General features: G+C 60.8%; 59 protein-coding genes and 1 tRNA gene (1 of these 60 running past the window's edge). 37 read left to right on the top strand and 23 right to left on the bottom strand.

The annotated features are described in order from the left end of the window. The 4 genes from NANH_RS0120685 to NANH_RS0120665 form a co-directional block, all read left to right on the top strand. Positions 1–426, top strand: partial view of a peptide ABC transporter substrate-binding protein gene (locus tag NANH_RS0120685; protein ID WP_027263767.1) — the 3' portion only. 1,281 nt of this gene lie to the left of the window's left edge; only the last 426 of its 1,707 coding nucleotides appear in the window; its start codon lies off the left edge, out of view; its stop codon occupies positions 424–426. 86 nt (positions 427–512) lie between these two features. After that, positions 513–1,520 (top strand): ABC transporter permease, encoded by a 1,008-nt coding sequence (locus NANH_RS0120680; protein WP_027263766.1) that lies wholly within the window; start codon positions 513–515, stop codon positions 1,518–1,520. Then, positions 1,513–2,499 carry an ABC transporter permease gene (locus NANH_RS0120675; protein ID WP_081710498.1) on the top strand — a complete coding sequence of 329 codons (987 nt, stop codon included), beginning with the start codon at positions 1,513–1,515 and terminating at the stop codon, positions 2,497–2,499. Before NANH_RS0120680 ends, NANH_RS0120675 begins: the two co-directional genes overlap by 8 nt. 211 nt (positions 2,500–2,710) lie before the next feature. Then, complete coding sequence (locus NANH_RS0120665) at positions 2,711–3,769, top strand: YeeE/YedE family protein (RefSeq protein ID WP_027263764.1); 1,059 nt, start codon at positions 2,711–2,713, stop codon at positions 3,767–3,769. Positions 3,770–3,787: 18 nt separating this feature from the next. Here NANH_RS0120665 and NANH_RS0120660 read toward each other — a convergent pair whose 3' ends face one another. From NANH_RS0120660 to NANH_RS0120635, 6 genes are all read right to left on the bottom strand, one after another. Beyond that, positions 3,788–5,263, bottom strand: a complete 1,476-nt coding sequence (locus NANH_RS0120660; RefSeq protein WP_161631378.1) for a serine/threonine-protein kinase — start codon at positions 5,261–5,263, stop codon at positions 3,788–3,790. Between the two features lie 80 nt (positions 5,264–5,343). After that, positions 5,344–6,624, bottom strand: a complete 1,281-nt coding sequence (locus NANH_RS0120655) for a DUF3422 family protein (RefSeq protein WP_027263762.1) — start codon at positions 6,622–6,624, stop codon at positions 5,344–5,346. Positions 6,625–6,795: 171 nt separating this feature from the next. Further along, the gene (locus NANH_RS0120650; RefSeq protein ID WP_027263761.1) at positions 6,796–8,229 is read right to left on the bottom strand and encodes an NAD(P)(+) transhydrogenase (Re/Si-specific) subunit beta; all 1,434 of its coding nucleotides are present in this window, start codon (positions 8,227–8,229) and stop codon (positions 6,796–6,798) included. Positions 8,230–8,241: 12 nt separating this feature from the next. Further along, positions 8,242–9,816, bottom strand: coding sequence for a Re/Si-specific NAD(P)(+) transhydrogenase subunit alpha (locus tag NANH_RS0120645; RefSeq protein ID WP_027263760.1), 1,575 nt, complete (start codon positions 9,814–9,816; stop codon positions 8,242–8,244). A 122-nt stretch (positions 9,817–9,938) separates the two neighbouring features. Continuing rightward, entirely contained in the window at positions 9,939–10,415 is a 477-nt protein-coding gene (locus NANH_RS0120640) for a methyltransferase family protein (RefSeq protein WP_081710496.1), read from the bottom strand. A gap of 28 nt (positions 10,416–10,443) precedes the next feature. After that, positions 10,444–11,391 (bottom strand): MBL fold metallo-hydrolase, encoded by a 948-nt coding sequence (locus tag NANH_RS0120635; RefSeq protein ID WP_027263758.1) that lies wholly within the window; start codon positions 11,389–11,391, stop codon positions 10,444–10,446. Between the two features lie 180 nt (positions 11,392–11,571). Here NANH_RS0120635 and kynU point away from each other — a divergent pair, with 180 nt between their 5' ends. Genes kynU through kynA form a run of 3 tightly spaced genes read left to right on the top strand, consistent with a single transcriptional unit; the run spans position 11,572 to position 14,074 of the window. Beyond that, positions 11,572–12,765 (top strand): kynureninase, encoded by a 1,194-nt coding sequence (kynU, locus tag NANH_RS0120630; protein ID WP_027263757.1) that lies wholly within the window; start codon positions 11,572–11,574, stop codon positions 12,763–12,765. After that, positions 12,762–13,244: a GNAT family N-acetyltransferase gene (locus tag NANH_RS0120625; protein WP_036050163.1), complete on the top strand. Its 483-nt coding sequence runs from the start codon at positions 12,762–12,764 to the stop codon at positions 13,242–13,244. The genes kynU and NANH_RS0120625 overlap by 4 nt, the downstream gene beginning before the upstream one ends. After that, positions 13,241–14,074 (top strand): tryptophan 2,3-dioxygenase, encoded by an 834-nt coding sequence (gene kynA, locus NANH_RS0120620; RefSeq protein WP_027263755.1) that lies wholly within the window; start codon positions 13,241–13,243, stop codon positions 14,072–14,074. The genes NANH_RS0120625 and kynA overlap by 4 nt, the downstream gene beginning before the upstream one ends. 6 nt (positions 14,075–14,080) lie before the next feature. Here kynA and NANH_RS0120615 read toward each other — a convergent pair whose 3' ends face one another. Further along, on the bottom strand, positions 14,081–14,662 hold the full coding sequence (locus tag NANH_RS0120615) for a TetR/AcrR family transcriptional regulator (protein WP_027263754.1): 582 nt from the start codon (positions 14,660–14,662) through the stop codon (positions 14,081–14,083). Between the two features lie 116 nt (positions 14,663–14,778). On the opposite strand from NANH_RS0120615, the gene NANH_RS0120610 reads away from it, so the two are divergent. From NANH_RS0120610 to NANH_RS29390, 4 genes are all read left to right on the top strand, one after another. Continuing rightward, positions 14,779–15,243: a (2Fe-2S)-binding protein gene (locus tag NANH_RS0120610; RefSeq protein WP_027263753.1), complete on the top strand. Its 465-nt coding sequence runs from the start codon at positions 14,779–14,781 to the stop codon at positions 15,241–15,243. A 4-nt stretch (positions 15,244–15,247) separates the two neighbouring features. Further along, positions 15,248–17,515, top strand: coding sequence for a xanthine dehydrogenase family protein molybdopterin-binding subunit (locus NANH_RS0120605; protein ID WP_027263752.1), 2,268 nt, complete (start codon positions 15,248–15,250; stop codon positions 17,513–17,515). A gap of 87 nt (positions 17,516–17,602) precedes the next feature. Further along, positions 17,603–18,088 (top strand): thioesterase family protein, encoded by a 486-nt coding sequence (locus NANH_RS0120600; RefSeq protein WP_027263751.1) that lies wholly within the window; start codon positions 17,603–17,605, stop codon positions 18,086–18,088. Between the two features lie 64 nt (positions 18,089–18,152). Further along, complete coding sequence (locus NANH_RS29390) at positions 18,153–18,623, top strand: hypothetical protein (protein WP_051372524.1); 471 nt, start codon at positions 18,153–18,155, stop codon at positions 18,621–18,623. A gap of 172 nt (positions 18,624–18,795) precedes the next feature. On the opposite strand, the gene gatB is transcribed toward NANH_RS29390, so the two are convergent. The 3 genes from gatB to pepN all read right to left on the bottom strand — a co-directional run bounded on the left by gatB (position 18,796) and on the right by pepN (position 23,388). Then, positions 18,796–20,307: an Asp-tRNA(Asn)/Glu-tRNA(Gln) amidotransferase subunit GatB gene (gene gatB, locus NANH_RS0120590; protein ID WP_027263750.1), complete on the bottom strand. Its 1,512-nt coding sequence runs from the start codon at positions 20,305–20,307 to the stop codon at positions 18,796–18,798. Positions 20,308–20,378: 71 nt separating this feature from the next. Next, positions 20,379–20,810, bottom strand: coding sequence for a hypothetical protein (locus NANH_RS0120585; protein ID WP_027263749.1), 432 nt, complete (start codon positions 20,808–20,810; stop codon positions 20,379–20,381). Positions 20,811–20,832: 22 nt separating this feature from the next. Beyond that, positions 20,833–23,388: an aminopeptidase N gene (gene pepN, locus NANH_RS0120580; protein ID WP_027263748.1), complete on the bottom strand. Its 2,556-nt coding sequence runs from the start codon at positions 23,386–23,388 to the stop codon at positions 20,833–20,835. Between the two features lie 186 nt (positions 23,389–23,574). Here pepN and NANH_RS0120575 point away from each other — a divergent pair, with 186 nt between their 5' ends. Both NANH_RS0120575 and NANH_RS0120570 read left to right on the top strand, forming a co-directional pair. Beyond that, positions 23,575–25,716 (top strand): malate synthase G, encoded by a 2,142-nt coding sequence (locus NANH_RS0120575; RefSeq protein ID WP_027263747.1) that lies wholly within the window; start codon positions 23,575–23,577, stop codon positions 25,714–25,716. Between the two features lie 83 nt (positions 25,717–25,799). Next, the gene (locus tag NANH_RS0120570; protein WP_027263746.1) at positions 25,800–26,225 is read left to right on the top strand and encodes a GlcG/HbpS family heme-binding protein; all 426 of its coding nucleotides are present in this window, start codon (positions 25,800–25,802) and stop codon (positions 26,223–26,225) included. A gap of 131 nt (positions 26,226–26,356) precedes the next feature. Here the strand turns inward: NANH_RS0120570 and NANH_RS0120565 are convergent, their stop codons facing one another. Both NANH_RS0120565 and NANH_RS26750 read right to left on the bottom strand, forming a co-directional pair. Further along, entirely contained in the window at positions 26,357–27,127 is a 771-nt protein-coding gene (locus NANH_RS0120565) for a gamma-glutamyl-gamma-aminobutyrate hydrolase family protein (RefSeq protein WP_027263745.1), read from the bottom strand. A 670-nt stretch (positions 27,128–27,797) separates the two neighbouring features. After that, positions 27,798–28,223 carry a helix-turn-helix domain-containing protein gene (locus tag NANH_RS26750; protein ID WP_051372523.1) on the bottom strand — a complete coding sequence of 142 codons (426 nt, stop codon included), beginning with the start codon at positions 28,221–28,223 and terminating at the stop codon, positions 27,798–27,800. 14 nt (positions 28,224–28,237) lie between these two features. On the opposite strand from NANH_RS26750, the gene NANH_RS0120545 reads away from it, so the two are divergent. Genes NANH_RS0120545 through NANH_RS0120535 form a run of 3 tightly spaced genes read left to right on the top strand, consistent with a single transcriptional unit; the run spans position 28,238 to position 30,465 of the window. Continuing rightward, positions 28,238–29,557, top strand: coding sequence for an NAD(P)/FAD-dependent oxidoreductase (locus NANH_RS0120545; protein WP_245601484.1), 1,320 nt, complete (start codon positions 28,238–28,240; stop codon positions 29,555–29,557). Positions 29,558–29,590: 33 nt separating this feature from the next. Beyond that, complete coding sequence (locus NANH_RS0120540) at positions 29,591–30,016, top strand: DUF1641 domain-containing protein (RefSeq protein ID WP_036050159.1); 426 nt, start codon at positions 29,591–29,593, stop codon at positions 30,014–30,016. After that, the gene (locus tag NANH_RS0120535; protein WP_027263742.1) at positions 30,013–30,465 is read left to right on the top strand and encodes an iron-sulfur cluster assembly scaffold protein; all 453 of its coding nucleotides are present in this window, start codon (positions 30,013–30,015) and stop codon (positions 30,463–30,465) included. Before NANH_RS0120540 ends, NANH_RS0120535 begins: the two co-directional genes overlap by 4 nt. Positions 30,466–31,321: 856 nt before the next feature. Here the strand turns inward: NANH_RS0120535 and NANH_RS0120525 are convergent. Further along, on the bottom strand, positions 31,322–32,263 hold the full coding sequence (locus tag NANH_RS0120525) for a GlxA family transcriptional regulator (RefSeq protein WP_027263741.1): 942 nt from the start codon (positions 32,261–32,263) through the stop codon (positions 31,322–31,324). A 59-nt stretch (positions 32,264–32,322) separates the two neighbouring features. Here NANH_RS0120525 and NANH_RS0120520 point away from each other — a divergent pair, with 59 nt between their 5' ends. From NANH_RS0120520 to NANH_RS0120460, 12 genes are all read left to right on the top strand, one after another. Next, positions 32,323–32,889 carry a cysteine hydrolase family protein gene (locus NANH_RS0120520; protein ID WP_027263740.1) on the top strand — a complete coding sequence of 189 codons (567 nt, stop codon included), beginning with the start codon at positions 32,323–32,325 and terminating at the stop codon, positions 32,887–32,889. Positions 32,890–32,944: 55 nt separating this feature from the next. After that, positions 32,945–33,541: a LysE family translocator gene (locus tag NANH_RS0120515; protein WP_027263739.1), complete on the top strand. Its 597-nt coding sequence runs from the start codon at positions 32,945–32,947 to the stop codon at positions 33,539–33,541. A gap of 453 nt (positions 33,542–33,994) precedes the next feature. Next, positions 33,995–35,215, top strand: coding sequence for a tyrosine-type recombinase/integrase (locus NANH_RS27585; RefSeq protein WP_051372522.1), 1,221 nt, complete (start codon positions 33,995–33,997; stop codon positions 35,213–35,215). Beyond that, positions 35,215–36,063, top strand: a complete 849-nt coding sequence (locus tag NANH_RS0120505) for a hypothetical protein (RefSeq protein WP_027263738.1) — start codon at positions 35,215–35,217, stop codon at positions 36,061–36,063. The genes NANH_RS27585 and NANH_RS0120505 overlap by 1 nt, the downstream gene beginning before the upstream one ends. Positions 36,064–36,150: 87 nt before the next feature. Next, positions 36,151–36,336 carry a helix-turn-helix domain-containing protein gene (locus NANH_RS26740; RefSeq protein WP_036050156.1) on the top strand — a complete coding sequence of 62 codons (186 nt, stop codon included), beginning with the start codon at positions 36,151–36,153 and terminating at the stop codon, positions 36,334–36,336. 112 nt (positions 36,337–36,448) lie between these two features. After that, a complete protein-coding gene (locus tag NANH_RS0120495) occupies positions 36,449–36,805 on the top strand; it encodes a hypothetical protein (protein WP_027263737.1) in 357 nt (118 codons plus the stop codon). Between the two features lie 100 nt (positions 36,806–36,905). Further along, entirely contained in the window at positions 36,906–37,151 is a 246-nt protein-coding gene (locus NANH_RS0120485) for a hypothetical protein (protein ID WP_027263736.1), read from the top strand. Between the two features lie 35 nt (positions 37,152–37,186). Next, a complete protein-coding gene (locus NANH_RS0120480) occupies positions 37,187–38,137 on the top strand; it encodes a hypothetical protein (RefSeq protein WP_036051037.1) in 951 nt (316 codons plus the stop codon). 672 nt (positions 38,138–38,809) lie between these two features. Further along, on the top strand, positions 38,810–39,259 hold the full coding sequence (locus NANH_RS0120470) for a DUF5681 domain-containing protein (protein ID WP_027263733.1): 450 nt from the start codon (positions 38,810–38,812) through the stop codon (positions 39,257–39,259). Continuing rightward, positions 39,256–39,525 carry a hypothetical protein gene (locus tag NANH_RS0120465; RefSeq protein ID WP_027263732.1) on the top strand — a complete coding sequence of 90 codons (270 nt, stop codon included), beginning with the start codon at positions 39,256–39,258 and terminating at the stop codon, positions 39,523–39,525. The genes NANH_RS0120470 and NANH_RS0120465 overlap by 4 nt, the downstream gene beginning before the upstream one ends. Continuing rightward, positions 39,522–39,755 (top strand): hypothetical protein, encoded by a 234-nt coding sequence (locus NANH_RS28675; protein WP_139236483.1) that lies wholly within the window; start codon positions 39,522–39,524, stop codon positions 39,753–39,755. Before NANH_RS0120465 ends, NANH_RS28675 begins: the two co-directional genes overlap by 4 nt. Continuing rightward, positions 39,742–41,562 (top strand): hypothetical protein, encoded by a 1,821-nt coding sequence (locus tag NANH_RS0120460; RefSeq protein WP_027263731.1) that lies wholly within the window; start codon positions 39,742–39,744, stop codon positions 41,560–41,562. The genes NANH_RS28675 and NANH_RS0120460 overlap by 14 nt, the downstream gene beginning before the upstream one ends. An 829-nt stretch (positions 41,563–42,391) precedes the next feature. Here the strand turns inward: NANH_RS0120460 and NANH_RS0120450 are convergent. The 4 genes from NANH_RS0120450 to NANH_RS0120435 form a co-directional block, all read right to left on the bottom strand. Further along, entirely contained in the window at positions 42,392–43,096 is a 705-nt protein-coding gene (locus NANH_RS0120450; protein ID WP_027263729.1) for a hypothetical protein, read from the bottom strand. Positions 43,097–43,276: 180 nt separating this feature from the next. Further along, entirely contained in the window at positions 43,277–43,894 is a 618-nt protein-coding gene (locus NANH_RS0120445; protein ID WP_027263728.1) for an SOS response-associated peptidase, read from the bottom strand. 72 nt (positions 43,895–43,966) lie between these two features. Further along, positions 43,967–44,122, bottom strand: coding sequence for a helix-turn-helix domain-containing protein (locus NANH_RS0120440; RefSeq protein ID WP_081710495.1), 156 nt, complete (start codon positions 44,120–44,122; stop codon positions 43,967–43,969). Then, entirely contained in the window at positions 44,119–44,349 is a 231-nt protein-coding gene (locus tag NANH_RS0120435) for a helix-turn-helix domain-containing protein (protein WP_245601483.1), read from the bottom strand. Before NANH_RS0120435 ends, NANH_RS0120440 begins: the two co-directional genes overlap by 4 nt. A gap of 125 nt (positions 44,350–44,474) precedes the next feature. Here NANH_RS0120435 and NANH_RS0120430 point away from each other — a divergent pair, with 125 nt between their 5' ends. From NANH_RS0120430 to NANH_RS0120415, 4 genes are all read left to right on the top strand, one after another. Further along, the gene (locus tag NANH_RS0120430) at positions 44,475–44,744 is read left to right on the top strand and encodes a hypothetical protein (protein WP_027263725.1); all 270 of its coding nucleotides are present in this window, start codon (positions 44,475–44,477) and stop codon (positions 44,742–44,744) included. 25 nt (positions 44,745–44,769) lie between these two features. Beyond that, positions 44,770–45,006 carry a hypothetical protein gene (locus NANH_RS0120425; RefSeq protein WP_175543420.1) on the top strand — a complete coding sequence of 79 codons (237 nt, stop codon included), beginning with the start codon at positions 44,770–44,772 and terminating at the stop codon, positions 45,004–45,006. Then, positions 45,006–45,359 carry a hypothetical protein gene (locus NANH_RS0120420; RefSeq protein WP_027263723.1) on the top strand — a complete coding sequence of 118 codons (354 nt, stop codon included), beginning with the start codon at positions 45,006–45,008 and terminating at the stop codon, positions 45,357–45,359. The genes NANH_RS0120425 and NANH_RS0120420 overlap by 1 nt, the downstream gene beginning before the upstream one ends. Before the next feature lie 119 nt (positions 45,360–45,478). Beyond that, the gene (locus tag NANH_RS0120415) at positions 45,479–46,069 is read left to right on the top strand and encodes a hypothetical protein (protein WP_245601482.1); all 591 of its coding nucleotides are present in this window, start codon (positions 45,479–45,481) and stop codon (positions 46,067–46,069) included. 46 nt (positions 46,070–46,115) lie between these two features. On the opposite strand, the gene NANH_RS0120410 is transcribed toward NANH_RS0120415, so the two are convergent. The 5 genes from NANH_RS0120410 to hemE form a co-directional block, all read right to left on the bottom strand. After that, the gene (locus tag NANH_RS0120410; RefSeq protein ID WP_027263721.1) at positions 46,116–46,607 is read right to left on the bottom strand and encodes an ImmA/IrrE family metallo-endopeptidase; all 492 of its coding nucleotides are present in this window, start codon (positions 46,605–46,607) and stop codon (positions 46,116–46,118) included. Further along, positions 46,604–46,945, bottom strand: coding sequence for a hypothetical protein (locus NANH_RS0120405; protein ID WP_139236676.1), 342 nt, complete (start codon positions 46,943–46,945; stop codon positions 46,604–46,606). The genes NANH_RS0120410 and NANH_RS0120405 overlap by 4 nt, the downstream gene beginning before the upstream one ends. A gap of 56 nt (positions 46,946–47,001) precedes the next feature. After that, complete coding sequence (gene rhuM / locus NANH_RS27580) at positions 47,002–47,580, bottom strand: RhuM family protein (protein ID WP_081710494.1); 579 nt, start codon at positions 47,578–47,580, stop codon at positions 47,002–47,004. A gap of 830 nt (positions 47,581–48,410) precedes the next feature. Next, positions 48,411–48,487 (bottom strand) — tRNA-Met (locus NANH_RS0120390). Between the two features lie 49 nt (positions 48,488–48,536). Continuing rightward, positions 48,537–49,577 carry a uroporphyrinogen decarboxylase gene (gene hemE / locus NANH_RS0120385; protein WP_027263718.1) on the bottom strand — a complete coding sequence of 347 codons (1,041 nt, stop codon included), beginning with the start codon at positions 49,575–49,577 and terminating at the stop codon, positions 48,537–48,539. A gap of 101 nt (positions 49,578–49,678) precedes the next feature. On the opposite strand from hemE, the gene hemC reads away from it, so the two are divergent. Further along, entirely contained in the window at positions 49,679–50,632 is a 954-nt protein-coding gene (gene hemC, locus NANH_RS0120380; protein ID WP_027263717.1) for a hydroxymethylbilane synthase, read from the top strand. A gap of 63 nt (positions 50,633–50,695) precedes the next feature. Beyond that, positions 50,696–51,640 carry a fatty acid desaturase family protein gene (locus NANH_RS0120375; RefSeq protein ID WP_027263716.1) on the top strand — a complete coding sequence of 315 codons (945 nt, stop codon included), beginning with the start codon at positions 50,696–50,698 and terminating at the stop codon, positions 51,638–51,640. Positions 51,641–51,658: 18 nt separating this feature from the next. On the opposite strand, the gene NANH_RS0120370 is transcribed toward NANH_RS0120375, so the two are convergent. Further along, the gene (locus tag NANH_RS0120370) at positions 51,659–52,402 is read right to left on the bottom strand and encodes a hypothetical protein (protein ID WP_027263715.1); all 744 of its coding nucleotides are present in this window, start codon (positions 52,400–52,402) and stop codon (positions 51,659–51,661) included. Positions 52,403–52,488: 86 nt separating this feature from the next. On the opposite strand from NANH_RS0120370, the gene NANH_RS0120365 reads away from it, so the two are divergent. The 3 genes from NANH_RS0120365 to istA form a co-directional block, all read left to right on the top strand. Continuing rightward, positions 52,489–53,028 carry a MarR family winged helix-turn-helix transcriptional regulator gene (locus tag NANH_RS0120365; protein WP_027263714.1) on the top strand — a complete coding sequence of 180 codons (540 nt, stop codon included), beginning with the start codon at positions 52,489–52,491 and terminating at the stop codon, positions 53,026–53,028. Positions 53,029–53,092: 64 nt separating this feature from the next. Further along, positions 53,093–54,253, top strand: coding sequence for a PQQ-dependent sugar dehydrogenase (locus tag NANH_RS0120360; RefSeq protein ID WP_027263713.1), 1,161 nt, complete (start codon positions 53,093–53,095; stop codon positions 54,251–54,253). 239 nt (positions 54,254–54,492) lie between these two features. Further along, the coding region (gene istA / locus NANH_RS26730) for an IS21 family transposase (protein ID WP_051372519.1) at positions 54,493–55,801 on the top strand (1,309 nt) is incomplete at its 3' end.

Here is a 55,801-nt window from a genome sequence, read left to right as displayed (position 1 = left end):
TCGGGCTCGGTGTTTTTCGGCGGCGATCCCGGCAGCCCGGATACGTTCCAGAAATTCTATGCCGATGTCGAGATGTACGCCAACAATTTCGACGGCACCGACCCTGAAAACTATCTGGCCGAACGCACCTGCGAAAAGGCGCCGCGCCCGGAAAGCCAGTGGCAGGGAGAGAACATCAACCGCTTCTGCGATCCGGCCTATGACGCACTGGTGGCCGAACTCGGCCGTACCGGCGCGCTGGAAAAGCGCGGCGAGATCGCCAGACAGCTGAACGACATGCTGACCAAGGACAGCTACAGCATCCTGCCGCTGGTGGACCGGGGCCGGGTTTCGGCCCATTCCAACACACTGGGCGGCGTGATCCTGAATGTCTGGGACAGTGAAATCTGGAACGCGGCCGACTGGTACCGTCTGGAAGGCTCGTAAACCTGCCTGATACCGCGCGCCCCGGACCCGGTCCGGGGCGCGTTGGGTTCGACCCTGTTGATGACAGACGAGCAGAGGCTTTCTGAATGCTGACATTCACGATCCGGCGTCTGGTGCTGGCCGTCCCGACCCTTTTGTTCATCGCATTGGTGATCTTCCTGCTGCTGGAACTGGCACCGGGCGATCCCATGGCGCAGGTGCCCCTGACGGTACCCCCCGAGGTCAAGGAAAAGATGCGCCTGGCGCTGGGACTGGGCGAACCCGCCTATATCCGGTTCTGGAAATGGATCGTGCAATTCTACTGGATCGAACCGCAGGTGCTGTTCGATCATATCTTCGGCACCCATTTTGCCGAAGGCAAGCTGCGGGTAATCAGCTGGCAGACCCGCAGCCCGGTCATGGACATCGTGGTTCAGCGCATCCCGCAAACCCTGTGGGTCGTCGGCACGGCCTATGTGGTCGCCATCCTGATCGCCCTGCCCATCGGCATCTATTCGGCCTACCGGCAATATTCGTGGTTCGACCAGCTGGGCACGTTCGTGTCCATGGTCGGGTTTTCGGTGCCGCCGTTTTTCTCCGGCGTGCTGGTGATCGTGATCTTCTCGGTCAATCTGGGCTGGTTCCCGTCGATCTATGACACCACGCTCAAGGTGGTGGATTGGGACAGCTTCATGCTGCAACTGCAACAGATGATCATGCCGGTCATGGTGCTGGCGCTGCAAATCACCGCCCAGATCAGCCGCTTCATGCGCGCATCCATGCTGGACAATCTCAATCAGGACTACGTGCGCACCGCCCGCGCCAAGGGGCTGGGCGAATACACCGTGGTCATGCTGCATGTGCTGCGCAACTCGATGATCCCGGTGGTCACGGTCATCGCCCTGGGTGTTCCGGCCATCTTTGGCGGTGCCATCATCACTGAACAGGTGTTCAAGGTGAACGGTATCGGCCAGCTGCTGATCGGCGCGATTCAGGCCAACGACCTGCCGATGGTGCAGACGCTGGCCTTTATCTTTGCCATCCTGATCGTGCTGTTCAACCTGATCGCCGACGTTCTGTATGGCATTCTGGACCCGAGGATCCGCTATGACTGAACCGCGCCACGACCCTGCGAGTGATCCGGTCGACACCGTCGCGGCCATAATCGCGCACGATCACACCGCGCCGCTGGGCAGCGGCCCCCATCCCGACAGGCCACCGCGCAGCCAATGGCTCGACGTCTGGGATCAGTTCAAGACCCACAAGGGCGCGCTGTGGGGCGGGATCATTTTTGTCCTCATCGTCGCCGGTGTCTTCCTTGGCCCCCTGGTATGGTCGATAGATCCGACCCATATCGATATCCGCGCCCGCAACCAGGGCCCCAACCTGTCGCATCCCTTTGGCACCGATCAACTGGGTCGCGACATCATGGCCCGGATGATGGCCGGCGGACAGACTTCGGTTTCCGTCGGCATAACCGCGATGCTTCTGGCGCTGTTCCTGGGCTCGTTCGTTGGTGTCACCGCCGGGTTCTTCCGCCGCCTTGACGGCCCCCTGATGCGTCTGACCGACCTGTTCCTGGCCTTGCCCCTGCTGCCCCTGCTGCTGGTGATGATGCTGCTGTTCCGCGAACCGCTCAATGCGGCGTTCGGACCCGAACAGGGTATCTTCATCCTGATCGTCTGTGCCATCGGCATCACCAGCTGGATGCCCACCGCCCGCATCGTGCGCGGCGACGTGCTGGCCCTGAAGGAACGCGAATTCGTGCTGGCCGCACGCAGCATCGGCACCACCAATACCAAGATGATCACCCGTCACATCCTGCCCAATGTGCTGTCGCCGATCATGGTTTCGGCCACCCTGGGCATTGCCACGGCGATCATCACCGAAAGTGCGCTATCCTTCCTCGGCCTGGGCTTTCCACCCGACTTCCCCACCTGGGGGCGGCTTTTGTTCGACGGCACCGACTATCTGCAACAATATCCCGAACGGGTGATCTGGCCCGGCGTGGCGATTTCGCTGACCGTGCTCAGCGTGAACTATCTGGGCGACGGGCTGCGCGACGCCCTGGACCCGCGCATTCGCGGGCGCTGAGGCGTAAATAAGAACGGTCCCGCCCTTTGCGCAGGCCGTTCAGAGCGATCGACCCGCCGGCGCGACCCGGTCCGGAACGATCGGATCGCCCGCCCCCTCGGTCCGGAACATACGTCCCCCAAAACACCCGGCCGCCAGCGTCTCTGCCCCTTGAAAGCCCAGGTCAGCCGCGCAATCTGGAACATTATTCCGGATCTGCGGGGGATCAACCATGTTCGAGACATTCGGCTTCGAAGACACCACGGCGCGCCAGGTCAGCGTTCTATTGGCGCTGGCCCTGGGCATTCTGTTCGGCTTTTTCGCCGAGCGCACAAAATTCTGTTTCCGCCGCGCGCTGGTGGGTGAAGACCGCCGCGCTGCCGCCGGTGTCTGGCTGACCGCGCTGGCCGTGGCCGTGCTGGGCACGCAGATTGCCGTCGCAATGGGTCTGATCGACTTTGGCACGCACCGCTTCATGGCCGCCGATCTGCCGCTTTTGGCCATCGTCCTGGGCGGGCTGCTGTTTGGCGCGGGCATGGTGCTGACTCGCGGATGTGTCTCTCGCCTGACGGTCCTTGGCGGCTCTGGCAACCTGCGGGCGCTGCTGGTGCTGCTGGTCTTTGCCGTCATCGCCCATGCAACGCTCAAGGGGGTTCTGGCGCCGCTGCGCGTGGCCCTTGGCACGGTGACCGTGCCACTGGGTGAAACCGTGTCGCTGGCCGCCCTGCCCGGCGGAGCGCTGCTGTGGGCCGGGCTGATCGCGGTGGCTGCATTGGCCTGGGCCGCTCGGTCGGGCAACGGCATCGGTGCGGTGCTGATGGCGGCGCTGATCGGCCTCCTGGTGCCGCTCGCCTGGGTCGGCACCGGTTATGTGCTGCTGGACGAATTCGACCCGATCGCGATGGAAAGCCTGTCGTTCACCTCTCCCTCGGCGGAAACCCTGTTCTTTGCCATCGCGTCCTCCTCCATCCCCGCCGGGTTCGGCACCGGCCTGGTCGGCGGTGTTCTGCTGGGCGCGCTGACCGCTTCGCTGCTGTTCGGCACCTTCCAATGGCAGAGCTTTGACAGCCCGCGCCAAACCGGACGTTACCTGAGCGGCGCGGCCCTGATGGGCGTCGGCGGCGTGCTGGCCGGAGGCTGCACCGTGGGCGCGGGCCTGTCCGGCGTACCGACCCTCAGCTTTGCCGCGCTGCTGGCGGTCCTGTCCATCGCCGTCGGGGCCGTGACACTGAATGCGCTGCTGGGCCGCTCGTCCGCAAGCGCGGGCGTGGCCCTCAGCCCCGCAGAATGACACCCCGCGCGTCGTCTGTCAGAACAGGCGGCGCAGGCCTTCCACAGCCGTGACCACCCCGGCCACAAGCGTCGTCAGGGCCAGCGCCCGCGCGATCAGTGTTTCATAGTTCATCCACCACGGCCTGAGCGACCGCCCGACCTTGGCATGCAGCTCATTCAGCATCCCCAGTGCGCGCAGCCGGTCGTCCGCGGTTTGGGCTTCGGCATATTCATTCGCCAGTGCGACCATGGTCACCGACAGCAGGTCTTCAGACGGTTTGCCCGCCAGTTCCCGATAGGCATCGATCCTCAGGCAGATGGTTTCGGTCAACCGGTCCCGCGCATCCGGCGCGTTGATCAGGTCCAGCGCCCGAAACGGCAACGCCACATCCGCGCGCTGCGCCTTGTTCCGCACGACCCGCGCGACGAAAAAGCTGGACAGGACCAGCAGCACCCCCCCCGCGATCAGGGCAACCCCCAGAACATGCGGGGTCCTGAACCCCTGTTCCCGAAACGCGCTGAGGATACCCAGCCGATAAACGGTGCCACCGAGGACAAGCCCGCCGATGATCAGCACGACCGCCAGCACCGGAATCACAGCCCTTGCCAGGCCGCCGCCACCTTTCGGCGGCGCATGGCTCCGAGCAGGCGGTACAGGACGCTCCGCAACGATCTGGGGCGCTGCTGGCGCGATGGGATCGCCCGTTCCCAACGCATCTTGCAGCAAGGCATCGATCCTCGCGATGGCACCGCTGGCATCCGGGCGCCGGGCCGGGTCCGCCGCCAGCATGTCGCCCAGCAGCAAACGCAATGAAACCGGCGCGGCGCTGACATCCGATGCATCCGCATATTGGCGGACAAGGTCGGCAATCGATTCGCCCTGACGAAAACTCCGCCCGGTCACAGCCTCATAGAGAACCGCGCCGAGCGCCCATATATCCGATGCCGCGCTTTGCGGCGCACCGGTGATCTGTTCCGGCGACATGTACAGCGGCTTGCCCGCAAATTCGCCCGCCACAGTGGTCTTGCCGATCTGGCTGTCTTCGATCAGACCGCCCAACGCATCAAAATCGATGAGAACCGCGCCGTGATCGGACAGAATGATGTTTTCCGGGCTGATGTCACGATGCACGACGCCGTTGTCATGCGCCGAGGCCAGCCCGATCAGTATATCGCGCGCCATGCGCAAACCCGCGTCCCGCGTCACCGGCCCGGACGCCAGCCGATGCTTCAGACTTTCGCCCTCGACATATTCGTAAATCAGGGCGTCTGGACCGGGGTCTCCGGGCAGAAAGGCGATAAGCCTCTGCAGATGGCGATTGACCATCCTGCGCGCCAACTCGGCTTCGCGCTGGCACAAATCCCGGCTCAGCCCGACATCGGGACGCACCTTGACCACGACGCGCCGGTCGCTGCGCATATCCCTCGCCGACCAGGTCTCGCCAAGGCTGCCCCGTCCCAGTTGTTGCCAATCGGAAAATCGGCCTTCGGTATCGCGGATCGGAGATTTCACCTGTTTTTGTGCCTCCTGCCTGAGCGCCACACCACAGACTGCCAAAATACACCGGCCATGTCATCGGGTTTGAACGAGGCTCAGCCTATCTTGCGCCGGATCCGCCGGATCGCAAGCCAAACCAGCGCGACAACCGGCAGAGTGATCAGCGCGGTCAGCATCCCCTTGCTGATCCCGGCAGCCACCGTCATCGGGTACAGCAGATACCCCGCCAGCGACACCGCGTAGTAGCTGATCGCCACCACCGACAGCCCCTCGACCGTATGTTGCAGTCGCAATTGCAGATCGGCACGGCGGTCCATGCTGGCCAGCAGCGCCTGATTCTGGGCGCTGCGCTCCACATCCACCCGTGTACGCAGCAGATCGCCCGCCCGGATCGCCCGGTCGGCCAGCGCCTGCAACCGGGTCTCGGTGGATTTCACCGTGCGCATCGCCGGCTCGTACCGGCGCATCATGAACTCGCCAAAGGTCTGCCGCCCCTGAAACCGCTCCTCGCGCAGCACCGCGATGCGCTGATTGACAATCGCCTCGTAGGCCCCCGTGGCCCCAAACCGGAACGAGGTCCGCGCGGCCATGGTTTCCAGCTCGGCCGAGATCGCCAATAGCTGTGGCAACGTCACCTCGGCGGCGGTCTCGTCACCGGTCATCTCGATCATCAGCTCGGTCAGCTGGTTGTCCAGATCCGCGATCTGTCCCGACAGGGACCGCACCCGCGCAAACCCCAGCATCGACATTGCCTTATAGGTTTCGATCTCGCACAACCGCTGCACGACGCGCCCGATGCGGCGCGGGTCGGTGGCGGGATCGACAAACACCGCAAACCGCAGATGTCCCGCCGGATCGATGCGGAAATCGCCCCCGATCACCGCCGTTCCGTCCAACACCTCGGCCACCGCCAGGCTCTCGGGCACGAACCATTCGCGCAGGGCCGCGTCTATCCACGCCTCATCGGGGCGCGGCTCGATGCGCAACATCGCCGATGTGATCCGCTCACCGGGCGCATTGTCCAGCCATTCGCCTGGAAAGACCTGAAAATCCGTCGGATCAAAGGCGCGCGCACTGACGCTGTCCGAATAGGCCGTATAGGTGACAAACTCGGTATGCTGTTCCCATTTCAACACGTGGCGGCCGACCTGACCCGAATAATGCGTGGCTCCGGGCTGCGGGTGGGGCGCGCCGTGGCGATCCAGCAGATCGATCAGATGCGCCAGATCGACCGCGCGATCCCGGCTGACGGCCTCGGCAGGTTGCTTGATCGCGATATGCACCACGCTGCTTGAGGCCGACATTTCCGGAAACGGGCGCGCGTGCAGCTCGTTGGCAAGCCGGTAACGTAAAGGATGGTCCTGAATGGGCGGCATTGGGTGTCCTCGTTTACGCACCTGTATACCGCGCTTCCAAATATATTAAAAGTTTTCTTTTCAATCAATGCCTTACCGGAATACCGCCGTATACCGAACCGATCGCATCCAACATGAAAAAGGCCCCGTCTGAAAAACAGACGGAGCCCCGGACCCGGCATTCGCCGCGTGTCAGTCGATCATCGGCAACAGTTTATCCAGGCTGGCCTTGGCGTCGCCATAGAACATGCGGGTGTTCTCTTTAAAGAACAACGGGTTCTCGATGCCCGAGTATCCGGTGCCCTGCCCACGCTTGGACACGAACACCTGTTTCGCCTTCCAGCATTCCAGTACCGGCATCCCGGCGATGGGGCTGTTGGGGTCTTCCTGTGCCGCCGGGTTCACGATGTCGTTGGACCCGATCACGATAGCCACATCCGTGCTTGGAAAGTCATCGTTGATCTCGTCCATTTCCAGGACAATGTCATAGGGCACCTTGGCCTCGGCCAGAAGCACGTTCATATGTCCCGGCAGACGCCCGGCAACCGGGTGGATCGCGAAACGCACGTTCTTGCCCTTGGCCCGCAGCTTGCGCACCAGTTCGCTGACCGATTGTTGCGCCTGCGCCACCGCCATGCCGTATCCCGGGATGATGATGACACTGTCCGCATCGTTCAGGGCCGAGGCAACGCCGTCGGCCTCGATGGCGACCTGCTCGCCCTCGACCTCCATCTGGGGACCGGAGGTTCCGCCGAATCCGCCCAGGATCACGCTGACAAAGTGACGGTTCATCGCCTTGCACATGATATAGGACAGGATCGCACCGGAGGAGCCAACCAGCGCCCCGACCACGATCAGAAGATCGTTGCCGAGCGAAAAGCCGATCGCCGCAGCGGCCCAGCCGGAATAGCTGTTGAGCATCGAAACGACCACCGGCATGTCGGCCCCGCCGATGCCCATGATCAGATGATAGCCGATAAACAGCGCCGCCAGCGTCATCAGGATCAGCGGCAGCACCCCCCCGGTGTTGAAATACCAGATCAGGCAGATCAGCGACAGGCCCGCAGCCCCCGCGTTCAGCGCATGCCCGCCGGGCAGCTTGGTCGCCGTCGAGTTCACCTTGCCCGCCAGTTTGCCGTAAGCAATGACCGAGCCAGTAAAGGTGATCGCACCGATGAACACGCCCAGGAACAGCTCGACCCGCAAGATCGAGATTTCAACCGAGGTCTTGTGCGCCAGAAGCGCTGCAAACCCGTCCAGCGCCTCGCGCTCCTCGGGGCCCATGGCCAGCACGTTGCCCAGTTCGATATGCGCGTTCAGGCCGACGAACACCGCCGCCAGACCGACCAGCGAATGCATTGCCGCCACCAGCTGTGGCATCTCGGTCATCTGCACCCGCTGCGCCACCACGTATCCGATGGTCCCGCCACCCGCGATCAGCAGCAGCGACAACAGCCACAGGCCCGACCCCGGTCCGATCAGCGTGGCGATAACGGCCAGCGCCATGCCCGCGATGCCATACCAGACCGCGCGCTTGGCGCTTTCCTGCCCCGAAAGACCGCCAAGCGACAGGATGAAGAGAACAGCCGCGACCACATAGGCCGCCGTCGTGAATCCGAATTCCATAGCTCCGGTCCTTTACGATTTCTGGAACATGGCAAGCATGCGCCGCGTGACGAGGAAGCCGCCAAAGATGTTGATCCCGGCCATGAAAATGGACAGCCCAGCCAGCAGAATCACCAGAAAGCTGCCCGACCCGATCTGCATCAGCGCACCGAGGATGATGATCGAACTGATCGCGTTGGTCACCGCCATCAACGGCGTATGCAGACTGTGGCTGACATTCCAGATCACCTGGAAGCCGACAAAGACCGCCAGAACGAACACGATGAAATGCTGCATAAAGCTGGCCGGGGCCACCAGCCCCACCCCCAGCAATATCGCCGCACCCACCACCAGCAGGGTCACCTGCTGCTTGGTCTGCGCCTTGAACGCGGCCACTTCGGCGGCGCGCTTTTCGTCCGGCGTCAGCTCCTTGGGTTTTTCCTTGGGCTTGGCCGCGATCGCCTGGATCTTGGGCGGCGGCGGCGGAAAGGTAACCTCTTTGTCATGGGTCACCGTGGCCCCGCGGATCACGTCATCTTCCATGTTATGGTAGATCACGCCGTCCTTTTGCGGGGTCAGGTCGGTCATCATGTGGCGGATGTTGGTGGCATACAGGGTCGAAGACTGCGCCGCCATCCGAGACGGGAAATCGGTATAGCCGATGATCGTAACCCCGTTGTCGGTCACGACTTTCTCGTCCATCACGGTCAGTTCACAGTTGCCGCCGCGTTCGGCCGCCAGGTCGATGATGACGCTGCCGGGCTTCATCGCCTCGACCATGTCCCTGGTCCACAGCACCGGTGCCGGCCGGTTCGGGATCAGCGCGGTGGTGATGACGATGTCGATGTCAGGCGCGATCTCGCGGAACTTCTCCAGCTGTTTGGCCTGAAACTCGGGGCTGGACGGCGGCGCATAGCCGCCTGTGGCCGCACCATCGGGCAATTCGCTGTCGTCGAACTCGAGGAACACGAACTCGGCCCCCATGCTTTCGATCTGTTCGGCCACCTCGGGACGCACGTCGAACGCATAGGTGATCGCGCCCAGGCTGGTCGCGGTTCCGATCGCCGCCAGCCCGGCGACACCGGCCCCCACCACCAGCACCTTGGCCGGGGGCACCTTGCCCGCCGCCGTCACCTGCCCGGTGAAAAAGCGGCCAAAGTTGTTGCCCGCCTCGATCACCGCGCGATAGCCGGCGATATTGGCCATCGAAGACAGCGCATCCATCTTCTGCGCCCGCGAAATCCGTGGCACCATGTCCATCGCGACGACCGTGGCCCCCTTGTCGGCGGCCTGCGCCAGCAGCTCGTCGTTGGAGCCGGGGTAGAAGAAAGAAATCAGCGTCTGGCCCTTGCGCAACCGCTTGACCTCGGTTTCGGTCGGCGGGCGCACCTTGGCCACGACATCGGCAACCTTGAACAGCGCCGCGGCGGTCTTGACCACCTCGACCCCCGCCGCCTCATAGGCCGCGTCAGAAAACCCGGCCTCATGTCCCGCACCCGTCTCGATGGCACATTCGTGACCCAGCTTTTGCAGCGCAGTCGCGCTATCGGGCGTCATTGCCACGCGGCGTTCGCCCTCGTGGATCTCTTTCGGCGTCCCAATCTTCAATCTCAATCCCCCTGCTTCACCCTTGTCGGGTGCAAATTGGCCAAATTTGTGGATGTTTCCCTACCGCGCGCTTTGCGGTTGCGCAAGCGCTCCGAGAGGTCCCGATACTATTGTTTACGCTTTCACAGCCATCTGCGCACTTTTGTTTCGTACCGGTGAAATTCCTTTCGGAAAATACGCCGCAGCCGGGTCTCTTCGGGCAGGACAAAGCGCCGCTCGATCACCCAGACAAAAATCGGCACCAGCGGCAGCGACAGCACCGCGTCAAACCGCAGGATCAGCCCGGCAAGGATCAGCGTATCGGCCAGATAGATCGGATTGCGGCTGCGTTTGTAAATCCCCGAGGTGATCAGCGCGACCGGGGTCTTGTGAGGATTTATGGTGGTATGGTGGCGGCGGAACTCGGTAATGGCCAGCGCCATCAAAACGATGCCACCGCCCACCAGCAGCCCCCCCAACAGATCCACCACCCCGCTGCGCAGGCTCAGCCCCAGCGGGAGAAGCCGCGCCTGAACCCAGGCCAGCACGATAAAAGCCGCCAGCCACACAGGCGGCAGATCAAGTCGCCTTACCGCAGGCATGCCGGGGTCGTCCGTCATGTTCCGCGCGTGACTTCACGACAAAGCGTCATTCCCACTCCATCTCTTCAAACACCCGGCCCGCGTTCTTGGTGGCCAGTTCCTCGAACGTGTCCAGATGCGCCCAGTTGGCCTGATCCACGTAATAGGCTCCTGCCAGATCGCCGCCGTCTTCGATATGGGCACCGATCTTGCTGCGCAGATCAAGCAGATAATCGCGGGTATAGCGTCGCACCTGCGCCAGATTGGTGGGGTGGCCGTGACCGGGAATCACATAGGTCGGGGCCAGCGGCTCCAGCTTGTCGTCCCAGGTCTCGATCCAGCATTTGGTACAGCCGCCTTCGAAAATCGGCAGCATCCGTTCGTGAAACGCAATATCTCCGGCGATCAGCATGCCCCAATCGGGCAGCCAGACCTGGGCATCCCCCGGGTCGTGCGCCGGTCCAAGATGCAGCACCTTGATGGTGACTCCGCCCATCGACGCATCGTACGTGTCCGCAAAACTCAGATTGGCATGTTCGACCCGCGTGCCTTCGGCCTTGTCGCGATTGTATCGTTGCATTCCCTGCAGGATGAAATCGCCATTTTCGCGGGTTTCCGCCACCGCATCTTCATGCGCCAGCACATCGACCCCCAGATCCCGCCAATAGGCATTGCCAAGCATCGCGTGGCCCTGACCGTTCTCGTTGATCACCAGAACCACCGGCTGATCCGTCACCGCCCTGATCTCGTCATGCAGCGCCGCCGCCAGGCGCACCGACGCGCCGCCATTGACCACGACCACCCCGGCCTCGGTGACGATAAAGGACAGATTGTTGTTGTGCCCCGCATTCTCATAGGTCGGCGGTGCCGTTGCCCCGATGGCGGAAAAAACATGCGGGATCACCTCGACCGGTTTGGAATACAACTCCGATTGCGGATACTGATCGGCGATATCTTCGCTGGCCAGTACAGGGGGCGCTGCGATCAGCAGAAGGGCGGTGAACAGGTGTTTCATACGGGCATCCTTTCGTTCACCGATACATTCACAGATGCGAATGGGTATGTAAAGCGATGAGATGCCGCTTTCCCGGCCCGTTTGCCGGCCGATCCGGGACAAGGGGCTGGACAGCCCCAGACCGCGCCGCTATTCACCGATAGGTGCTTTAGGTTTAAAATATATACGGAGGAACACGCCATGACCGATTTTGCCGCCACCAAGGCGATGTTCGACCTGCCGCCGGGGGTGCTCTATCTCGATGGCAACTCGCTGGGCCCCCTGCCCAGCGCCGCGCCCGGGCGGATCGCAAACATGCTGAGCGACGAATGGGGCCAGATGCTGATCACCGGCTGGAACAAGGCGGGCTGGATGGCCCAGCCGATGGCCCTGGGCGACCGGGTCGGGCGTCTGATCGGGGCCGAGCCCGGTCATGTGGTGTTGGGCGATACCCTGTCGATCAAGGTCTATCAGGCGCTGGCCGCCGCCTTGGCGCTGAACCCGGATCGCCGCGTGGTGCTCAGCGACAGCGGCAATTTCCCCTCTGACCTCTACATGGCACAGGGGCTGTTGAGCAGTCTCGACAAGGGCCAGGAGCTGCGCGTGGTCGCGCCCGAAGACGTGGCCGACAATATCACCGACGATATCGCCGTGCTGATGCTGACCGAGGTCGATTACGGCACCGGGCGCTGGCACGACATGGCCGACCTGACTCGCCGCGCCCATGCCGCCGGGGTCGTGACAGTCTGGGATCTGGCCCATTCGGCGGGGGCGGTGCCGGTCGATCTGGCCGGTGCGGGGGCAGACTTCGCCGTCGGCTGCACCTATAAATACCTCAACGGCGGCCCCGGTGCGCCAGCCTTTATCTATGTCGCCCCGCGCCATGCCGGCAACGCCCTGCCTGCCCTGTCGGGCTGGCTGGGGCATGACAGCCCGTTCGCCTTTGAACAGACCTATCGCCCCGGCACCGGGGTCGCCCGGATGCGTGTCGGCACCCCGCCGGTGATCCAGATGACCGCGCTGGAAACCGCGCTCGACATCTGGGACCTGGCCGACATGGCCGATGTGCGCGCCCGCTCGGTGGAACTGACCGACCTGTTCATTCGGCTGATCGAAAGCGCCTGCCCGATGATGGCCCTGTCCAGCCCCCGCGAAAGCGACCGGCGCGGCAGCCAGGTGTCGTTCCGCTTTGCCGATGGCTATGCCGCGATGCAGGCGCTGATCGCGCGCGGCGTGATCGGCGATTTCCGCGCCCCCGACGTGATGCGCTTTGGCTTTACGCCGCTCTATATCGATCAGGACGACGTGCAGGCGGCCGCCGCGATCATCATCGACGTGATGACCAACCGCCTGTGGGATCGCCCCGAATATCGGGTCCGTTCCGCCGTCACATGACCCTGACCCTGCGCGCCTATGTCCCTGCCGATTGCGCCGCCTGCTGGGCGCTGTTTCATCGCGCGGTCCAGATCGGGGCGCGCGATCACTACGATCAGGCCCAGCGCGACGCCTGGAGCCCCGCCCCGCCCGAACCGACGCCCGAGCGTTGCCAGCGTCTGGAACAGGCCCACACCCTGGTGGCCTGCATCCAGGACGCGATCGCGGGCTTCATGACGCTGGAGACCGACGGACACCTGGATATGGCCTTTGTCGCCCCCGAACAGATGCGGCGCGGCATCGCCACGGCCCTGCACGGCGGGCTGCTGGACATTGCCCGCGACCACGGCCTGACACATCTGACCGCCGATGCCAGCCTGCTGGCACAGCCGTTCCTGACCCGGCGCGGCTGGCGGGTGATCGGGCGCGAAACCGTGCGGCGCAACGGCATCGCCCTGCCCCGCTTTCGCATGGACCTGACCCTGGAGACCACCCCATGACCGACCCCTATGATCCCGCCCGCGAGGGTGCGCAGATGTCCTTTGACGGGCGCATGTCCTATGGCGACTACCTGCAGCTGGACAAGCTCCTGACCGCGCAGAATCCCCTGTCGCAAGCGCATGACGAGATGCTGTTCATCATTCAGCACCAGACGTCCGAACTGTGGATGCGGCTGGCGATTCACGAACTGACAGCGGCGCGTCAGACCATGACCGGTCCCGATCCCCGCCCCGCCTTCAAGATGCTGGCACGGGTGGCGCGCATCTTTGAACAGCTAAACAATGCCTGGGATGTGCTGCGCACCATGACACCCAGCGACTATACCACCTTTCGCGAGAGCCTGGGGCAGTCCTCGGGGTTTCAATCGCACCAGTATCGTCAGGTCGAATTCCTGCTGGGCAACCGCAACCCGGCCATGCTGCGTCCACACGCCCATCGCCCCGACGTCACAGCGCTATTGACCGGCGAACTGGCGCGCCCCTCGCTGTATGATGTCGCCTTGCAGGCGCTGAACGCCGCCATCCCGGTGCCCCAGGCAGTGCTAAAGCGTGATGTCAGCCAGCCCTATGTGGCCGACCCCGGCGTCGCGGCGGCCTGGACCGTGGTTTATCGCGATCCCGCCACCCATTGGCAACTGTACGAACTGGCGGAAAAGCTGGTCGATCTCGAAGATTACTTCCGGCGCTGGCGCTTTAACCATGTCACCACCGTCGAACGTGTGATCGGTTTCAAACGCGGCACCGGCGGCACCGGCGGCGTCAGCTATCTCAAGCGCATGCTCGAAGTCGAACTGTTTCCCGAACTCTGGCACCTTCGGACCGACCTATAGGCCAGCTCAGCCTGCCGCCAGACCGGCCCCCAACAGGGTCGCCAACTGCGCGACCCGCCGCGTATAGGCGTCATATTCCGGCACCGCCGACTTGATCCCCTTGAGCGCGGCGGTCAGAGTGGCTGCCACTTCAGTGGGCGACTCCGCCAGTGCGATTCGTCCCGCTGCGGCCTGCCCGGCCAGCCAGCCGGCATAAACCTCGACCAGCCGCGCCTCGCCCGCCGCCGTGATATCGGCGGCGGTGGCATTGCCGGCATCCAACAACTCGATCCCGTGCGGCGATGTCAGCATCGCCTGCATCAACGCTCCGCCCTGCGCGGCAAAAGCCGCCGCCAGAACCTCGGGCACTGACCCATCGGCCTGCAACGCCAGATCCACCGCCTCTGCCGCCCTGTCGTAATATTGCTGCGCCAGACTGCGAAAAATGTCGTCCTTGTTGCGGTAATGCAGATACAGCGCCGGGCGCGACACACCCGCGCCGCGCGCGATGTCATCCATCGACGTCTTGCGATAGCCATAGGCGGCAAAGGCCTGCCACGCCGCCTGCAAAATCGCCTCTCGCCTGGGATCGCTCGCACTGCCCTTCATGGCGTCACGCTGACAGTCCGCTCGCGCCCTGTCAATTGACATTCTGACGTTTTAGTGTATTTATGTCATAATGTCAGATATCACCACAGCCATGCACAGCCACATAGGGGTCCGCCATGTCCACCCAGCTCACCGTCAATGGAACCCCGCATCGGGTGGATCTGCCCGATGATGTGCCCCTGCTCTGGGTTTTGCGCGACGAGATCGGGCTGACCGGCACCAAATTCGGCTGCGGCGTCGCCGCCTGCGGTGCCTGCACCGTGCAGATCGACGGCGAGGCGGTGCGCAGCTGCCAGGTCTCGCTGTCCGATGTCTGGGGCGATGTCACCACCATCGAAGGCCTGGGCACACCCGATTCGATGGCCGCTATCCAACAGGCATGGGTCGCGCATCAGGTGGCTCAATGCGGCTATTGCCAGTCGGGTCAGATCATGCAGGCCGCCGCCCTGCTGGCCGAAACCCCGGACCCCACCGATGCCGAAATCGACGACGCGATGCAGGGCAACCTGTGCCGTTGCGGCACCTATCCCCGTATCCGCGCCGCGATCCATACCGCCGCGGCTAAGATGAAAGAGACATAGCCCCATGTCACGCATCGGAACCATCGCCCGCCGCACTTTCCTGATCGGCTCTGCCGCCATCCTCGGCGGAGTCGCATTCGGCGTCTACAAGGTGCGCCAACCCGCCCCCAACCCGCTGACCCCCGCCCCCGGCGCGGCGGCGCTGAACCCGTTTGTGCTGATCGACCAGCAGGGTATCACGCTGATTGCGCCGCGCGCCGAGATGGGACAGGGCGTGCACACCACCTGGGCCGCCCTGATCGCCGAGGAACTGGACGTGGACATCGCCGCTGTGCGGGTGCTGCACGGCCCCGCCGCCAAGGCCTATTACAACAGCGCCATGGTCGCCGACGCCCTGCCCGGCAAAGGCTATGACACCAGCGAATTCCAGCACACGGTGGGCGAAGCCCTGGGCGGGGTGGGCAAGCTTATCGGGTTGCAGGTCACCGGCGGGTCGACCTCGATGAAGGACGGCTTCATCCGCATGCGCCAGGCCGGTGCCACCGCGCGCGAGACCATCAAGCAGGCCGCCGCCGAGCGCCTGGGCCTGGACCGTGCACAGTTGAAAACCGAAAACGCGCAGGTGATCGCGCCCGACGGCCAGACCATTCCCTATACCGATCTGGCCGAAGCCGCCGCCCTGATCGACCCGCCGCACGTCGAACTGCGCGACGCGCGCGGCTGGCGCTATCTGGGCAAATCGGTACCGCGCGTGGACATGGTGGGCAAATCCACCGGCACGGCGCAATTCGGCATCGACGTTCGCCTGCCGGGGATGAAATTCGCCGCCCTGCGGATCAATCCGAACCTGGGCGGCACCATGAACGGTTTTGACGCCAGCGCCGCCGAAACCATGCCCGGAGTCGAGCGGGTGATCGACCTCGGCACCGGCATCGCCGTGGTCGCCACCAACACCTGGCTGGCGCAACAGGCCGCTGATGCGGTGGACATCGACTGGGGCGCAGCCCCCTATCCGCCGGAAACCGACGCGATATTTGCCCGCATCGCACAGGCGTTCGATGACAAGCCGAACTCGACCCTGCGCGACGACGGCAATGTCACGTCCCCACGCGACGGCGGTGACACCGCCACCCTGCCCAAAGGCACAATCTCCCTCAGCGCGGATTACAAACTGCCCTATCTGGCCCACGCCACGATGGAGCCACAGAACGCCACCGCCCTGTTCACCCATGACGCGCTCGAAATCTGGTGCGGCAACCAGTCCCCGATCTTTCAGCAACAGGCCTGCGCCAAACTGGCCGGGCTGGACCCGGACGCGGTGCAGATCCACACCACCCTGATGGGCGGCGGTTTCGGCCGGCGCGGCGAGCCGGACTTTGCCGCCTATGCCACCCAGGTCGCCATGGCGATGCCCGGCACCCCGGTGCAGCTGACCTGGTCGCGCGAAGAGGACATGACCCACGACTACTACCGCCCGGGCGCGCTGGCCCGGTTCACCGGCACGGTCAAGGACGGACAGGCGGTGATGCTGGACGCCCGGATCGCGGCACAATCGGCCACCCATCAGGCCCTGAACCGCTGGGCGGGCCTGCCCGCCGCCGGTCCCGACAAGGTGCTGGTGGACGGTGCCTTCAACCAACCCTACGCCATCCCCAACTACCGGGTGCGCGGCCATGTGGCGGATCTGGACCTGCCGGTCGGCTTCTGGCGTTCGGTCGGGGCGTCGTTCAACGGCTTCTTTCACGACACTTTCATCGACGAGATGGCCCACGCCGCCGGGCGCGACCCGCTCGACTTCCGGCTCGAGCTGATCCGCCCGGTCCACGCCCCCAGCGCCGGCACCCTGGACACCGTGCGCCAGATGTCGGGCTGGACCGGCAAAACCCCCGAAGGCGTCGGGCGCGGCGTCGGGTTCACCTACAGCTTTGGCACCCCCGTGGCCCAGGTGATCGAGGTGGTCGACCAAGACGGCAGCATCCGCATCACCCGCGCCTGGATCGCCTGCGACATGGGAATCGCGCTGGACCGGAGCATCATCGAGGCGCAGATGATCGGCGGCATGATCTATGGTCTCTCTGCTGCGGCCTATGGTAAAATCACCTTTTCCGATGGCGCGGTGCAACAGCGGAACTTTCCGGATTACGACGCGATCCGCATGCACACCGCCCCCCTCACCGAGGTCGCGATCCTTGAAGCGAACACCTATCTGGGCGGCGCGGGCGAACCGGGCACACCGCCAGCGATGCCCGCGCTTGGCAATGCGCTGTTTGACCTGACCGGCACCCGCGCTCGCGAACTGCCCCTGTCCAACAGCTTTGATCTGCGGGTCTGACCCCGATGCCACAAGCCGCGCGGCTTGTGGCTTTTGCACCCCACGGCGCTGGGTTAGGGTCGGGCAAACCGAAACAGGAGACGCCCGATGACCGCCCCCTTTCTGTCCAGCACCAAGACCGTGAAACCGGAATGGATCGACTATAACGGCCACCTCAACATGGCCTACTACAACGTGCTGTTCGACACCTCTGTCGACGAGGTCTACGCCGACCTCGGCCTGGGCGCCGACTATGCCCGCACACGCGGCTTCACGACCTACACGGCGGAATTCCACATCTGTTATGTGCGCGAACTGCACGAGGGCGACCGCGTCCAGGTCAAATTTCAGATGATCGACCACGACGACAAACGCTTTCATACCTATCAGGAACTCTATCACGAAGACGGCTGGCTGGCCGCCACCGGCGAGGCGCTGGGGCTGCATATCGACATGAGCGGCCCGCGCGTCGCGCCGTTTCCGCCCGATATCGCCGACAAGATCGCCGCCATGGCCCGCCTTCACGCTGACCTGCCCCGCCCCGAACGCGTCGGGCGCAGCATCGGCATCCGGCGCAAATCCGCCCCCGCATGAGGTATCTGGAACTGCCGCCGCCGCTGGGCTAGGCTGCATCCGAACAACGTTGAAAAGCGAACCCATGCCGCGATACGAATACAAGGTCGTCCCAGCCCCCGCCAAGGGTCAGAAATCCAAATCCGTCAAAACCCCCGAAGGCCGCTTTGCCCTGTCGGTCGAAGAGGTATTGAACGAAATGGCCGCCCTGGGCTGGGACTATCAGCGCGCCGAACTTCTGCCCAGCGAAGAGCGCACCGGCCTGACCGGCAGCACCACAAACTGGCGCAACGTGCTGGTGTTCCGCCGCGCCCTTGAAGAGGAGTCGCAGGTGCTGACCGCCCCGGTGCTGGACGCCCCCGGTCGCCCGGTCCCGATCACGGCCCCCGCCCCGATCGCCGCACACGGCCCCACACCGCATCTGTCCGATCAGCCCGCCAAGGCACCGCCCCAGGATCCGCCCCTGACGGCTCCGGCCCACGATCCGGTCCATGAGCCCGAAGTCGCCCCCGCCAGCGACGGCAGCCCGATCCGGTTTCCCGACCGCCGCAGCTAATGCGGTTCAGATCCTGATCGGAACTGGCGTTTGGGCAAAGCGCGAGGCAGCGATTTCCGATGCGACCCAAACCTGAACTGCCATAAAGCGCATCGCCCGCGGCACGCCGGTTGGGCATACCGCGTCTGTACGCGGTATGTACGGCTGTCATACGCGGTTTGCAGGGGGCGGGTTACAGGCCCAGCTTGGCCGCCACGATCTCGTTCACGGCCTTGGGGTTGGCCTTGCCACCGGTGGCCTTCATCACCTGCCCGACAAACCATCCGGCCAGTTTCGGGTTCGCCTTGGCTTTCTCGACTTGGGCCGGGTTGTCTGCGATGACCTGGTCCACGGCGGTTTCGATCGCACCGGTGTCCGTGACCTGTTTCATGCCGCGTTTCTCGACGATCTCGGCCGGGTCGCCGCCCTCTGTATAGACGATCTCGAACAGATCCTTGGCAATCTTGCCGGAAATGTCGCCCTTGGCGATCAATTCGATGATCCCGCCCAACTGCGCCGGAGACACCGGACTGGCGCCAATATCGTGATCTTCCTTTTTCAGACGCCCAAACAGCTCGTTGATCACCCAGTTCGCCGCCAGCTTGCCATCGCGCCCCTCGGCCACAGCCTCGAAAAATCCGGCCGAATCCAGATCCGCCGTCAGCACCGAAGCGTCGTAATCCGAAAGACCGTAATCATTGATAAATCGCGCCTTTTTCTGATCCGGCAGTTCCGGAAGATTGGCCGCGATATCATCGACCCAGCCCTGTTCGATCTCCAGCGGCAGCAGGTCGGGATCGGGAAAATAGCGATAATCATGCGCCTCTTCCTTGGACCGCATCGACCGGGTTTCGCCCTTGTCCGGATCGTACAGGCGGGTTTCCTGATCGACCTTGCCGCCACCTTCGACAATGGCGATCTGGCGGCGCGCCTCGACTTCGATGGCCTGCTGGATAAAGCGCATCGAGTTCATGTTCTTGATTTCACAGCGCGTCCCCAGATGGGAAAAATCCTGTGTTTCCTGATACTTCTCATACTGACCGGGACGACAGATCGACACGTTCACGTCGGCGCGCAAGTTGCCGTTCTGCATGTTGCCATCGCATGTGCCCAGATAGCGCAGGATCTGGCGCAGCTTGGTGACATAGGCCGCCGCCTCTTCGGGGCTGCGGATATCCGGGCGGCTGACGATTTCCATCAGCGCCACACCGGTACGGTTCAGATCGACAAAGGACATGTTCGGATCCATGTCGTGAATCGACTTGCCCGCGTCCTGCTCGATATGGATGCGCTCGACCCGCACCAGCCGCGCAACCCCTTCGCCCATCTCGACCAGCACTTCGCCTTCGCCCACAATCGGGTGATAGAGCTGTGAAATCTGATAGCCCTGCGGCAGGTCGGGATAGAAATAATTCTTGCGATCAAAGGCGCTTAGCAGGTTGATCCGCGCCTTCAGACCCAGCCCAGTGCGCACGGCCTGCTCGATGCAGTATTCGTTGATCACCGGCAACATGCCCGGCATCGCGGCGTCGACAAAGGCGACGTTGCTGTTGGGCTCGGCCCCGAATTTGGTCGACGCCCCGGAAAACAACTTGGCGTTCGAGCTGATCTGCGCATGAACCTCCATACCGATCACCAGTTCCCAGTCGTGTTTGGCACCGGCAATGGTTTTGACTTTGGGGGTGGTATAGCTCAGGTCCAGCATGGCGCGCCTCTTGTCGGTGATGGATCGCCTTCTAGGCCAGCCGGGCCTGCGTCGCAAGGGGGCGGCATGACCTAGAAGAACGCGAAATGGCTGCGCTTGACCGCCATGCCACGGGCCTGCAAGTGTTTTTCAAACTCCCGATGCGGCGGGATCGCTTCAAACGGCAGATGCACGCGTTTGCCATCGGTCAAAACGGCACGCACGCGGATCGAGAAATCCCAGCGCGTATCGAACCGCATGTGATCGATTTGCGCGAGGGCCAGATCGCCGTGACGGCGACCGCTGTGCCAATACAGGTGAGAGCCGGTCAGGCGCACACCGGCACTGGGGTTTGCATACCAATCCCACAGCGCCGGAAGTGTCAGTAAAGCCAGTCCCGCCATCAACCACCACGCCGCGTCCATCAGGACCACCGCCCCCGTCAACACGGCATAAATCGCAGTCAACAGGGCCGCCATGCGCGATGTGCGTCCCTGGCGGGTATACTCAAAATCGGCGCTCATTCGTGCACGCCGGACACCATGCCTAGCCTGCCCCGAGGATACGCGAGATCATCTCGGTCGTGTCGCGCGACAGATCGGGTGTTGCGGCGATACGCTCCAACTGGGCACGGATCAGATCCTGCCGAACGGCATCATAGCGTTTCCAGGTCTGAAAGGCGCTGCACATCCGCGCCGTCGTCTGCGGATTGACCGGATCCAGCTTGATCAACCAGTCTGCCAACACCGCATAGCCGCTGCCATCCGCAGTATGGAATCCGGCATGGTTCATCGACAGGCTCCCCAGAGTCGCGCGAAAGCGATTCGGGTTTTGCCAGTTGAAATCGGCATGCCCGGTCAGATCGCGCGCGGTACCCACGGCCTGGTCCGGAGCGGCCTGCACAATCTGCAGCCCGAACCACTTGTCGATCACCAACCGATCCAGTTTCCACTGATCGTAAAAGCCCGCCAGTTGCTCGGCACCCTTGCCCGCGCTCAGCAGGCAGGACAGCGCCGTCAACTGCAGGGTCATGTTATCGGCCGCATCGTATTGGGCCGCCGCCTGCGCCCCGCTATCCAGACGGGTGACCAGCGCCAGCGCAGCGCCGCCAAGCGCCCGTTTGCCGGCCTGATCGGCGTCAGGGCGAAAAGGCTCTTCAATCCGGCAGCCGGCCAGAATACGCGGCAGCACATCCTGCGCATGCTGCGCCAAGGCCTGTTTGAGAGTTTCGCTGGCCTGCCAGATCGCATCCGGATCTGGCGTGCTGCCGGATTGGGCCAGCGCCGCTGCCAGTTCGGATTGCCCCGGCTGGGCCAGCATCAGGGCGCGATAGGCCGGGTCCAGCCCATCGTCGCGCAACACCGCCAACATCCCGTCCAGATAGTCGGCGTCCGGGGCCGCATCGCTGGTTGCCATGCTCATCAACGTTTCGCGAGCCAGCGCGCGGCCCGCCTCCCAGCGATTAAACGCATCGGTGTCATGGGCCAGCAAAAAGGCGCGTTCGGCAGCGTCCGTCTCACGTTCCAACACCACCGGCGCGGAAAATCCGCGCAGGATCGACGGCACCGGCTTGGCCGCGAGACCCTCAAAGGCAAAGCTCTGCGTGGCCTCGGTCATTTCCAGTGTTTCGGTGGCACGCACTTCGTCGCCATTCGCGCCCAGCAGGCCCACATCGATCGGCAGAACCAGCGGTTGCGGATCGGGTGTCGCGGCAGAAGGCGGCGTTTTCTGACTGAAGGTCAGGGTATAGGTGCCGTTTTCCCATGTCTCAGCCACATGCACACGCGGGGTTCCAGCCTGCGAATACCAGCGCTTGAACTGGCTCAGATCACGGCCCGTAACCTCGGCAAACACCGCCAGCCAATCCTCGATCGTGCAGGCCTGCCCGTCGTGGCGGGCGAAATACAGATCCAACGCCTCGGCATAGGCTGCATCGCCAACCAGCCGCTTGAGCATGCCAATCACCTCGGCACCCTTTTCATAAACCGTAGCGGTATAGAAGTTGTTGATCTCCTGAAAACTCTCCGGGCGCACCGGATGCGCCAGCGGCCCCTGATCTTCGGGAAACTGGCGGGCACGCAGGTCGATCACATCACTGATCCGCTTGACGGGCGCACTGCGCATGTCGCTGGTGAACTGGCTGTCGCGATAGACCGTCAGCCCCTCTTTCAGGCACAGCTGGAACCAGTCCCGGCAGGTGATCCGATTGCCGGTCCAGTTGTGGAAATACTCGTGCGCGATGATCGCCTCTATGCGTTCGAAATTGGCATCCGTCGCGGTTTCCGGGCTGGCCAGAACTGCGGACGAGTTGAATACGTTCAGCCCCTTGTTCTCCATCGCGCCCATGTTGAAATCATCCACGGCGACGATGTTGAACACATCAAGATCGTATTCACGGCCATAGACCTCTTCGTCCCAGCGCATGGATTTCTTCAACGCCTCCATGCCAAAGGCGCATTTACCCTCGTCACCGGGGCGCACCCAGATATTCAGATCCACAGGCTTGCCGGAACAGGTCGTAAAGCTGTCCGGATGGGCCAACAGGTCGCCCGCCACCAGGGCAAACAAATAGGCCGGTTTTGGCCAGGGATCGTGCCAGATCGCATGACCTTCGCCCTGCTGCTGCGGATTGCCATTGGACAGCAGAACCGGATGCGGGCCTTTGATCTCGACGGTGAACACGCTCATGACGTCGGGGCGATCCGGATAATAGGTGATCTTGCGAAAGCCCTCGGCCTCGCATTGGGTGCAATACATGCCACCAGACATATACAGCCCCTCAAGCGCCGTATTGCCCGCCGGATCGATCTGAACTTCGGCCTCCCACACAAACGGCGTATCCGGCACGGCGCAGGTCAGACCCGCATCGGTGATGTCAGGCGCGACCGTTTCGCCGTCGATGCGGGCCACGATCAGCGACAGGTTTTCACCGTGCAGAAAGAACCGGCGGTCGGCCACGTCGGGATCGGGGCGAAAGGCAATCCGGCTGTGAACGCGCGTGGCACGCGGATCAAGCTCGAATGTCAGGTGGACCGACTCGACGTGAAAGCCAAAGGGCGCATAGTCTTTCAGGTAGATGGTGGTGGGGGCAGCGTCGCGCATGGGGGCCTCGCAGATTGGATCGGGCGCACGTTATGAACTTCGTCCACGGGCCGCAAGCCGGGTTCCGGCACTGGCCCGGTCCTTGCAGAGGCGCAAAGCAGGCGATGCGCGTGTTGCCTATCGGAAACTTTCGTTCTAACCAGTGACGGAATACCATCGTGTACAGTTGAGAGCGAAAGGCCGGGAATGAGCGACAGGACAGAAATCGACGGGTTGCAGGTCGCGCCCGAACTGGTGGATTTCATCGAAAACCGCGCCTTGCCCGGCACCGGCGTCACGTCAAATGATTTCTGGGCCGGGATGTCACGCATCCTGCACGATCTGGGTCCCGAAAACCGGGCCTTGCTTGAGCATCGCGAAGCGTTGCAGCGCCAGATCGACGCGTGGCACCTGCAACGGCGCAACCAGCCCCATGATCACGATGCGTACAAGGCGTTCCTGGAAGAGATCGGGTATCTGCTGCCGGAAGGCGAGGATTTCCAGATTGACACAGCCAACGTGGACCCCGAGATCGCCACTGTGCCGGGCCCGCAACTGGTGGTTCCGGTGACCAATGCACGCTATGCGCTGAACGCGGCCAACGCCCGCTGGGGCAGCCTCTACGACGGGCTGTACGGCACCGATGCGATGGGCAGCCGGCCGCCTGCCGGGGGGTATGACCGGGGCCGTGGTGCGCGCGTCGTGGCCCGCGCCCGGGTGTTTCTGGATGACGCCTTTCCGATTGTCGGCACCAGCCACGCGGATGTCCGCCGTTACCATGTCAGCGAAGGCGCGTTGCTGGTCGATGACCGTCCGCTTGTGAACCCGGCGCAGTTTGTCGGGTATCGTGGCAATCCGCGCGCACCGGATGCCGTGGTGCTGGTCAATCATGGGCTGCATGTGGAACTGGCGTTCGACCGCGCCCATGCCATCGGCAGCCGCGATCAGGCCGGGCTGGCGGATGTGCGTCTTGAAAGCGCCATGACCGTGATCATGGATTGCGAAGATTCGGTCGCCTGCGTCGATGCCGAAGACAAGGTTCTGGCCTATGGCAACTGGCTGGGTCTGATGCAGGGCGACCTGTCCACCGAGCTGCACAAGGGCGGCAAGTCGGTAACCCGCGCGCTGAATCGCGATCGCGCGTTTACCGCGCCGAACGGCGACCCGCTGACGCTCAAGGGGCGGGCGCTGATGCTGGTGCGCAATGTCGGGCACCTGATGACCAACCCCGCGATCCTGGATCGCGATGGCAACGAAGCCTTTGAAGGTCTGATGGATGCGATGATCACCGTGCTGATCGCCATGCATGACCTCAAACGCGACGGCGGCAATTCGTTGCACGGCTCGGTCTATGTGGTGAAACCCAAGATGCACGGACCCGACGAGGTCGCCTTTGCCGTGCGCAGTTTTGACATGGTCGAAGATATCCTGGGCCTGCCGCGCAACACGGTCAAGATCGGCATCATGGACGAGGAGCGCCGCACCTCGGTCAACCTGAAACAATGCATCCGCGCCGCCAGGAGCCGGGTTTGCTTCATCAACACCGGCTTTCTGGACCGCACCGGCGACGAGATTCACACCTCGATGGAGGCCGGGCCATTCTCGCGCAAGGATTTCATCAAACGCAAGGGCTGGATCGGTGCCTACGAGGACCGCAACGTCGATATCGGGCTGGAATGCGGATTGCAGGGCAAGGCGCAGATCGGCAAGGGCATGTGGGCGATGCCAGACATGATGGAGGCGATGCTGGATCAGAAAATCGCCCATCCGCGCGCCGGGGCCAACACCGCCTGGGTGCCCAGCCCGACCGCAGCAACGCTGCATGCGCTGCACTATCACAAAGTCGATGTGTTTGCGGTTCAGGACAGGCTGAAGGCCAATGGGCGGCGCGCCCATGTGGATGCGGTTCTGGACATCCCGTTGGCCACCTATCGCCGCTGGAGCGCAGAACAGAAGGTCCGCGAGGTCGAAAACAACGCCCAGGGCATACTGGGCTATGTTGTGCGCTGGGTCGATCAGGGCGTCGGCTGTTCCAAGGTGCCGGATATCAACAATGTCGGTCTTATGGAAGATCGGGCCACTTGCCGGATTTCAGCCCAGCACATCACCAACTGGCTGCATCATGGGGTTGTGAGTGACGAGGATGTCATGGCTGCAATGCGCAAGATGGCGGCGGTCGTGGACGAGCAGAACGCTGGCGATCCCCTATATCGCCCAATGGCACCCGGATTCGATGGCATTGCCTTTCTCGCCGCCTGCGATCTTGTATTTCAGGGCCGGACACAGCCGTCGGGATATACCGAGCCCGTGTTGCATGCGCGGCGGCTGGAGTTGAAAGCCGCGGGCTGAGCCGCAAATGGCGAAAGGGAGACCGGGGGTTTTGCACCCCCGGACCCCCGCAGGATATTTCAAGCAAGAGGAAGAAATCTGGCATGACGATTTCACTACGCAAGGCGCGCACCATAATTCGCAAGACACTAGACAAGGGCCACGAACTCGAGCTGAAACCGCTGTCGGTGGTGGTGCTGGATGCAGGCGGTCACGTACAGGCGTTCGAACGCGAGGATGGTGCATCGCCAGGCCGGTTTGCCATAGCGCATGGCAAGGCATATGGGGCAATCATGTTGGGCATGGGCGGCACGGCACAGATGGCTCGGGCCGAACAGCAGGCCTATTTCATGGGCGCGGTGAACGGCCTGTTTTCCGGGCAGGTCGTGCCGGTACCGGGTGGCGTTCTGCTGCGCGACAAGAAAGGTGCCGTCGTTGGGGCTGTCGGCGTGACGGGCGACACATCGGACAATGACGCCGCAGCCGCGAAAGCGGGAATTGAGGCGGCGGGGCTGACGGCGGAGATCTGAACGCTCGCCCAGCCTTGCTCGAACGGGCCATAGGAGCGAGCACTAAGATCGTTGCCCTGGGATTGCGGCCAACACGTGGGTTTGCGGCTGGTAATATCATTTGCATGGCCGCCTGGATCAACACCTATGCTCTAGGCCGATTTCTGGTAGGGGATCTGCTTGGCCCAGGCGCGAACCGCATCGCCGAACGCCGAGAACAGCGGGCGCGAAACCGGATCATTGCCCGCATCCCATTCTGGGTGCCATTGCACTGACAGGGTGAACCCCGCAGCCGCATCGACACGAATCGCCTCGGGTGTTCCATCCTGGGCATACCCTTCGATCACAATACGCTGTCCCGCGTGCTTTATCCCCTGCCCGTGCAGGCTGTTAGTCATCACTTCGGTGGTTCCGAACAGGTCGTGAAACACCCCGCCTGCCGTAAATTCCACCCTATGACGCAGAGAAAATTTCTCTTCCAAAGTGCCATCCGGCGGCATTCGGTGGTTCATCCGCCCCGGAAGATCCCGGATCTCGGGATAGAGCGTGCCGCCCATCGCCACGTTGACCTCCTGAAAGCCACGGCAAATGCCAAAAAACGGCTGGCCACGCTCGACACAGGCGCGCACCAGCGGCAGCACGATCGCATCCCGCGCGCGGTCAAACGAGCCATGCGCCGCTGTCTCGGCCTCGCCGTATTCCTCGGGATGTACGTTGGGCCGCCCCCCGGTCAGCAAAAACCCATCACAGGTTTCCAACAATTCCTCGACCGACAGAAAACGCGGATCCGCCGGAATGAGCAGCGGCATGCAGCCTGCGACCTCGGCCACTGCCTCGGAGTTATGCGACCCGCCAGCATGGGCCGGATATTGATCGTGGAGCAGATACGAGTTGCCGATGATGCCGACGATGGGGCGCGCCATGTGTTTGCCTGACCTGTTGAACTTGGCCCAGACTAGAACGCCGCGATGGGTACGGCAACACCCGGCCAGATCCCTCGTTGTTTCCGGCGATCCAGCCGGCCAAATCGCCTGGTCAAAGTGCGATGGTTGCGGAGGCCCGTTCCAGGCGCAAACCCTAGATTCCAACCCTTTGGAATATGGGTTCGAAAAAGAAGTCGGGCTTCGACCGCCGCTGTCCGGCCTTCGTTGCGGTAAAGCCTCCTCGGGCGCGGTGAGTGCTTTCTTGGTTGTGCACATTGCATGGAGCGCGGCGATCAACCAAGCTCTCCCCGAGGGAACCGTCGCCGCGGTCTCCCGATGACATGACGAGTGATATCGCCCTGAGGCTTGAGGGCGAGGGCCAGCGGGATTCAGACACCGTGCCGTGGTTCGGGAACCCGATGCAGATCTCGACCGGCTGAACGGGGATGCCGGACTCCGTATTATTGTCGGCGACACCCCCGAAGCGAGCGCAAGCCTGTTGGCGGTTCCGCCTGATCCACGGGTGCTGCGGGTGATGCAGAGCAATCACGACCTGCGGACGGCCTATCGGAACCATAGCGGTGCGCGCCCCCGTCGATCTATGTTGGAACACGAGGGCGGCGCGTCACATAAGGGGTGCCAGGCCGGTATGATGAACAGCAGGCAAATGTCAGAGCCTCTGGGGTTGTACCTGCGCATCCTCGATCGCGCCGCTCTTGTACAGGCGGCGCAAGGTGGACACCATCGTTTCAAAAGACTCGTCCAGCTTGACGCATGTCGCATCGGTCGGCGCGAGATAGACCGACTTACCTGAGGGCTCGCGATCCAGATACCCCGCCTCCACCAAGTCCGAAACCTTCCGGTGAACGGTTCCGACGGGCAGGCCCAGCGTCGCCGCAAGAGCGGAAAGATCATACGGTTTTCCCTGCAAACGCCCCTGGATGACAGTGCGCACGATCAGGCAGTCGACGGGCTTGCCCCACATCCCGGTCTCCATCGCGTAGAACCGGTTGAGGCACTCGATGATTTGCTTCTGGATCTCGGTCCGCAAAACGTTCCTGAACTCGTCAGGGATATCCCGCGTGAATACTGTCATGCCGCCTTGCGCCCTTGCCGGAGAACCATCTCCTTTCCAGTTTGGAAAGGTTGCCATTTGGAATCAAGCCCGAATTCACGGAGAAACCCCGCCAAGGGCGCGATGGATTTTTCCATGCGGATGAGGGCAAAGGGGGTTTCTTAATGGCACAGCAGATACTTGTGGTCGGTGGTGGCATCGGCGGCACAATGACCGCGAACAGCATCGTCGCAAAACTCTATCCGGAGGTCTCTTCCGGTCAGGTCAAGGTGACCATGTTGTCCGACAGTCCGTGGCATTATTACAAACCGGCGTTTATGTATGTCGCCTTCGACATGTTTTTTCAGGACGAACTGCGTCGCAAACAGCATACGCTTCTGCGTCCCGAGATCGACTTCCAAGTCGACAAAGTCATCGCGTTCGACTTCGCCGGCTCGCAGGTGCGAACCGAAAGCGGCAAGACTATCGGATACGACTACATCGTCGTCTCCACCGGTTGCCTGCCGGCACCCGAGCGCATCGAGGGGCTGAAGGAAGCGGGGGACTATTTCTATCAGTACGACCCCGCGCGCCGACTTTCGGAAAAGCTGCGCAAACTGGAAAAGGGACGTGTCTTTATCACCGTGAACTTCCCCGAAACGCCGAATGTCCCGCACCAATGCGGTATCGCACCGATGGAAACGACGTTGATGCTGGACGAGTACCTGCGCCGCAAGGGAATCCGCGAGCAAATCGAGATCGTGTATACCTATCCGACGGTCTCGCAACTTTTGCGCAACTGCCTGTTTTTGCAACAGGAGGTCTGCGAGGTTCTTCCCCCGATCTTCGAGGAGCGCGGCATCAAGTTTCAGCGTGGCTTTACCCTGGCCAAGGTGGACGCGCAGAAGAAGATCGCGATCTCTGCCGAAGGTGAGGAGCAGAATTTCGACATACTCATGTCGACGCCGCCGATCCGCGCGGTTGACGCCGTACTGGAAAGCGGCGTGTCCCAGGCCCCCAATAACGAAGGCTGGCTCCCCACCAACCGTGAAACGCTGCAGCTTGACGGTTTCCCCAATGCCTATGTGATGGGCGATACGGTGGACCTGCCGATCTCCAAGGCGGGCGGGGCGTGCCACAACCAGTGCCCCGTCATCGCAAACAACATCGCCGGCGACCTGCGCATCGGTCGCACGGTCGACACCTATGACGGCAAGGTCCAAGCCGTGGCGCAGATGGGGCTCGAGGCAGGAATGCCGCTTTGGTACAACTATGACGAGGATGTTCATCCAACCCCACCGACCAAGGTTGGCGGCCTGATGCGCAAAGCGTTCAATCGGGGCCTCTACTGGTCCGTTGCCCGCGGCATCATTTGACCCTGACAGACAAAAGACACCGAGGAGGACGCCATGGCGCACCCAACCGAACACGATACAGATACCCCCCTTCTTGAGCGTATCGGCCAGGAAAGCGCCTTTGCCGATGCCGCGACCCAAGCAGGGCTTTTGGAACTGGCCAACAAACTCGCGCCTCTGATCCAGGGCAAGCGGCTGCACAATGTTGTCGATTTGCTATCGCTGGCTTCAGATGGCGTCGATATGGTCGATGACGCCATGATCCAGAAAATGATGGCCGGCTACGAGGATCTGGTCAGCAACGCCTGGATGCTTTCAAACGCTGCCAGGTATGCACGCAACCAAGCGGCGCAGACGCCTGTTCCCTCGACGCTCGGCCTGGTCCGGGCCGCACGCGACGAAGATGTGCGGCGCGGGTTACACTTCGCTTTGCAATTCCTCGCGGTGATCGGACGGCAGACCGCAGACGCGAACCGGTGACGGATCCATCAACGGAGGCCGATCTCGCGGAGTTGTATCGCCCGGAGATCAAGGCGCTGTCGGCACAGGTCCGTGCCGACAGGCCGCTTGATGCGCCGGACGTCACCGTGACAGCGGTCAGCCCGGTCTGCGGCAGCCGCCTCACGCTGGACATTCGCTTTGACCAGCAGACTATCGCGGCGATCGGATGGCGTTGCCGGGCCTGCGTGTTGGGGATGGCCTCCCTTGCCATTGCGCGGGAGGCGGCCATCGGAGCAACCGAAGGGCAAATTGCCCAGGTACGGGCAGGAATCCAGGACCTTTTGTCCGGTGGTGCCCCGGATTTTCCCGCGCGCTGGAGCCAGTGCTCGGTGTTCGCCGCCGCGCGGGGCTTTCCGACCCGCCACGGCTCCATCCTGTTGCCAGTAGACGCCCTGCTGCGCGGTTGGCAGGATAGGGCAGAGATCTGATACACTCATTCAGGTTTTCCGATCGCGTCAGGCTCGACGGCGATCTCCAGGGTCTTCCTCCGGCGGCGGACAGTCCCGTAGCGGATTTCCCGCCCGCAGTACCGGATGCGGTGCAGTGCCCGCGTCATGCTGCGAACCGGACCAGAGCAGATCAATGATCTTCAGTGCGTGATCGCCGAGAAGCTCCACGGGCTGGTCGATACCCCGAAGCGCGCGCATGACGTGGTCTACGAGAACCCAACCGGGCAGTATATGCACAGACGATGTCACTGCGTCGATTGCCCTCGCGGAACGCTATATCATTCCGATGGCGCGACGTTCGTATTCAGCGTTCGGCGCGACAAAGGAGATATTCAACGCCATAGTCCTGCCGGACCTGATCAGATCGAACGGCTGGAAAGAGTTCATACAGCGTGAACTGCAAAGAAGTCTGGGCGGGCGGATATCCTGTGCCCGCGACCTAGAGGCGCAGCTTCGCGAGTTGATGGCTGTGGACGCCGTACGGGAAGCAGACGCCGAGTCAGGCCCGCGGGGTGGTCGCCCCTCAAAACGCTTCATCGTAAACCCATATGTTCATCCAACAGAATGACGGAGGTCTCTAATGACAAAACTGACAGAACCCATCCGTCTTTTGGGATATTGTCAGTTTTGTCGCGAGGACTATGAAATCAGACCAAAATTTCGCTGACTAGAAAACTACTGCGGTCGCGCGTTACCCCCCTGCCACTCATTACCTCGGAGGACCCAAGATTCGTCGCGAACGGCCCTTACCGGTCGTTCGTGCAGTCGACAGCGAAGGACTGCTTCGAGCCCAAAGTGACCGATGCTGCGACGTGAACGAGTGACAGCTTTTGGTTCAGAGAACGGTAAATCGCCTCCGGTAATCGCTGGCGGTTACACCCGACACAGATTTGAAAAGGCGACTGAACGCTGACGGATCTTCGTATCCTACCGCCCAGCAGATCTCGGAAATCGGCATGGTGGTTCGTTCTAGAAGTCCGCGCGCTTTTTCGACCCTTAACTCCTGTACATAGGTACCGATTGCCAGCCCGGTCGCCCGGGCGAACCGGCGGTGCAAGGTCCGTTCCGAAAGCGATAACTTTCGCGCCAACTCTGCGACGGACAAATCGGCCTGCACGTTGCTTTCCATCCACCGTTGCAAGTCAATGATGGGCTGGTCTGCGTGATCGAACTTGGGTCGAAAGCTGCGATAGTTGCGTTGCTCGCGCCCATGTGGGTCAATCAGCATGTGCCGACAGACTTGCGAAACGATAGCTGGACCCAGCCACCGGTTCACCAGATGCAGGCCCAAATCGACCCACGCCATCACGCCGCCTGCCGTCACGATGTCATTGTCGTCGATCAGGATATGTTCGGAAAGCAGGTTCGCGTGCTGGAACGCAGCGCTGAACTCTTCTTCCAGCGCCCAATGGGTCGTAACCGGCCGACCGTCAAGCAACCCCGCATGCCCCAGCCAGAATGCCCCCGCGCAGGCCGAACAAGCGATAGCCCCCCCGGCGTGCTGCTCCTTGATCCAGCTGTGCAGCTTATCGTCAGATGCACCGCGATTGCCGGTCAGGTTGGGCGGCAGGACGATGGCGTCGAAGAAAGGGGCGGTAGGCAGGTCGTCTGCCTGAAGGATCGAATGATTGATCTGCCTGCCATCGCAATCCGCACCATATCTGTTGGCGACCTCCAACACATCCACCATCCCCAAAGCCGCCGACATCTGAACGCCTCTGTAGGCGATCAATCCTACATGCACGTCGGTTGGCGGATTTGGCACATTCTTTGTCATTTACGCCAATCGTAGTGGAACGTCACACTGGCGTAAAGTGAGCTTTAGGAGGAACTCACATGACCAAATCAGCACTGCTTATCGTCGATATCCAGAACGACTATTTCCCGGGCGGCCTTATGCCTTTGCCCGAAATGGAGGCAGCTGCCGCCAAGGCGGCCAAGCTTTTGAAAGGCGCACGTGACCGCGCCGAACCGATCTTTCACATCCGCCACATCGCGGCCAGTACAGATGCGCCCTTCTTTCGACCAGGCACCGAAGGCAGCTGCATCAACGCCGCCGTGCTGCCAGAGGCAGCCGAGCCGGTCCTCGAGAAGTCCCGGCCCAACAGTTTCGTCGATACCGGGCTAGAGACAATGCTGCGTGAGGCGCGGATCACGCATCTGACGATCTGCGGCGCGATGAGCCAGATGTGTATCGACGCGACGGCCCGAGCCGCCGTGGATCTGGGGTTCCATGTGACCGTCGTATCCGATGCCTGCGCCGCTGCCTCGGTGACGTTTGCCGGTATCACCGTGCCGCACGATCATGTTCACGCGTCGATCATGGCCCCGCTTGCGGCCAGCTATGCGCAGGTCGTGGACCTTGATCACATCACAAAGGAGCGAGATCGCCAATCCGCATGATCCGGGCTGAACCGGCAGGTCGAATGGCAGAACCTGAACCAGAGGAGGACCGACAATGATCTCGACAATTGTAGCACTTATCATCTTTTTGTTTCCGCTGGCCTATAGCCCGGGACCTGGAAACATGTTTTTCGCTGCCAACGGCGCGCGTTTCGGAATGCGCGCCACACTGCCAGCGAATGCTGGATACCATCTGGCCACCTGGGTCGTAACCGCCGGAATCGGGTTTGGCGCACTTGCAGCCTTTAACTCTCATCCGCAGCTTTTCCGCGTACTCAAATACGCGGGAAGCCTTTATGTCCTGTGGCTGGCCTGGACGCTCTTCCGGAGCTCCTGCAATGTGAGCGGACGAGAGGCCCAACCCATCGGGTTCGGGTCTGGCGTTCTTTTGCTTCTCTTGAACCCAAAGGCCTATGTTATCATCGCGTTGATGTTCACCCAGTTCGTTGCAAATGGCGGTTCGGATCAATGGCAATTGGTGCTCGTCATCACGACTGTCTTCACATTGAACAATCTGTGCGCCTTCTTACTTTGGACGGCTGCCGGAGACTGGCTCGCCATTCGTTTTCGGGGGGGTGAAAGCGCGCGCCGTGTCAATATGACCTTCGGGGTTATCCTGGCTGCGGTCGCCGTTTGGATGGCGCTCGCGTAGAAAAGGCTGCGATCTGGCGAAACGAAGCAGCCATTGGTCCCGCCGCAGCGAAAGTTCACTTTGTCCGCTGAGCAGGCCTCCATGCGCGCCGCAGCGAATGCCTGCAATCCGCCCAAGTAGTTCTTCACAAATGGAGAGGCGGCGAAAACCCAACAACATTGCATTGTCGGTTGGAATGTTGGACGAATGCGGAATTTCCTATTTAAACCAAAAATTTTTGGTAGCGGAGGAGGGACTTGAACCCCCGACACGCGGATTATGATTCCGTTAACTTCTCGATTGCCGTTGACTTCCATGAGCATCCGATATCGTCCGCAGGCATCCACCATCATGCCGTTAATGCTGTGTATTAAAGCGCAAATTCCCTTGCTCCCCTGATAAATATTGTCTACCGTTGTCCATGAACGTCCACCAAAATCCAGACAATTTTGTCCCCCACAAGTCCCCCAGAACATGAAGATCAAACTGACAGACCGATTTCTAAGAAGCTTGACGCCACCTGAGGCAGGACGACTGGAAGTCTCGGACACGGAGCGGCGGGGGCTTCGGTTTCGCCTGTCTGCCAGCGGTAAGGCGGTTTGGATGTACGAAAAGCGGGTGAAGGGTGGACCGAAGCGGAAACATACTCTTGGCGCTTGGCCGCGACCTGTCAGCCTATCGGAGGCCCGTGCCAGGGCGCTTGAGATTGAAGCAGAAGCAGGGCGAGGCGTAGACCGAATAGCGCTTGCTGAGGCTGAACTACGCGCAAGCAAGCACCTTCGAGACAACATCTTGACGGTTCGGGAGGTTTTCGAAGTCTATGACAGGCTTCACCTTTCCAACCTGAGAACGCGCGACGAGCGTTTGAGGCAGCTAGAGCAATCGCTGGCAGTTCATTTGGACAGATCCGTATTGGAGCTTTCCCGCAAGGATATTCAGAAAGCAGTGGACGATAAGGCGGCGTCGGGACGTAAAGCCTATGCGAACAGAATTAGAGCGGCGCTGGCTGCATTCACCAAGTGGGCATGGATTAGGGGCTACATCCCCGAAGATGTCGGGGCCGGAGTGGCAAAAGCCATAAAGGAAAAAGCCCGAGAGCGCGTCCTGAGTGTTCGCGAAGTAAGGCAAATCTGGAAAGCCACCTTTGAAGCCGGTGAGGTTTGGGGGCCTATGTTCCGTTTGTTGATCCTTACCTGTCAGCGAAGGGGCGAAATTCTCGGTCTGCGTTGGGATGAAGTTGACCTGGAAAGCAGGCGTATCGTGAAACCTGGATCGCGCACAAAGAATGGCAAGCCGCATACCACCCACCTTTCGCAGCCAGCATTTGAGGAACTGAGGAAACTTGATGCAGGGCGCACAGAATTAGAACTGGTGTTCACCACAACAGGGACAACGCCGGTTTCTGGCATCGGCAAGGCCAAAGCCAGGTTGGATGGTCTGCTGCCTGATGATTTCCAACATTGGCGACTGCATGACATTCGGACTGGCTTCGCTACCGCAATGGCTGAGGCGGGCGAGTCTGAGAGCGTCGTGGATCGTATTCTCAATCACTCCGCCAGCGGATCGGCTCCGAGCGCAGTAGCGCGGGTTTACAATCAGTCGGAGATGCTACCGCAGCGAGCGGCTGCGCTTGATCGATGGAGCGAAGTCGTAACCCAGAAGCCGTGTACCATCATAACAATGGGTGGCGAATAATGTCCAAACGGAAAACCGATGAACCTTCTCCCGTTGTGAAAGCGTTGTGCGGCTCCGGGTCCAAAGGTGATGTGGATAGAGACGTCGCCGCAATTATCAAAAAAGAACAGGCAATATTTGATGCCAAGCGGGTAATTTATTCCGCTGTTAGCGACTGGATAGGCGAGACAGTAACGGAAGGCAGCGACGTCCCGATTGTAAGAGATGGGAAGACCGTCGGATATCTCCCCAAGGATTTGTTCGGCAGCGATCAAGTCGAGAAAGTCACGTCCGCGTCAAAGACCGAAAGCAAACGAGAATTCGAAAACAAAGTCGAACGATTCGCTAAGGTCACCGCTGCGGCTGACGCTTTGATGAACAGTCTAAACAAATTGTCACATCTAGAACGGGCCACGTTGAACTACGGCCCCTTTGAATTTTCTAGGAAAACTAATCTCCCGGTTGAGGAAAGAATTGTTAGAGAAATTGGCTATTTATACTCAGCGTTCATAGCCTGTTCGAGCTTAAAATCTCAATCCGAAACTGCTCAGAAAGACGCTTTGAGAGAACTGGAAATCAGAAGAACCGGCGTTGGGAGGCCACGAAACTACGCGGCGTATGCTGTGGCTCTTGAACTCGCTAGGCTATACGCGAAAGTTACGGGAAAGCGCCCAACATACTCAGAAGACCCCAACGGGGTCTCAGGTGAATATACCCCTGCGCTGCGAGATGTTTTCGACAGCTTGGGGTGGGGTGACATATCTTTATCAGGCCCGGCGGAAGCAGCTAAGTCGATGATCACGGATGAAGATTTGGACCACCCAAAAATAGGCCCCATGGGCGGAATTACAGGGTTGTCCATAAGCTAGATTACGTCGCTGGCATCCATACCCTACCTCTCACGTCCGCACGGATTAGAGGGAATGGCCCTCTGAGCGGAACGTCTCGGAGGTTCCATGACGAAACGCTTTTTCAAGATCAGCGAAGCCGTAGATTACAGCGGTCACAGCCGCAGCGTCCTTTACGAGGCCCACAAGCGGGGCGAGTTGATCTTCACCAAATTCGGCGCTGCCACTCGCATCGAGAAGGACGACTTGGACGCCTTCCTCGACGCAGCCGGTGTGAAATTCGCAGCCGCATAAGAAAACCCCCACCCGCAGAAGGTATACGGGCAGAGGCTATTTTCTTTTTCAGCGGTGAAAACAGATTAGCGATTTGCCCGCAGCCTTTCAACCAGAAAAGGATTTGCGGAACATGAGCAGTACCAACCAAGACACGAAACACCCACCGGCAAACGTCCTGCGCGTGACCGGCTGGAAAGACCTCCCCACCGACCGGACGCCCGCCCTCTACCGGGTTACGGGCAGCAACGGCGATAGCCGAGAATTCACGCTGGCGAAGGGCAACCGCGTCATTCTCGATGCCCTCTTGCGGCAGCCCATCTACTGCGCCTCCCCGGTGCGGGTTTCTGATCGGGTCTGTGTCCTGCGCCGTGAATACGGCGTGCCGATCACTATCGAGATGTATGAAAACGACGCGGCAACGGACCGCGCCAAGTTCGGCGTCTACTTCATTGGCGAGGGCGTTGCCCGGATCGGGGGTGCCGCATGAAACCCCGCGTTATCCAGATAGCCCGCCTTCGCCGCCGTCATGGCCTGTCCGAAGCCGCAGCACATTTGATTGCGGCCCTGCACTACGGGGAGGCGGCGTAATGACGACGAAGCGCAAATCCCTCTCCCGGCAACAGCGGTGGCGCAAGCGCAACCCGAAATCATACCTCGCTCACCTTGCGGTGCAGAACGCGCTCAATCTTGGTGTGATTGATCGCAAGCCGTGCGAGGTGTGTAACCCGGAAAAGTCAGAGGCCCACCATCCCAACTATGAGCGTCCCTATGATGTGATCTGGCTCTGTCGGAAGCATCACAAGGCCCTGCATTCGCGGGAGGCTTCGGCATGAACCTGACGACCGAGGATATCAACAGGGTGCTGGCGATGGCTGTACCTGGGGTTGTGGACGCCAAAATTCAGGCAAGCCGTAATAAGCGCAACAGGGGCTATATCGACAGATACAAGCCGAACGCCAAGACCCGCGCCCTGCTGGATCAGGCACAGGCGGTACTGGAAGAATACCGCCGTTTCTGGCCCCTGACTTGCCGCCAAATCTTCTATCGCATGGTTGGGGCGCATGGATACGACAAGACGGAGTCCGCCTATGGGCGGCTCTGTCATCACCTCGCCAATGCTCGCCGGGGCAAGGTCATCCCTTTCGATGCGATCCGCGACGATGGCGTGACCACATGGACGATGGATCACTTTGACGACCAGGACGACTTTCTGCGTCATGTCCGCGAACTTGGCGAGGGATACACCCGCAACAAGCTGGCGGCGCAAGACATTCATCTTGAGGTCTGGTGCGAGGCGGCAGGCATGTTGCCCCAGCTTTACCGAGTTGCCGAGCCGTTTTCAGTGCCAGTCTTTTCGTCTGGTGGCTTCGACAGTTTGACAGCTAAGAAACGGTTGGCGGATCGTATTTGCGCAATCGAAAAGCGGGCGATCATCTTGCACCTTGGCGACTTCGACCCCAGCGGTGTTTCCATCTTCGACGCGGTTGCGGAGGACGTCGAAACCTTCGTGATGTCAGACAGGCCGCATGGTCTGGTGGGTGTCGAGTTTGAGCGTGTTGCCCTTATCGGGGATCAGGTTCAATCGTTCGACCTGCCCACGGCCCCTGCCAAGGCAAGTGACAGCCGCTCCAAGAACTGGACGGGAGGTACATGCCAGCTAGAGGCGCTGCCCCCTGACGCGATTGCGGACATTCTCAAGCTGGCAATCGAGCGTCGTATCGACTGGAAACAGTATGCCGAAGATCCCAGCGCAGAAGAAACCGACCGCATGCTGATTAGCGGCCTGTTGCCTGCCCCTGAGTATGGGGAGGGTAACTAGTGGGGCGCGACAAGAGGAACGAAGACCGAGCTGAACATTTCACAAAGATGATCAGGGCCACCATGGAAACGAGCGCTTGGAGGGCGCTCAATCCCACTGCACAGGCTCTCTACCCATGGCTCAAGCTCGAATGGCGCGGTCCCCAGTCAAACAACAACGGTAGAATCCGGCTCAGCGTCAGGCAGGCTGCACAACGCTTGGGAGTGGGCATTAACACAGCCGCCAGAGCATTCCAGGACCTTCAGGCAAAGGGCTTCCTGGTCGTCACTCTCCCGGCCCGTCTGGGCGTGTCGGGAGCCGCAACGTGCCCTTGCTATGAAATAACGGAAATCGCCCTGCCTCACGGCACCGCCAACACAGGGCGGCGTCTGTTCAAAGAGTGGCAAGCAGGTGCTGACTATCCCGTCATCAAGGCAACCGCTCACAACCCGACAGGTCGCAATCAGAATTCAAAACCCTGTCACCAAAATGAGGACAGTAACGTCACCAAATTGGTGACACGCAAAGCCGGGACGTCACCAAAATGAGGACAGGGCGTCACCAAATCAGTGACGAAACAGGCAGTTTTCGAGCCTCGCCCGTCACCAAATCAGTGACATCCTTATCTACCAAGGGGGGTGGCCCACGCCGAACCCTAAAGGCACCAGACAGGCAAATGAGCGGAGCAGTGGAATGAACACTGAATCAGACCGTAAAAACGGCACGAATACGGATGACGGGCGTAAACCCGACGGCACCTATGCAACCGGCAATCCCGGCAAGCCCAAGGGTGCACGCCACAAGACGACACGGGCCGTTGAGGCGCTGCTGGAAGGCCAGAGCGAGGCGCTGACCAATGCAGCTATTGAAAAGGCCCTCAAGGGCGACACGACGGCCCTGCGCCTGTGTCTGGATCGGATAGCACCGCCCCGGAAGGACGCTCCGGTGTCGTTCAACATGCCCAATATCGAAACGGCGGAGGACGCGGCAAACGCGGCCCGCGCCATTCTGAATGCGGTTGCCGCTGGCGATGTCACCCCGTTGGAAGCCGCAACGGTCATGGCGGTTGTGGAGCAGTTCCGCCGCACCCTCGAAACGACGGAAATCGAAGCCCGCATAGCAGCATTGGAGGCGGCAAAATGAGCATCAAGAGCAGATTGAAAGACCTCGAAAAGGTGAGCGGCTCGGATCAGGTCGTAATCACTATGTCCCTTCGGGACGAAGATGAGGCGGGCAACCCTATTCGGACCGGCATGTGCGTTGTTGGCTCCGGGTGGAGCGCAAAGCAGGCCGACGGCGAGTCTGAGGAAGCGTTTCGCGCCCGCGCCAAATCTATCGCGGCTCAGAATGGCGATCACGGCCTATGGGATGGCCCTTGTATTGAAGTTACCATCGGAGGCGAGGAATGACACAGCGAACCCGCGTTGAGAAACTCGAAATGGCCCGCCCCGGTGTCGGTGACGCGCGCACAGTCTTTCGGGTGCTGTTTCGCCCCGGTCCCACCGCACCAATCAGATGTGGGGCATTGGCAAGGACGCTGAGCGGCGTTGTCTATCCGCATGGCAACGAAACGGAAGAAGAATTCCAATCCCGAATAATCGAGGAAAAGAGAGCAGGTAAACGAAATGACTATCTATGAAATCCAGGGGCCGGACGGCAAGACCTACGAGGTTGACGCCCCGGACATGCAGTCCGCCGTTGCGGCCTTTCGGTCGTTCACAGCGCCGCATCAGACGACACAGCAAGGAGATAAAAACGCCCCATCCGGCGGAATGGATATCAACCTTCTTCTGGAAGCCGAAAAGCGCGGTATACTGCCAGCCGACAAAAAGGCGCTGCTTGATGAAGCGCGAAATCGCGGATTGGTGCCTCCGGCGCTGCCAACGTCCGCACAGCAGACGCCCGCAATGGATCAGTCATTGCAGGCGGCATTGCTGGAACGGGCCAAGCGGGAAAAAGCCCGCCGGGTGCAGCAATCCGCGCCGCAGACCAACATGCTTGAGCAGTCAATGAGCGGCGTGAATGAAGGCATCGCAACCACACTTGGCGCGCCGGTTGATCTGGCGACGGGTGCCCTGAACCTTGGCGCGCAAGGGATCAACGCACTTGTCGGGACCGACTTTCAACCCATCGAGAATCCCGTAGGTGGTTCCGGCACATTCCGCGACATGCTTGCCCCAACCATTTCCGACATAGCGCCGCAGACGACAGCGCAGCGCTACGGGCGCAGGATTGGACAGGAAGTCGGCGCAACCGCAATACCGGGTGGCGTGATGGCGCGTACAGCAACGGCCCCTGCAAAGGTGATTGCTGGCGGTATGGCCTCTGCGACCGGTGCGGGTATTGGCGGACAGACGGCCCGTGAAATCGCGCCGGAAAGCGATTTGGCAGACCTCGCGGGCAGCATGATCGGTGGTGGCGTACCAATCGCCACAGCACACGGTATGCGCTCCGGCCCCAAGGCCCCGACACTGGAACAACTGCAAACGCAAAGCGATGCAGGTTACGATGCCGTCAGAGCCTCAAACGCGACCCTGTCGCCGCAGTCTTCCAATGATCTTGCCAATTCAATCGAGGGCGCATTCGGTCCCCGTGTGGCCACGCGCAAACTGAACCCCAAGGCGGCGATTGCTGCGGACGCTCTCGCAGGCGACATGCGCAGCGCACCGATGTCGATTGCGGACGTTGACGAGGCCCGCCAGTGGATCGGGCGAAACGTTGCCGGGTCCGTTGAGAAAGGCGAGCGCGCCATCGGCATGGGAATGAAGCAAACGATTGACGACCACCTTGACGCCCTGACGCCAGCAGACGTCACCGGCACCAATCGCGCGGCGGAAGTTGTGGACACCCTGAAAGACGCCCGCGAAAAAGCGTCTCGGGTCCACAAGTCACAACTGTTCGAAGCGGAAGATACCGGCCTTGTCGCAAAGGGTTTGCGCAGGGCAGCGACCAGCGGCACGGGTGGCAACGAGATTAACGCCATTCGCCAGAATGTGCGCCGCGTACTGGAAAACCCGAAGCTGCGCCGAGGCTACAACGCAGATGAGTTGCAGGCCATGCGCGAGATTGCAGACGGAACCCCAACGCAGAACGCCCTGCGGTTGCTGTCTCGCCTTGCGCCAACGTCAGGGGCATTGCCACTTGGCGGGTTCGCGGGTTCAATGGGTGCAACCGGGGCCACGGGAAACCCTCTGTTCATGGTTCCCTCGGGCGTTGGCTATGCGGCCAAGGCAATGGGCGAGCGCAGCACCAGACGGCAGGTAGAGGGCCTAGGCGAGTTGATCAGAAACAGTGCGCCGTTGCCAAAGAAGGGTCTGAGCGAAGTTGAGCAGAGAATGTTGGCTCAGTTGATTTCGGCACGGGCCACATCACCGACCCCCGACGGACAGCAAGGCGCATTGGCACACCTCTTGCAGCGCCAGCTTCAGGGCACAAATGCACGATAGAGCCACGGTTACGCGTCGGGGTCGTGCCTCAAGCAGATGACCATGCAAAGAAATGCGCAATAGCCGACCAGCCATGGCACAAGCCCGGGATGTATCAGGCAAATCACGACACCAGCCAATAACGTAACACTGGAAAACAGATCAAAGTTCATGACATCGAGGTGGCGTCTGATTGCATGGGGGTCAAGTGCGGCGCAAAAGGCGCAATTGACTGGACAAGCGCCCGCGATACCAAATTCGTGTAGTAGGTCAATTCGGTTGGATAGATTGAACTCATTGGATGTTGGGAGTTGAGCAACGCCACGTGTTCCCTCTATGTTCCCGCAATGAGTCGCGCTTAGCGACCAATACGCGCGCGCGTGTTAGGCTCTTGCAATTCGCAGGAATATCGACGTTGCAGCGGTATCGTTGTTCTCGCTATGTTCGCGCTCATGAATCGACGTTCTACCCCTCAGATGAAAATAGATGACGCGGCCTTCCCGGTGCGCGTCTTCTTGCGTGTGCCGGAGGAAGGGTTGGGCCAGCGGATGGATGCATTGCACCGATGGTTGGAAAGCAACGTCGGGCGCGGTGAATACGCCGTACACGCAGGCGGGCGGCATCCTGGGCGTGACATGCTGGAAGACAGGCTGGCGGTATACACACGGCATCCTAGGGCCGCTGTGGCGCTATTAGAGGCTCTGCCTGACCTGGACCTGTCGGACGGAACAGAATCCGTCGTGTATTCGTCGCCCTACCTGCCGTTTGGGCGGAGGGGATAGCAGGAAGTTACCGGGTAGCAGAGGCGGGTTGAATATCTTTGCGTCATTCGCAACGAAGGGCCGTAGTCCTATTGCATGGTCTCCATGTACCGTTCGCGGAAAAACCGGGACGCGCTATCGATATGGTCGCAGAACTCCAACTTGTAAATTGCCTCGTCCAAAAAAGCGAGGATGGGGTCTGACTTGGCTGTTCCGTCTCCGCCTTGGCGCTGCATCCCCCATCGGCCATCCCAGAATCTGTCTCTCTCTATGCCCTGGTAGCGATTCTCGTCGAAGTATCTTCGGTACTCGTGAATTATGTTCTCTACGAAATCTGAGCAATGCGTCAGCTCCTGTTTCAGCGCCGGTTGGATTTTCGTGCCCCTATCCTTGAGAGCACGTCTAACGTTCCGAAGGGTGATCGAGGCTTGTATTAGCGCCGGTATCTGGCCCTCGCGATATCCCTCGAAGTTCGCAACGATGAGGGTTCGAGATGTGTCTACCGCGTCATATGCGGTCTTTAGGTCCGCAAGTACCGCGCGAAGAAAAGCCTGTTCATCTTCAATCCTTTGATGCTCGCGATCCCTGAGATCGAAAGCCCATCGGATTACGCCAGCCCCAACCACCAGAACGACGAGGCTTGAGCCGGTCTTTGTGAACTCCATGATATACTGGTCAGGCGCAATGCAGTCTCCCAACAAGCAATGATAGTAGAGATACGGTCCCAACCAGAGTCCAAGGCCAACGAAAAAGATGACCGCAAGTATTGCCCAAAAATGCCGTTTCGACTTCATGGCAGATGCCGCACTAGATTTGGCAGAAGTTTCGGTTGAAAATGGTACGCTATGAGCCGACTTTCGCCAAGCCCGACGCCTGCACAGACGCAGTTGCTGATTTGCCGAAGCGTCTGTTAGGTCCGCTATCATTCAGTTGACCGCCGATACGCCGAAGACCGGCTAACGCATACGCGGGACTCACATCTCTTCGACCAATTCCGGACCGTCGTCGCGCATACCGAACCGCTTCACCGGATGATGCTTTAGGATGGCGTCTGCCCCGATCCCGGCGCCATCCGTGCCGCCCATCCACGCCTCCCGTTCATCAGAATTCAGGATAACCGGCATTCGATTGTGGACCTGTTCGACACATGCATTTGCCGGGCGCGTCAGGATTGCGCACGTGTGGATGTCGTTCCAGTGCGATGACAGGCCCGCGAACCACAGGGTTTCCTCGTTGCCTGCCGACAGGATGACATGCGGTTGCTTGTGCCCCTTTTCACCTGTCCACTCATAGTAGCCACCGGCAGGGATCAGGCATCGCCCCGACTTCCACGCATTGCGAAAGGTCGGTTTCTTCGCGGCTTCTTCGATCCGGGCATTGAACGTGGTGGCCTTCCAGTCCTTTGCTTCGCCCTTGTGCCAGAAAGGGATGAACCACCAGCGCATCAGCACCGCGTCACTGTTCAAGGATCGAAGGGCAATTGCGTCCTGGGTGGGCTTGATGTTGTAGCGGCGGGGGAATGGATCAATCTTGATTTCCGAGAGTTCAAACTCGGTGCCGCGCAGGTTCGGGTCTATGTACCGCCCGCACATCTCAGATCAGCGGCACAAACGGCACGTCACACGCGGCCAGGGCGAGCAGGACGGCGAGGTAGATGAACAGCTTCATTGGTCGGTTCTCTTCTTCCTTCGTTCCAAATCGGCCCGCGCGACGGTCCTGCGCCGCGCCGCTCCTTTTGCTCTCAGTTCGCCCGAATTGATCCAGTTCCGAACGGTGGCCGGTGTGACGCCGCAGTAACCCGCCGCCGCTTCGATACTCATACATCCTGACTGTCGCGCTCTTTGGCAATCGCCACACCACTGCCCAACGCCACCTGCCCAGCCTCAAGGAACTGAATGCCACGGACCTCAAGGGCTTTGCGCATCGCCTCGGCGGTCGTATGTTGCAATCCGCCCTTGCCAGTTTCAAAGCGGCTCACGGTTGTGAAGGATACGCCCGACAACTCTGCTAAATCACGAACTCCCAAGCGTAGGGCGTTGCGGGCCATTCTCAACTGCTCTGGCGTCATTATGATAACCTCATATGTATTAATGCATACAGCGTATTGACTATCGGTTGAAAAGGCCCGATATTGATTACACAGTAAGCGGAATTGCATACGGGGTAAAGCTTATGACCTACAACAAATCCGAAATCATGAAACACGCCTGGCGCAAGGCCCGCGCCCTCGGATCGGCAATTGCGTCTGCGATGGGTGGGGTCCGCGCCCTGTTCGCCCAGATGCTGAAACAGGCATGGGCGAACGCCAAAGCGGCAAGGCCAGTCAAACTGACGCGGGAGCAGGCTGCATACCGGCTCATGCTTCATGACAACAAGACCTACTGGAATTCGGCTGACTACCATTGCCGCGACGAACTCGCGCTTGCGGCTCGCGGCGCTTGAAGAACCAAACTAGGAGAACATGAAAATGACCAACTGCAACGCGGATTCCGCGAACGATATCGGTTTGCCTGCGCTTCTGGCGCATATTGAGAAGATGCAAGTCAGGGCTGTATGTGTGCAGTCCCTTATCAGCGCCGCCAGCGCCTTGGTGAACGATCATCGCTATCACGAGGATGTGGGTTCGTTGTGCGACCTTGCCTATCAGGTTGCTGATGAACTGAACAAGGGCTTGGACGCGGTGAGCCTGCCGGAGGTGGCATAATGAACCGCCGCGACCTTCTTGCCGCCGCACCCGCCGTAGCTGTTGCCGGTACGGCGAACGCACTTCCGCTCACCGCCGAATCTGGCGACACGCCGATAATGCGGCTGTTTCGTGAGCACCAAGCCATCACAGATGCAGCCCGAAAGCATGAGAGCAAAGCAATCGGAAAGGCCGAGGACGAAGGGCTTGACCGTCTGTTCCATGTCAGAACGGACCGGATCGAAGATGAAATGATGTCTCTGCCGCAACTTCCGCTTCTGACTTCGCGCGAAGATAATTGTCGCCACCGTCTGCGGCGGATGTGTTCTCGACTGGGATACCCATCCAGTTTGGCAGGAGGCCCGCGCATATGAGATGGTCGGGATCGAGCCACGCTACAAGAAGTCGGAGGCGGTCTGACGGCTGGCCCGGTGCATTCATGGCGTTCACGACGAGACAGGCGCGAGCAGCTCACCAAACAGAGAGGGGGTGATTGACGGCAAGCCAATACTCACCGAAGGCTCGCCATTTTGCGGGCCTTCTCACCGTTTTCGACATTTCAAAAGCAAATTTCATGACCTTCCATTATGACATTAACCGGCGCTGGTCCGACCGGTTTCTGCCGGACATCAAGCGGCTGATTGGTTCGCACCTTCTGAGCACCGCCCCTGATCCGCTGGACCAGTTACACGCAACAGACCTGCTGATGCTGGACGCCCGCGACATGCGGATCGCCGCACGTGTCAGACGACCCGGCTACGCCCTGCGCTATCCGCACCAGTTCACCATCCGCTCTCATGTCCCGTCAGGGGCTGAAACGGAACTGTCCAAGATTGTGAACGGATACGGTGACTGGATGTTCTACGGCCATGTCAGCGCCTCACAAACGCATATAGAGCACTGGCGGTTGATCGACCTTCGGGCGTTCCGAGCGGCCCTCATACGTCACGCAAACGGCGGTCAACAGCTTGTCATGGGTGACCAGGCCAACCCGGATGGCACCTGGTTCAAGTGGTTCGATATCAGGAGCTTTCCAGCAGCGCCGCCGCTGGTGGTGGCGACTTCACCCTACAGAGGCAGATAAATCGTTTGAGCGGGCGATGGGTAAAATTGGGGGCCTATATACTTAACTAGCCAGTGAAGGGTACACCCATGCGAATGGACATAGCGTGCCTCGAAACCTCGAAGAGGCTGGCCATCGCGCCCACGTCATCCTTCAGCCTCACCCGTTCGCGATTGATCGCGTCGCGGGGCATCAATAGATTGGCGGCAAACTTGTTGGCCTCAGTCTCTTCTTTTGGACCAATCAGGGTGTTGTGGTACTTTCCAACCTCGGTGCTTCGGTATGCCCTGTCGTCATCTATGCCATCCCCGACAAGATGCCGGTGAAGCATGAAATGCCCCAGTTCGTGCGAGACTGTGAACCGTTGGCGCGTGTAAGGGTCCAGCGCATTAACGGTCAGGAGAAATGTGTTTCCATCCTTCTCAAGCATCCCAGATACATCGCCCCCCAGAAAAGCTTGGCGGAACTTTAGCCCGAGAGGCGCAGGAAGGGACAAGACGGGCACAGGAATGCTGTTGCGGGCTTCCGTCAGCACATCCCATTGCTCAGATAGGTTCATTTTTCGGCCTCCCCATCATCGTCTTGCGCACCTGCCATCTGGTCTGCGGCCTCGTCGGACACATCGTCAGAATCGAGGAAATCCCTATATGCCTCAAGCAAATCAGGAAGTTCCCTTTGCAAATACTCGTTTGTGACGCGCTCAGCTGTGGCCTCCGCAATTGCCTTGGCTTGCTCTACTGCATGTGCCCTGGCTATAGAGCGAAAGTTCAAGAACGCGAATACGCCACCTAAGACTAAGATAGTGCTAACTATGGCTAAAAGCAACGAAGCGAAGTCTAAACGCCCAAGTTGCGCCGCCACTGCCAGTGCATCATCTATGGCATCTGTGCTGTCCAAAAACGGCCTCCAAGTTTGAAGGCCACCCTTACAGAGCGCCGCCTTTTTCGGCAATACTAACCTTCGATCAGCACTTCGTCGTACTCTCCCGCTGCAAGCGCTTCTTCGTCGTACTCAATGCCCATTGCCTCGATCTTCTTGCGCTTCTTGTATAGGGTGAGTTCCTGTTTGGCGTGCTTTTCGGCATCATCTTTGAGAAAGTCCCTATATCCATCAAAGACCGGGTAATCATTCAGCGTTAGCAGCCTATCGAGTTGCTGGTGAAGGGACTTCATTGTCATCTTTTGACCCGCAAGGGCGCGGGCCTCCGCATATAGCAGGAATTGCTCAGACAGCAGGTGCAGGCGATACAACTCTTCACTCTGCAAGTAATTCTTCCCTGTCTTGGCTTCGGCGATGGTTGGCATTTTTCCCGAGAACGTCTGAACACCCATGTTGTCTTCCCGGTGATCGGCACGGTCCAGAACCAACTTCGATGCGGTCTGTCCAGTGACTGCGTTCAGGAACTTGTCTTGCAGCAGAGCGTAAAAACTGCGGACCTGATTGGACGAAGGCTCATAGCCCGACGCACTGATTTTGAAGCATTCCCGGACCTTAGCATAAACCTGCTTTTCCTCAGACCGAAGTGCGCGCAGTTCGGCGCTGCGTCGATATCAGGATCGTTGAAGGCAGCAGCGCATATGGGTTCACGCAGTTTGCATACATCTTCCGAGTCGTTCCCTTGGTCTAATCGGACGTGAATTTGGCGCGATTTCCCATAGAATCTGGCAAGGCGATGGAGACATAGCTGATAGTACATCCGGTTTACGCTTGTGTCTCGGTTCTCTCCCCGGTTGGCTTTGTGGTTGTACCCGCCAAACTGAGCTATCAAAATGTGGAGTTCTGCCTTGCCTTGTCGGGTTAAGTCAAACCCATAGTCAACCAGCGCCTCGTAAGCTGGCCTTCTCTTGTGCCCGCCCCTGTACGCACTCCAATGAAACTCAGATTGAATTCCGGCCTCGGCCCGCAGCGTCGCAATTTTTGCCGATATCTCGGTTATCCGCTTCCCTGCCACGGCGAACCCGCCAGCGACCATAAACTCATTGTCTTTGCTGCTAGCGTCTCCAAAAAATGTGAGACTTTCGAAGAAGTCGGTAGGTATGCGTGGAATCATCCATCAACAATAACACCCACCATTGGGTACAGAAAATATATTAACAGGCCCGCAGGTGCTTGTTCGGCACCCTTTTCATAGGCGATTGAAACAGTCCTCAGGCCAAGGTGGGGCGATTCTTGGGCAATCAACACATGCTCGGTTCATGCGGTGTCAGTGCAGGCGACGAGACCGCCGCGATTCGTGGTGCACTGCAGTCCAAAATGGTTCGAATTGCTTGCGGGCTGGGCGCTCTTGTCCCCCATATGTCCCCCAATTGGCGATAATAGCCTGCGGCATCACATAGGAATCAACGTAAGCCATTGAAAGCCTTGGTAGCGGAGGAGGGACTTGAACCCCCGACACGCGGATTATGATTCCGCTGCTCTAACCAGCTGAGCTACTCCGCCAAAGGCCCGCGCGTCGTAGGACACCCTGCTCGGGCCGTCAAGAGCCAAATCAGCTCTTGTTGTCTCTTACCGTGTCAATCATCAGCTGCACATTCTCTGGGTCCGCATCCGGCGTGATGCCGTGACCCAGATTGAAGATGTGCGGCCCGCCTGCAAACGCCCGGACAATGGCGCGGGTTTCGTCAACCAGCGCCTGGCCGCCGGCAACCATGTGCGCCGACGCCAGGTTGCCCTGAACGCAGCCATCGACCTGCACATGGGCCGCCGCCCAGCCCGGGTCGACCGAATTGTCCAGCGCCACACAGTCCACGCCTGTCGCCTTGGCAAATCCGACATAGGCATCGCCCGCCTCGCGCGGGAACCCGATGATGGGGATTGCCGGGTGCCTTTGCTTTAGCGCAGCCACGATCTGCCGGCAGGGCTCGACGGCGTATTTGGCGAAGGCCTCGCCCTTGAGCGAACCCGCCCAACTGTCAAAGATCTTGACGACTTCGGCCCCGGCCTCAATCTGCATCGACAGATAGTCGATTGTCGCCTCGGTGATCCGCGCCAAAAGGGCTTCGAACAGCGCAGCGTTTTCCTGCCGCAGCGCGTGGGCGGGGCCCTGATCCGGCGTACCGCGCCCGGCGATCATATAGGTTGCCACCGTCCATGGCGCCCCGGCAAAGCCGATCAACGTGGTTTGCGGGGGCAGTTCACGGGTCAACAGGCGCACGGTTTCATATATCGGCGCCAGCGTATCATGAATGTCGTCAGCTGGCTTGAGCGCATCAAAATCGGCTTGGGTTGTCACCGTGGAAAGGCGCGGCCCTTCTCCGGTGACAAACCACAGATCCGCCCCCAAGGCCTGTGGCACCAGCAGGATGTCGGCAAACAGGATCGCCGCATCGAACCCGTAGCGGCGGATCGGTTGCAATGTCACTTCGGTTGCCAACTCGCTGTTGTAGCACAGCGACAGGAAATCGCCGGCCTGTGCGCGGGTGGCGCGGTATTCGGGCAGGTATCGGCCCGCTTGCCGCATCATCCAGATCGGCGGCACATCCTGTGGCTCACCCGCCAGCGCGCGCAAAATCGTCTTTGTCTGTGCCATGTCTGCCCCCGTTTCAACTCTGCGCCCTGCGTCCCGCCTGCGTCGATTATTGTCAACCCCATGCGCTTGTAAGGGCAATATGACGCGACTAAAGAGGGGGCATGATACAGAATACCCCCTCGCCCTCCGCGCCGCTCAAGATCGGCACCCGTGGCTCGCCTCTGGCGCTGGCTCAGGCGCATGAAACCCGTGACCGGTTGGCGCAGGCCTTTGATCTGCCGCCCCAGGCGTTCCGGATCGTTGTGATCAAGACCACCGGAGACGCAGTGCAGGATCGTCCGCTGAAAGAGATCGGCGGCAAGGGCCTTTTCACCAAAGAGATCGAAGAGGCGCTGTTGTCGGGCGGCATCGATATTGCCGTGCATTCGATGAAAGACATGCCGGTGTTGCAGCCCGAGGGGCTGGTTCTGGACACCTATCTGCCGCGCGAGGATGTGCGCGACGCCTTCATCTCATCGACGAAATCCGCCCTGACCGATCTGGCACCGGGCGCGGTGGTGGGCACGTCCAGCCTGCGCCGCAAGGCCCAGTTGCTGAACCGCCGTCCCGATTTGAACGTGGTCGAGTTTCGCGGCAATGTGCAGACCCGGCTGAAAAAGCTGGGCCAAGGCGTCGCGGAATGCACCTTTCTGGCGATGGCCGGGCTGAACCGGCTGGGACGCAGCGACGTACCTGCGACACCGATTGACGAAAGCGACATGCTGCCTGCCGTCGCACAGGGTGCCATTGGCATCGAGCGGCGCGGCGATGACACCGCAACCGCGGATATGCTGGCCGCGATCCACGATACGATCACCGGACAGCGGCTGGCGGCGGAACGGGCCTTTCTGGCGGCGCTGGACGGATCTTGTGAAACCCCGATTGCCGGGCTTGCAGTGTTGGAGGGCGGCATATTGCGATTGCGCGGCGAGGTGCTGCGCCCGGATGGCAGCGAGGCCATTGCCGACGATAAATCCTGCCCCGTTGCCGAAGGTGCCGAACTGGGTCGCGCCATGGCGGCCGACCTGCTGAGCCAGGCCGGGGCCGGTTTTTTCGACTGGCACAGCACCAGGTGACGCAACGCCGTATTTGACAGGTCGGGTCCGGGTTGAGACGCTGTTTGCGGAGGACTCTTTATCATGACCCCTGGAAAGGCCTATCTCAGCACCGAAGAGATCCGCCCGCTGGCAGAGCGCTCGAATGCGATGGGCGCGTGGCTGGTGCTGCACTGTTGGGGCACGATTGCGGCAGCTGTGGTGTTGTTCGGGCTTTGGCCCAATGTGCTGACATTCGGTTTGGCGGTGCTCGTGATCGGATCACGACAATTGGGTTTGGCGATCCTGATGCACGAAGCGGCGCATAACGCGCTGTTCAAATCGCGTAAATGGAACGATTTTGCCGGTGAATGGCTGTGTGGCCGTCCAATTCTGGCCGAGCTGTCCGCCTATCGGCATTATCACCTGTCACATCACCGTTTCACCCAGACCGACAAGGATCCGGATCTGGTGCTGTCGTCCAAGTTCCCGACCAGCCGGGCATCTCTGAAGCGCAAGTTTCTCCGCGATCTGACCGGACAAACCGGCATCAAGCAACTGACTGCACAGATCCTGATGTCGGTTCGTCTGGCCGGAGACCACGAGGCCGTGGAAGCCGCCGCCAGTGATTTTGCCCAGGCGTTCAAGGCCCGCGATCTGTTCAAATCCCTGCCCGTCTTCATCGGCGTCGCGGTCCTCATGGGGCTGTTGGGTGACTGGTGGTGGGGGCTGGCTTTCTGGCTGCTACCGTATCTGACCTGGTTTCAATTTGTCCTGCGCGTGCGCAACATTGCCGAGCATGGTGCCACGGAAGTGTCGCAAAACCCGTTGCAAAATGTACGCACCACGCTGGCTGGGCCACTCGCACGGCTGTTTGTCGCCCCGTATTGGGTAAACTTTCATCTTGAACATCACATGGTGATGCATGTGCCCTGCTGGCAGCTGAAGAAGATGCATGACCTGCTGCTGCAAAAGGGGCTGGGGGGACAGATGCGGGTCGCGCGGTCCTATGGGCAGGCGCTGGCCGAGGCGGGATGGCGTCGGGCCTGACGCCCCGCCCCGCGCCCCCTACTGTACCCGGCCGGGCAGACTCAGATCGCCCGAGGCGATATCGAACACGTCCGTAACGCACAGCAACGGCGCATGGATGTTGGCGTTGACCCGCAACGCTGCGGTTACGCCATCGTAACCGATCTCGGCCTGTGCATCGGTCAGGGCAACGGTGACGGTAATTTCGGCACCATCAAACAGCGGCGAAAATCCGGGACTGTCCAGAAACAGCGGCAGGCCCGGCCAGGTCACGGGAAGCTTCGGCGTTTCACCTTCGGGGATGTCGCGCACGCCCAGGGCACCGGTGCCGCAGGCCGGTGTCGGGGTCAGCACCACCCAATGGCTGTGCCAATCATCGCCGTCATTCCCCGGATCTCCGTCGCGGTTTTCATCATACAGCGGCGTATCGTCAAAATCCGGATGGCTGGTCGCGGCAAGCGCAAGAATGCCTGTCCCGCCCTCGAACCCGACCGCAGAGGGATCCAGCGTGGTTGGCCAGACATAGGACAGCACCTGCGCCCCACCCAGCTGACCTGTGGGCTCCGGATGATCCGCCCCGGCCATGCCCGCGGTGGTCATGTGAAAGGTCACGTGTCGACCGTTCCGATGGGCGTGGGCCGCCAGAATGTCAAAGGCGGCGTTGCCCCCGGGTTTGGCCTCTGACGTGATGGCGTCGGACATGCCACTGGCATGTTTCCCGCCGGCCAGCAGTGGCGCGGCCAGGCACAGGATTGCAGCGGTTGTCGGAAGGATGCGGTGCATGGTCTGTCCTCTCAAATCATGGAGTCTCATTATTAGTAGCGAATCGCTATTATTGCAATCTCTATTTCGACTCGCTATCAATGGGCATGGATGACCCACAGCAGATTCAATTTACAATCGACCGGCTGGCACGGCTCAGCGCTGCCGAAGCCTGGGCGCAGGGCCTGAACCCGACCCAGGCGGCGGTGCTGTCCTATCTGTGCCGGGCCAATCGTTTCAGCCGTTCGCCCAGCCATGTGGCGAACTATCTTGCCAGTACCCGCGGCACGGTCTCGCAGACGCTGAAGACTCTGGTGCGCAAGGGGCTGGTCACCGAAACGCGTAACAAAGCCGACCGCCGCAGCATCCACTATGACGCGACTGCAGCGGGACGTGCGCTGGCGCAATCCGTGCCCAGCCTGGATGCTGCCGCCCGGTCGCTGGCCACGGGTCGGCTGGCACAGGCGAACGAAACGCTGGCGGACATCCTGCGTCAGGCCCTGGCCACACGGGGGATGCGCAGTTTCGGCCTGTGCCGGACCTGTGCCCATCACGAGAGGCGGGGCGGTGGCGGGTATTGCCACCTGTTGAAGGTCAATCTGCAACCTGTCGATGTCGGCCAGATCTGTCACGAACACAGTGCCTGAAGGTGTGATTTGACCGATAGGTCGCGAATCGGCACCTTTGACCGTAGGCGGCAAGAGGGCTGACATGAAACATCTGCTGATCGTATTGATACTGTGTCTCGCGCAGACGGCCATGGCGCAGGATCGCGCGCAGGCCGACAAGGTCCGGCAGGTGTTGCAGCGGATCGGTTTGCCGGACGGGTTTCACATCGACCTCTATGCTCTGGTACCAGGCGCACGGCAGATGGCCCTGTCGCCCAAGGGCGATGTGCTGTTCGTCGGCACACGCCGGTCAGGGGTCTGGAGGATTCCCGATCACGACAGAAACGGGGTGGCCGATACGATCGAGAAATTCGCCGCTGCGGTCGATTTCGATATGCCTAACGGGGTCGCGGTAGACCGCAATGGCACCCTGTTTGTGGCCGAACGCAACCGGATCCTGAAATTTCCAAACGCCGACCAACCGGGCCAGCCCCCCGCCCCGGTGGCGGTTGTGCCGCAGGGCCAACTGATCCCGCCGGACGAACAAAGCAATACCCACAGCGCGCGGGTGATCAGATTCGGGCCTGACGGGTGGCTGTATGTTTCACTGGGTCAGCCTTATAATGTCGCACCCAGAAGCAAGCTGGCATTGTATGACCGCACCGGAATTGGCGGCATCATCCGCCTGCGTCCCGATGGCAGCAAGCGCGAGGTCTATAGCAGAGGGATCAGAAACTCGGTCGGGATGGATTTCCATCCGGTGACCGGCGAACTGTGGTTCACCGACAATCAGGTCGATCTGATGGGCGACGACATCCCACCGGGCGAGATCAACCGACAATCCGCGCCGGGGCAGCATTTCGGTTTTCCCTGGTTTGGCGGCGGTGCGGTGCGCACCCGGGAATACCGCGACGACGATGTTCCGTTGGCAACGGTCATGCCGGTGGTGGAAACCGTGGCCCATGCCGCCGATCTGGGCATGAGCTTCTATGCCGGAACGCAATTCCCGCGCAGCTACCGGCACGCGCTTTTTTCGGCCCAGCACGGATCGTGGAACCGCAGCGAACCGGTGGGCGCACGGGTGATGGTGACCACGTTTGACGCGTCGGGCAAGGCGCGGACCCGACCCTTTGCCGAAGGCTGGTTGGCGGCAGATGGCGGCTATGACGGCCGGCCCGTGGACGTGATCCAGACCCCGGACGGCGCACTTTTGGTGTCGGACGATTTTGCCGGGGCCATCTACCGCATCCGCTATGCACCCTAGGCGGGGTTGCATTGGCGGGCAGAGCTTGTCACTGAAACACCGCAAACGAACAGGAGAGATCATGCAGCGTGTCTTGACCGAATTCGGAATGGGAACATCACTGCGGCGTGGCGATTACACCCAAGCTGTTGATTGTCACTGAGAACTGACCCGGCAACTGCAGAAATTGTCATTGAGAATTGACCCATGTGCAACCTTGCCCCTGCTTGATTCAGCTGGGGGCTATTGGAGTGGTAGACATGGGATTTTTGAGGGTCATTCGGAAATGGGCGCTGCGAGACAAGATGCCCATTCGCGAGATTGCGCGGCGAACAGGCGTGTCTCGCAACACGATCAAGAAATATCTGCGGGCCGGGATTGTCGAACCCGAATTCCAGAGACCGGACCGGCCGAGCAAGCTGGATCCGTATGCTGAGAAGCTGACAGCTTGGTTGCTGTCTGAGCAGCGCAAAACACGCAAGGAGCGGCGGACTGCCAAGCAGATGCATGCCGATCTGGTGCAGCTTGGCTTTGATGGCTCATATGAGCGGGTCGCGGCCTTTGTGCGGGACTGGAAGGGTGAACGGCAACGCGCGTATCACACGACTGACCGCGGGGTCTTCGTTCCGCTGGTGTTCCAGCCTGGCGAGGCGTTTCAATTCGATTGGAGCGAGGACTGGGCCTATGTTGGCGGCGAGCGGATCAAGCTTCAGGTCGCCCATATCAAGCTGTCGCACAGCCGCGCCTTCTTGGTGCGGGCCTATCTGCTGCAAACGCATGAGATGCTGTTCGATGCCCACTGGCATGGCTTCCGGGTGTTTGAGGGCGTTCCGGGGCGCGGCATCTACGACAACATGAAGACAGCCGTCGACCGGGTTGGTGTCGGAAAGAAGCGCGATGTAAACGCACGGTTCCTGTCGATGACCAGCCATTATGTCTTTGATCCCGAGTTCTGCAATCCAGCGGCAGGGTGGGAGAAAGGTCAGGTCGAGAAGAATGTGCGCGATGCCCGCCACCGGCTCTGGCAGCTCATGCCCGCCTTTCCGGACATGGATGCGCTGAACATCTGGTTGGAAGACCGCTGCAAGCTCCTGTGGGCCGAGACTGCGCATGGCACCCTACCTGGCAGCATTGCCGATGTCTGGGAGGCCGAAAAGCCCGCGCTGATGCCACTGCCCACAATGTTTGACGGCTTTGTTGAGCAGAGCAAGCGGGTGTCTCCCACCTGCCTGATCACATTCGATCGCAATCGCTACTCAGTGCCCGCCAGCTTCGCAAATCGACCCGTCAGCCTGCACATCTACCCCGAACGGCTGGTCATCGTCGCCGAAGGGCATGTGGTCTGCACGCATGAGCGCATCATTGAACGATCGCACCGTCAGCCAGGGCGCGTCATTTATGACTGGCGCCATTACCTCGCCGTGGTTCAACGCAAGCCGGGCGCATTACGGAACGGTGCTCCCTTCGTTGAGATGCCAGAAGGGTTCCGGAAGCTGCAGGATCAGATGTTGCGCAGGCCCGGTGGTGATCGCGAGATGGTCGATGTCCTGTCACTGGTGCTCCACCATG

It is taken from the genome of Sedimentitalea nanhaiensis DSM 24252 (assembly GCF_000473225.1).
In the GTDB taxonomy this organism is placed as follows: Bacteria; Pseudomonadota; Alphaproteobacteria; order Rhodobacterales; family Rhodobacteraceae; genus Sedimentitalea; species Sedimentitalea nanhaiensis.
Note: the sequence above shows the minus strand (reverse complement) of the source record. Positions and strands in the feature narration are given on the sequence as shown.

What these genes read in the sequence shown, in the direction of transcription:
- NANH_RS0120450 (WP_027263729.1), bottom strand. Translation starts at nt 43,096, where the DNA reads ATGAAGTCGAAACGGCATTTTTGGGCAATACTTGCGGTCATCTTTTTC.
- NANH_RS26750 (WP_051372523.1), bottom strand. Translation starts at nt 28,223, where the DNA reads ATGACAGTATTCACGCGGGATATCCCTGACGAGTTCAGGAACGTTTTG.
- NANH_RS0120515 (WP_027263739.1), top strand. Translation starts at nt 32,945, where the DNA reads ATGATCTCGACAATTGTAGCACTTATCATCTTTTTGTTTCCGCTGGCC.
- NANH_RS0120665 (WP_027263764.1), top strand. Translation starts at nt 2,711, where the DNA reads ATGTTCGAGACATTCGGCTTCGAAGACACCACGGCGCGCCAGGTCAGC.
- NANH_RS0120480 (WP_036051037.1), top strand. Translation starts at nt 37,187, where the DNA reads ATGGCTGTACCTGGGGTTGTGGACGCCAAAATTCAGGCAAGCCGTAAT.
- NANH_RS0120410 (WP_027263721.1), bottom strand. Translation starts at nt 46,607, where the DNA reads ATGAACCTATCTGAGCAATGGGATGTGCTGACGGAAGCCCGCAACAGC.
- NANH_RS0120585 (WP_027263749.1), bottom strand. Translation starts at nt 20,810, where the DNA reads ATGAGCGCCGATTTTGAGTATACCCGCCAGGGACGCACATCGCGCATG.
- kynA (WP_027263755.1), top strand. Translation starts at nt 13,241, where the DNA reads ATGACCGACCCCTATGATCCCGCCCGCGAGGGTGCGCAGATGTCCTTT.
- NANH_RS0120570 (WP_027263746.1), top strand. Translation starts at nt 25,800, where the DNA reads ATGACGATTTCACTACGCAAGGCGCGCACCATAATTCGCAAGACACTA.
- NANH_RS29390 (WP_051372524.1), top strand. Translation starts at nt 18,153, where the DNA reads ATGCCGCGATACGAATACAAGGTCGTCCCAGCCCCCGCCAAGGGTCAG.
- NANH_RS0120360 (WP_027263713.1), top strand. Translation starts at nt 53,093, where the DNA reads ATGAAACATCTGCTGATCGTATTGATACTGTGTCTCGCGCAGACGGCC.
- NANH_RS0120565 (WP_027263745.1), bottom strand. Translation starts at nt 27,127, where the DNA reads ATGGCGCGCCCCATCGTCGGCATCATCGGCAACTCGTATCTGCTCCAC.
- NANH_RS0120680 (WP_027263766.1), top strand. Translation starts at nt 513, where the DNA reads ATGCTGACATTCACGATCCGGCGTCTGGTGCTGGCCGTCCCGACCCTT.
- NANH_RS0120520 (WP_027263740.1), top strand. Translation starts at nt 32,323, where the DNA reads ATGACCAAATCAGCACTGCTTATCGTCGATATCCAGAACGACTATTTC.
- NANH_RS28675 (WP_139236483.1), top strand. Translation starts at nt 39,522, where the DNA reads ATGACACAGCGAACCCGCGTTGAGAAACTCGAAATGGCCCGCCCCGGT.
- NANH_RS0120675 (WP_081710498.1), top strand. Translation starts at nt 1,513, where the DNA reads ATGACTGAACCGCGCCACGACCCTGCGAGTGATCCGGTCGACACCGTC.
- NANH_RS0120650 (WP_027263761.1), bottom strand. Translation starts at nt 8,229, where the DNA reads ATGGAATTCGGATTCACGACGGCGGCCTATGTGGTCGCGGCTGTTCTC.
- NANH_RS0120575 (WP_027263747.1), top strand. Translation starts at nt 23,575, where the DNA reads ATGAGCGACAGGACAGAAATCGACGGGTTGCAGGTCGCGCCCGAACTG.
- NANH_RS27585 (WP_051372522.1), top strand. Translation starts at nt 33,995, where the DNA reads ATGAAGATCAAACTGACAGACCGATTTCTAAGAAGCTTGACGCCACCT.
- NANH_RS0120495 (WP_027263737.1), top strand. Translation starts at nt 36,449, where the DNA reads ATGAGCAGTACCAACCAAGACACGAAACACCCACCGGCAAACGTCCTG.
- NANH_RS0120440 (WP_081710495.1), bottom strand. Translation starts at nt 44,122, where the DNA reads ATGAGTATCGAAGCGGCGGCGGGTTACTGCGGCGTCACACCGGCCACC.
- NANH_RS0120605 (WP_027263752.1), top strand. Translation starts at nt 15,248, where the DNA reads ATGTCACGCATCGGAACCATCGCCCGCCGCACTTTCCTGATCGGCTCT.
- hemC (WP_027263717.1), top strand. Translation starts at nt 49,679, where the DNA reads ATGATACAGAATACCCCCTCGCCCTCCGCGCCGCTCAAGATCGGCACC.
- NANH_RS0120420 (WP_027263723.1), top strand. Translation starts at nt 45,006, where the DNA reads ATGAACCGCCGCGACCTTCTTGCCGCCGCACCCGCCGTAGCTGTTGCC.
- NANH_RS0120625 (WP_036050163.1), top strand. Translation starts at nt 12,762, where the DNA reads ATGACCCTGACCCTGCGCGCCTATGTCCCTGCCGATTGCGCCGCCTGC.
- NANH_RS0120615 (WP_027263754.1), bottom strand. Translation starts at nt 14,662, where the DNA reads ATGAAGGGCAGTGCGAGCGATCCCAGGCGAGAGGCGATTTTGCAGGCG.
- NANH_RS0120540 (WP_036050159.1), top strand. Translation starts at nt 29,591, where the DNA reads ATGGCGCACCCAACCGAACACGATACAGATACCCCCCTTCTTGAGCGT.
- NANH_RS0120635 (WP_027263758.1), bottom strand. Translation starts at nt 11,391, where the DNA reads ATGAAACACCTGTTCACCGCCCTTCTGCTGATCGCAGCGCCCCCTGTA.
- NANH_RS0120375 (WP_027263716.1), top strand. Translation starts at nt 50,696, where the DNA reads ATGACCCCTGGAAAGGCCTATCTCAGCACCGAAGAGATCCGCCCGCTG.
- NANH_RS0120525 (WP_027263741.1), bottom strand. Translation starts at nt 32,263, where the DNA reads ATGACAAAGAATGTGCCAAATCCGCCAACCGACGTGCATGTAGGATTG.
- hemE (WP_027263718.1), bottom strand. Translation starts at nt 49,577, where the DNA reads ATGGCACAGACAAAGACGATTTTGCGCGCGCTGGCGGGTGAGCCACAG.
- NANH_RS0120470 (WP_027263733.1), top strand. Translation starts at nt 38,810, where the DNA reads ATGAACACTGAATCAGACCGTAAAAACGGCACGAATACGGATGACGGG.
- NANH_RS0120430 (WP_027263725.1), top strand. Translation starts at nt 44,475, where the DNA reads ATGACCTACAACAAATCCGAAATCATGAAACACGCCTGGCGCAAGGCC.
- NANH_RS0120655 (WP_027263762.1), bottom strand. Translation starts at nt 6,624, where the DNA reads ATGCCGCCCATTCAGGACCATCCTTTACGTTACCGGCTTGCCAACGAG.
- NANH_RS0120600 (WP_027263751.1), top strand. Translation starts at nt 17,603, where the DNA reads ATGACCGCCCCCTTTCTGTCCAGCACCAAGACCGTGAAACCGGAATGG.
- NANH_RS0120640 (WP_081710496.1), bottom strand. Translation starts at nt 10,415, where the DNA reads ATGACGGACGACCCCGGCATGCCTGCGGTAAGGCGACTTGATCTGCCG.
- gatB (WP_027263750.1), bottom strand. Translation starts at nt 20,307, where the DNA reads ATGCTGGACCTGAGCTATACCACCCCCAAAGTCAAAACCATTGCCGGT.
- NANH_RS0120445 (WP_027263728.1), bottom strand. Translation starts at nt 43,894, where the DNA reads ATGTGCGGGCGGTACATAGACCCGAACCTGCGCGGCACCGAGTTTGAA.
- NANH_RS0120610 (WP_027263753.1), top strand. Translation starts at nt 14,779, where the DNA reads ATGTCCACCCAGCTCACCGTCAATGGAACCCCGCATCGGGTGGATCTG.
- NANH_RS0120485 (WP_027263736.1), top strand. Translation starts at nt 36,906, where the DNA reads ATGACGACGAAGCGCAAATCCCTCTCCCGGCAACAGCGGTGGCGCAAG.
- NANH_RS0120425 (WP_175543420.1), top strand. Translation starts at nt 44,770, where the DNA reads ATGACCAACTGCAACGCGGATTCCGCGAACGATATCGGTTTGCCTGCG.
- NANH_RS0120435 (WP_245601483.1), bottom strand. Translation starts at nt 44,349, where the DNA reads ATGGCCCGCAACGCCCTACGCTTGGGAGTTCGTGATTTAGCAGAGTTG.
- kynU (WP_027263757.1), top strand. Translation starts at nt 11,572, where the DNA reads ATGACCGATTTTGCCGCCACCAAGGCGATGTTCGACCTGCCGCCGGGG.
- pepN (WP_027263748.1), bottom strand. Translation starts at nt 23,388, where the DNA reads ATGCGCGACGCTGCCCCCACCACCATCTACCTGAAAGACTATGCGCCC.
- NANH_RS26740 (WP_036050156.1), top strand. Translation starts at nt 36,151, where the DNA reads ATGACGAAACGCTTTTTCAAGATCAGCGAAGCCGTAGATTACAGCGGT.
- NANH_RS0120365 (WP_027263714.1), top strand. Translation starts at nt 52,489, where the DNA reads ATGGATGACCCACAGCAGATTCAATTTACAATCGACCGGCTGGCACGG.
- NANH_RS0120465 (WP_027263732.1), top strand. Translation starts at nt 39,256, where the DNA reads ATGAGCATCAAGAGCAGATTGAAAGACCTCGAAAAGGTGAGCGGCTCG.
- NANH_RS0120370 (WP_027263715.1), bottom strand. Translation starts at nt 52,402, where the DNA reads ATGCACCGCATCCTTCCGACAACCGCTGCAATCCTGTGCCTGGCCGCG.
- NANH_RS0120460 (WP_027263731.1), top strand. Translation starts at nt 39,742, where the DNA reads ATGACTATCTATGAAATCCAGGGGCCGGACGGCAAGACCTACGAGGTT.
- NANH_RS0120505 (WP_027263738.1), top strand. Translation starts at nt 35,215, where the DNA reads ATGTCCAAACGGAAAACCGATGAACCTTCTCCCGTTGTGAAAGCGTTG.